This window comes from Corynebacterium sp. FDAARGOS 1242 (assembly GCF_016889985.1).
Lineage (GTDB): Bacteria > Actinomycetota > Actinomycetes > Mycobacteriales > Mycobacteriaceae > Corynebacterium > Corynebacterium minutissimum_B.
In genome coordinates this window covers 518,031-575,701 of record NZ_CP069568.1, presented here as the reverse complement: position 1 = coordinate 575,701, position 57,671 = coordinate 518,031, and the positions used below count along the sequence as shown (strand labels likewise).

The window sequence follows — 57,671 nt, the reverse complement described above, 5'->3', positions numbered from 1 at the left end:
AAACAACGGCATCAACCGTTTGAGCCAGCTCAAACAACTCTTGGATGATGATGACATCGCCCACGTGCACGACGCTATGCGCTACCGCTTCCGCCCGGGGCAGGTCAGGCTTATCGACGACTTGTTGCTCAACAAGTTCGGCTCCCAGCACATCGACGCTACCTCTGCTGCCGGTGACCGCCCCGACCGCAAGCGCCGCTTGAACGCACGCCTCAAGGCGCTACGCCGCTTTTCCGAAGAATAGCGCAGTCAACTGCTGCCAATTATTTCCACTATGGTTTATAGTAGAAGAACCTTATTCATGTAGATGGGCCCCCTGCTACCTACCTTCAGAAAGGATCCATCAATGAAGAAGCTAGCTGTTATTTTGACGCCTCCACTCATTTTGTCTGCGGCGGCGGTGTTCGGTCCCAGTGCCGCACAGGCCTACCCTTCTGATTGTCAATATGAGGTAAACGGAAAAAGCGTTATCGGAAGCTGCAGCCAAGGGGATGGAGACTTCCGTATTCGCCTCGACTGCAATAACTGGCCCGATCAGACTTCCGCATGGACCGAAGCCGGCCATCAGGCAGTCGCAACATGCGGCATCGAGCACCACCGAGGGGTAACGTTCGAAGTTCGCTAACCCCGCCACAGTTCTTACACATAGCGCGAGCATCAATATTTCGCGCTCTAATTTTCATTCACGTATGAGGTAGCCTGTGCTGTCACTTAATCACGTTTCCGTTGCCTACAAGAAAAAGCAGGTAGTAACCGACGTCAGTTTTGACGTGACTGACGGCGTCCACGCCCTCTTAGGTCCCAACGGAGCAGGCAAGTCCTCCATACTCAAAGCCATTGTCGGACTGGTTCCCACAGCTGGTGGCACGATTGAGCTTGACGGGATTGCTGATCCGCGGCAGCGGAAGCTCCACGTGGGGTATCTCCCGCAGGACAATCTCCCCACAAGCTCTTTTACGGTAGCCGAGTTTCTGCACTATATGGCGTGGCTCAATAAAATTCCGCGTGGCACCGCCGGCGCCGAGGTTGCGAAAGCACTCGCATTGACGCATCTTAAGGACTATTCCTCCGACAAGATCCGTAACCTCTCCGGTGGCACACGGCGGCGAGTAGGGATTTCAGCTGCCTTACTCGGTAGCCCGCGGCTCCTCGTACTCGATGAGCCTTCCGTGGGGCTCGACATCATACAGCGACAAGAATTGTGCACTGCAGTTTCTTCGATCGCGGCGACAACTCCGGTACTGCTCACCACGCATATTGTGGATGATGTAGCGAGTGTAGCCACGGATGTGACAATTCTTTCGCATGGGTCTGTGGCCTTCACCGGTTCGCTCTCCGAGCTCACACCGGGTGGCAACTCCGCTGAGGCCATCGCGTCCGCCTATACGGCGTACGCGGCTACATAAGCGGAACAATGGTGGCACAATGACGACAAGAACAGACCCCAAGCAGCTCGTCCCGCACTATGGATGGCTGCTGTGGGCGCGATTCCAGAACTTACCCATCGCCGTCATCGCGGCGGTATGCACGGCACTGACCGCGAAGGCGGTGTTGACGGCCATCAGCCGCCCTGGGGCCACAATTGAAGATAGCCATCTGTTTATCGCTATCGCCGCGAGCGCGTGTCTCACCATCGCGATGAAAAAAGAATCAGCGCTGGAGCGCACGCGTGCCCGCTCCCTCGTGGCACGGCGGTCCATGCTCCTCCTCGTCTTTGCTACAGTCATAGGAGTCATCAGCGTGATGTGCTTCGGCTTCACCACCGCCCCGTATGCCGGGCTGGCCTGTGCGCGCGACTGCAGCTTCCTTCTCGGATGCACATGTATCGTTTCGCGTGTACTTCCCAACCTGTACCTCTGGGCGGTCCCTCTGCTTGTAGGGTGCGTATCCTTATTCTTTTCACCGTCCTATCCTTTGCCCACGATGGAAACCCTCTGGCTGCCGCTCAAATCACCCGGCCTGTTGTTCACGCAAGACGGCGCCTTCGACGGAAGTTGGTTCATCGCCACTGGTGCCATCGTACTGGGAGTACCACGTTTTATCCTGCGCTAGTTTCCCGCCCCACGCACCACGGTGTGTAGTACTTCTCACGCTATCGATTGGATCTCAATGTCATCTGTGACCACGCGCCCTGTTGCCGACTCTGCCGCGCCGCCCGCCGCATACTGGCTTCGAGGGGTGCTCCGCATCCAGAAACTAGTCCTGTTGGGACTCATCACCGGATTGTTCCTCGCGGTCTTTGCGTGGACCTCCGTAAGCGATTGGGGAGGGAGTGTGTACATGCTCCTCGATACAGCAGCCTCCGCCACGCCGTTTATGGTGGCGTGGCTGGCAGGCGTTGGTGTCACCGTCGGCCAGTGGCGGTGGCGAAGTGGAAGCGCACAGTGGGATTACTTTAGTCCACGCGGCAAGGCTGTACCGATAGCGTTAGGCGCTGTAGGCGGAGGGCTTCTGCCGCTTGTAGGAATGACCGTGTACCTCGCTGTAACGGTGCCGCTGGCACTGTATGGCAGTCTCCACGATGGCCTCGACAGCGCCACCATCATGGCCGACGTGCGCGACAGCATTCCTCTTATATTCGCGCTTACAGCACGATTCTGCGCGGTGTCCTGTGTAGCGGCTTCAGTCGGCGGGTGCGTTCGCTACAAGTTTCTCGCCGCGCTGGCAGCCGTCGTGGTCTTCGTCGCTACCATCATTGCCGCTTTCAACTTCGAGCTCATGGGCGAACACGAGCGGCTGGACTCAGCCAGCATTGCAGACCTGGAGTGCACGGCGACCGCTCCCACAGTCTGCGGGCTCCCTACCAACCAGGCTTATTTTGCAGCCGCGCAGGAATCGCTTACACACTATATGGAGGGCTCACCCTACGGTGATGTACTGCCGGACAAGATACTCGTCACCGATTCGTCCTTTCGTGACGTCCCAGAACAGCTCCGCAGCGACTTTCCCATCGCTCTGCAGCTCATGCGGCAACGGGCGATCACCGCTCCCCACCGCTTGGCCGCTGAGGAGACTGTATCTCAGAATATCTCGCTCTCTCTGGCACATGCCTGTGCTGCTCCATTGTCAGACGAGTCAACGCGCGTGCAGGAGATTCTAAACGGCACCCCGAGGAATCCGGGAGAAAAAGAGGCCAACTCCACAGAGCTGGAGGACCTCCTTTCCTGCATCAACCACCGCTAACTCCCCCCCTGCGTGGCAAGGTGCACCAGACCGGCGCGCACTAACGGAAACCGCCGCGGAACTTATCCATCTGCCGGCGTTCCTTCTTCGTGGGGCGACCGGTGCCCCGGGCGCGGACGGGGACGGAGGGAAGGAATTCCTTCAGCGGGGGCGGCGGGGCGTGGTCGATGTAGCAGGTACGTGCCACGGGAGCGCCAACACGCTTCGATACGGTGGCAAGGACCTCGAGGTCATGCTCGTGGTGGTTTCGCCACACGCGTACGCGGTCGCCCGGGACAACCTGCTGCGCAGGCTTGGTAGCGTTGCCGTTGAGTTTGACGTGCCCGGCGCGCACTGCGGTGGCGGCCTCCGAACGGGTCTTGAACATACGGACGGACCAGACCCAGGCATCAATGCGTACTGGGCGCCCGTCGGGCTGGTTGACCATACGGCTCTTAAAGGTTGTGGTTTTCGTTGACAATCTTCTGGATCTTTCCCCAGTTATAGACGCCACCGACCACGGCAACGACGAGGCCAATGGCCATCCACGTCCAGAATCCAGTAAGCGCCCAGCCCAGCAGGATGCCGCCACCGATGCCGCCCACCACGGCAATGGCGCCGTTGCGAGCGTGCGTGCGTACAGCCTGCTTCCGCTTCTCAATGGGATTATTGGGGCGTCGCTGCATAGTCATGCTGCCAATACTACAAGGCAACCATGCCGTGCGAGGAACTACGCGCGTGGAACTACGAGCTCGCTAGTGCGGAAGCTCCACCCAGGCGCTGCCGGCTTCCTGCGGAGCAACCGCACCCTGGGTCAAGGCGGCCAATGTGGCCGTGAGCTCTTCCTCGCCACCCGGGGCGACGGACACGGTGAAGGTCACCGCTTGGCTGTAGGCAGTATCGACAAGGTCCACGCCGCGGTTGCGCAGGTCCGCCTCCAAGCGGCCGGCATCGGCATGGGAGACCTCCAGCGTGTAGAGCTCACGCAAAGCGCGGGTAGCGCGCTCGACGTGTTCCATCGTCTCGCTCACAGCACCGCCATAAGCGTGGACCAAACCGCCCGCGCCCAGCTTGATACCTCCGAAGTAGCGCACCACGACCGCGCAGATGTCCAGCATCCCGGACCCTTTGAGAACGTCCAGCATGGGTTTGCCCGCGGTGCCGGAGGGCTCACCATCGTCAGAAGAACGCTCCACTGGGTTCGAAGCATCGACGTGGTAGATGTACGCCGAGCAGTGGTGGCGGGCGTCGGGAAAGCGGTCCCTGGCAGCGTCAATAAACGCGCGCGCTTCTTCCTCATTTGTCACGCGGCCGATGAGGGTAATGAAGCGGGAGCGCTTAATCTCAATCTCGTGCTCGTAGAGCTCGCCGGCAACGGGGCGCTGATAACTGTCCAGCATTATGCGACGAGGAAGTCGTACTCAGGAGTGCCAGGCTTGAGCTGCTTGCATTGCAGCTTGGAGTCTGCCAATCTGCGCAACAATCCATCAATGCCGGCGGCGGATCCCAATTCAATACCCACGAGTGCCGCACCGGTTTCGCGGTTATTGCGCTTGAGGTACTCAAACAGCGTGATGTCATCCTCTGGCCCCAGCACGTCCTGGAGGAAGTGGCGAAGCTGTCCCGGCTCCTGCGGGAAGTTCACCAGGAAGTAGTGCTTCAGACCTCGGTGCACGAGGGAGCGCTCCATTATTTCGGCGTAGCGCAACACGTCGTTATTACCGCCGGAAATAACGCACACGACGGTCGATCCCGGCTGCAGCTTCAGGGAGCGTAGACCGGTCACACTCAACGCGCCGGCGGGCTCCGCAATGATGCCTTCGTTCTGATACAAGGCCAGCTGCTCCGTGCACACCGCACCTTCGGACACATTATCCCAGTGCAAACGCCCCTGGTTGGCCTCCAGAATCTTGAAAGGTACGTCGCCAACTCGCTTCACCGCAGCGCCATCGACGAAGGGGTCAACGGTCTCCAGCGTCACTGGTTCGCCAGCGTCGAAAGCAGCGCTTAGCGACGCCGCCCCAGCCGGCTCAATCCCCACCACCGCAGTGCGGGGAGCCATGTCTGCAAGGTAGGACGTGATTCCGGAGATGAGTCCGCCTCCCCCCACGGGGACGATGACGGTGTCGAGGGCCTTGCCCAACGAGGACAGCTGCGCCACAATCTCCGCGGCCACGGTGCCTTGACCGATGACAGTATCGCGGGCGTCAAAAGGCTCGATGAAGAATGCTCCACGCTCATCGGCGTCCGCATGTGCAGCAGCCGCCGCCTCATCAAAATTAGCTCCGGTGACAACGAGCTCCACGAAGTCCCCGCCGTGAACGAGGATGCGGTCACGCTTCTGCTTCGGCGTGGGTTCGGGGACAAAAATCTTGCCCTGGATGCCCTTGGTCCGGCAGGCATAGGCGACGCCTTGAGCATGATTGCCTGCCGACGCCGTCACGATGCCCTGCGCGCGTTCCTTGTCACCAAGGTTGGACATTCCATAAATGGCGCCGCGGATCTTGTACGAGCGCACATCCTGGAGGTCCTCCCGCTTGAGATAGACCTCGTAGCCGGTCTCCTGGGACAGGCGTGGGCAGTACTGCAGTGGGGTCGGAGCAATCTCCGAGCTAATCCGCGATTGGGCCAACTGGATGTCAGAGGCGTGGACTGGCTCGAAGTCTTCCGGGGTACGTGTCATGCTGGCTCATTCTACGCTCTACAGAGTGCCCCGCATGCATTACCTAGCATTCGACCGATTCACCAAAGGTTTACTCAAATCTTCTCCTGTCGTTACTCTCTGTTCTCCGAATGGGGACGGTGTGACACGTACGGTGGTGCGGAATCTTTGTCGTCTCAACGCTAGGAGTTCTTCTATGTCTCGCTCTTTCTCTCGCCGCGCGCTTGCCCTGTGTGTTGCTACCGCCACCAGCGTAAGCTTGGCTGTTCCGGCAGCGTCCGCCAAGATTGTGGACAACGTCCACGTGCACTCTGCGGCTAACGCTAGCCTCAAGGTCAGCCCTATCGGCACTTATGAATCCGGCGTGTATGAAGAGTCCGCTGCGGAGATCGTGGCCTTCCACCCAGCATCCAAGCGCATTCTGACCGTCAATGCCCACGCCGGCCAGATTGATGTTATCGATGCCGCCGACCCGACCAAACTACAGCACATCGGCTCTATCTCTGCTGGTGAAGGCAAGGAAATTAACTCCGTGGCGGTGCGCCCGGACGGCCTGGCTGTCGCCGCCGTTCAGCAGGAAGACAAGACTGAGAACGGTGAAGCTCTGTTCTTCAACGCCGCAGCGGAGAACCTGAATTCTGCAGAGCTAGGCCGGGTTGAGGTAGGCGCTCTGCCAGATAACGTTCACATCACCGCTGACGGTGGTTACGCGCTGGTGGCCAACGAAGGCGAGCCGTCCGACGAACTCAACGCCGAGGGCACCGATTACGTGACTGACCCGGAGGGTTCGATTTCCGTTATCGCGCTGCCGAAGGATGTTGCAGCTCCATCCGAGGCTGACGCCCGCATCGCGGATTTCACTGCCTTCGATGACCAGGAGCTTCCCGAAGGTGTGCGTGTCTTCGGCCCATCTGGCCATGAGTCCAAGCCGTCCATCGACTTCGAACCAGAATACATCTCCTCCCAGGACGGCAAGGCATTCGTGACCTTGCAGGAGGCCAATGCCATTGCCATCGTCAACATCGAGTCCGCCACCGTCGAAAAGATTGTCCCGGCCCACGTTGCTGACCACAGCAAGACTCCGCTCGACCCGTCCAATAAGGATGACAAGGCCGAGCTGCGCACCATCCCGGTGAAGGGCCTGTCCATGCCGGATTCCATCGGCGCTTTCACTGCCGGCGGCCAGACCTACTTCGCTACCGCTAACGAAGGCGATGCCCGCGAGTGGGGCGTGAAGGAAAAGGACGGTGGCTCCGGCGTCTACACCGATGAGGTAGAGCTCAAGGACCTCATCGAGGAGGGCGCGGTGTGCGAGGGCGCGCTTGGCGACGTCTCCGCGGAAGACCTCGCCGACAAAAAGCACGCCGGCAACCTGAAGCTCACCAATGCGTCCGGCTGGAATGAGGAGAAGGGGTGCTTCGACGAGCTGTACTCCTATGGTTCCCGCTCCTTCAGCATCTACGACTCTGAGGGCAACGTTGTGTTTGACTCCGGCGCTGAGTTTGAGCAGATCACCGCTGAGCTCAACGAGCCAGGTATCTTCCATCACAACGCTGACAACGAAGAAGCAGAGTTCGACGACCGCTCCGACAACAAGGGCCCCGAGCCGGAGGCACTCGTCGTCGGTACCGTTGGCGAGCGGACCTACGCTTTCATCGGTGCGGAGCGCGTAGGTGGCATCTTCGTCTACGACGTCACCGACCCTGCCAACGCTTCCTTCGTCACCTACGTCAACAACCGTGACTTCTCCACCGATGAGTACGCCGATGCTGGCGACCTTGGCCCTGAGGGCTTTGCCTTCGTAGACAAGAAGGACTCCCCCAATGGTGAGTACCTGCTCATCGTGGGCAACGAGGTCTCCGGCACCACCACTGTGTACTCCGTTGAGGACCTCCTCGCCGCCGAGGAAGACGAAGACGCCGACCAGGGCGACGGCAAGGACACGGATAAAGACAAGGACAAGGACAAGCAGGACACTCCGAAGAAGCCAGGCAACGATGCCGGTAAAGACGGCAAGGGCGGCAAGGGCTCTGCAGACAAGAGCTCCAGCACCGTCTCCGGCGGCATCATCGCCGGTTCCGTCATCGGCGTCATTGCCGCGCTGGCCGCCACCATTGGTGTGCTGCGCGTACCGGGTGTCCGCGAGACTGTCCTGAGCCTTGCACCGGCTCCGCTGCGCGCTCAGTTGGAGAAGTTCCTCTAAGCCCTATCCACCCCGTAGGACTGGCTGCTACATTGAAGTGAGCTTTTTCCAAGAAGCCTTTGCACACCTGTCCTTTCCCTTCCCAAGGAGAACCCTCGATATGCGTCTTTCCACCTCCCTCGTCGCCATCTGTGCCACCACCATGGCGCTGGTCACCCCGCTGGCCGCTGCTGACGATTCCTCTGCGTCAGCCAGCTCGACCGCGACAGCCACCTCAACCGTGGCTGACGAGGCCTCCCCGGAGTCCGCCACGCAGGACGTCTCCGAGGAAGCTTCCGAGGAGAAGGCTGCTGAAGACGTATCCGAGGAGAAGGCTCCCGAGGAGTCCGCGCAGGAGCCGGCAAAGGACTCTTCCAAAGCTCTGGGAAGTTCTCTGAATGTTGGCCATACCAGCACCAAGGATCTCTCTCAGGAGTGTGCTGACCAGGTCAACCAGGCACGTAAGAACCACGAGGCTGCCGTCGCTGATGGCACCGCAGGTTCGTCGTTCATGGGCCCAAAAGAGCTGGCCAACGGTGTGCTCAACGGCTATGGCTCCTCCGGCATGCCTGAGGTCCCTGATTGTGTTGAGGAAGAGAAGGAAGCCGAGCTGCAGAAGGAATGGGACGAGATGCCCGAGTTCGTTCAGTCTGCACGCCCGACGGAGAAAACCAAGGAGATTTACGCCTGGGTTGGCGGTGCTCTGGCATTGCTCTCCGTGGGTATTCGAGTTCTGGTCGTCGCGGCTGAGTTCGATCCTTCCATCCTGAATGGTCTGCGTGCTTTCCTCAAGAGCATGGGCTTCTACTGGGATAACTCCAAGAAGAAGGAAGAAGCTGAGAAGGACAAGCACTAAGTCCACCCCAAGTTGTTCACACGCCCTCTGTGGTTAAACCACGGAGGGAATAACGAAAGAGGCGCTGCGAGATTGTTCTCCGCAGCGCCTCCTCCGCTAGTCGCGAACCACAACCGATACGACTAAAACCTAAAATAGTTCCTTCGTCGCGATCTCTGCGCCCTCAACGAGGGACTGGAGCTTGGCCCACGCGATCTGGTGGTGCAGGCGACCGCCTAGGCCGCAGTCGGTCGAGGCAATGACGTTTTCAGGGCCCACAAGCTCAGCAAATTGGATGATGCGGTCAGCGACCAGACGCGGGTGCTCCACAGCGTTCGTGGAATGCGACACCACGCCCGGGTAGATGACAGTGCCCTCTGGCAGCGTGTGGTCCTTCCACACGCGCCACTCGTGAGCATGGCGCGGCGAGGCACCCTCGAAGGAGAAGCCACCGACCTTGGCCTGCAGGATCTCCTCGATGATGTCCTCGAACGGAATGTCCGTGACGTGCGGACCATGCCAAGAACCCCAGCAAATGTGCAGGCGGGTCTGCTCACGCGGGATGTCCTTAATGGACTCGTTGAGTATCTCAATACGTTCGTGCAGGAATGCCTGGAAGTCCTCGACCGTCGGCTCCGGCACCACGGAGTCCCATGCCTCCGCCAAGTCCGGCGCATCGAACTGCACGGTCAGATCCGCATCAGTGATGGCCTTGTACTCGACCTTGAGCGCCTCACCACAGGCGCGAACGAGCTCAGACTCGTCATCGTAGTACTTGTTGGGAAGACGTGCCGCAGCACCCGGGGACAGGGCGGCGACGAAGCCCTCGGTGCCTTCGGGGAGGGCGTCGGCAAGCAACTTGACGTCAGCCTCCACCTGCTCCTGGCCGATGTAGGTCACCGGACCAGTGAATTCCGGGTTGGCTACCTTCTTGCGGCCGGTAAAGATGCCCGAATCCGGGTCATTGTAGGCCTCGGAAAACAGCGCACGGTCGCGGCGATCCTTCATCGAAGAAAGGCGAATCTTACCCGGCTCGGAACGCACCTTGTCACCGATTTCCCAGCGGTCCTTATCCGTCATGGTCAGACCACCCAGGCGGGTAAAGGAGTAGTTCCACCACGCACCGTAGTCCACGGCGCCGGAGGTGACGTGGCCGTATTCGCCCTCGTTGATGATGTCGATGCCGAGGTCGACCTGGCGCTTCACCACATCCGTTACGGAACGCTCCAGAATATCGTGGAACTTCGCATCGGAGATGGTGCCGGCAGAGCGCTCGAGGTTAGCCTCCAGCAGCCCCTTCGTGCGAGGCAACGAGCCAACGTGGGCGGTACGAAACTTGTTCACCATGAGAAACTGACCTTCCCCTCTTCTAGACTATGCTGTCTAGAGTAACCCAGGAGCCTGGTTCCCATGGGATCTCGATTCAACTTAAATTCACCCGAGGATGCCAGCCCCCATCGTGGCCTTGAGGTCACCCATGAGGTTGCTCGAGCGCTCCACACGCAGGTGCTCACCGAGGACCATCATGGTGGACTCTTCACCGTCGACAAGCGTGAGGTACACGTCCGACTCGCCCTTGTTGTTAACGAGCACCTGCTTGAGCTTGGCAATGTTATCCATCGTGCACTGGTCTGTGCGCATAGTCAGGCGCAGGGGCAGGCCGGCACCATTGCCAGGACCTAAGTCAGGCACCTTGATATCGGAACAGAAGAGGGACATGCGCTCATCACGAACCTTCACCTGAACCTTGGCCAGGATGATGTTGTCTTCCGCAATTTGCGGAGCCACCAGCGAGTACACCTGGTTGAACACAAGGATGTCTACCTGGGCGCCGTTATGATCCTCGATGCTGACGATGGCCCACGGGGAACCATCGCGCTTCGAAAAACGCCTGTCCACGCCCGAGATGATGCCGCCAATCACCAGCTCCTGTCCGTTGCCGACTTCACCGTTAAGAATCTTGGTAATCGGCGTATCGGTCTGTGCATCGAGTGCTTCCTCGAAACCGTCGAGCGGGTGGCCGGAGACGTAAAGGCCCAGCATCTCACGCTCCAGTGCCAACTCGTGCTTACGATCCCAATTCTCATCGGGGACGTCAATAGCAAAGGCAGATCCAGAATCGCCTTCCTCGTCACCGCCACCGAAGCCGGCGAAAAGGTCAAACTGACCCTTATCAGCCGCCTTCTTCGTGGTCTGAACAGAGTCCACTGCGTCCTCATGAATGAGCATGAGGCCCTTGCGTGGGTGCTCCAAGGAATCGAAAGCGCCGGCCTTGATGAGGGACTCCGTCACGCGCTTGGAACACGCCGCTAGCTCAATCTTGTCCAAATAGTCAGAGAAGGACCTAAAAGCGCCTTTCTCCCGACGGGTCTTCACGATGGAATCGACCACTTCCCCACCGACGTTGCGGATAGCGCCCATACCGAAGCGAATATCGTCCCCCACAGCCTGGAAGGTTTCCTGGGACTCGTTAACGTCCGGGGAGAGCACGCGGATGCCAAGGTGGCGGCAATCGGCAAGGTAGATAGCGGACTTATCCTTCTTGTCACCTACCGAGGTCAACAGCGCTGCCATGTACTCCGGCGCATAGTAGGCCTTGAGGTAGGCCGTCCAGAAGGACACCAAGCCGTAGCCCGCGGCGTGAGACTTGTTAAACGCGTAGGAGGCAAAGGGTTCAATCGTGCCCCACAGCGCATCCATCGCTTCCTTGGAGTAGCCGTTATCCTTCATGCCGCCCCAGAACTTGTCGTACTGCTGCGCTAGGACTTCCGGCTTCTTCTTGCCCATGGCCTTGCGGAAGCCGTCTGCCTCGCCGGCGGTGTAGTTCGCCACCTTCTGAGAGATACGCATGATCTGCTCCTGGTACACGATGAGGCCGTAGGTCTCATCGAGAATTTCCTTGAGCGGCTCTTCCAGCTCCGGGTGAATCGGGGTAATTTCCTTACGCCCATTCTTGCGGTCCGCGTAATCCCAGTGAGCGTTCACGCCCATCGGTCCCGGGCGGTAGAGCGCCAGCGACGCGACAATATCCTTAAAACCTGTCGGCTTCATGCGCTTGAGCAGCTCCTGCATGCCGCCAGAGTCGAGCTGGAACACGCCTAGCGTATCGCCGCGTGACAGCAGGTCATAGACCTTAGATACCTTCGGGTCATCGGCATGGAGTTCCTCCAGCCCGATTTCTTCACCGCGGTTTTTCTTAATGTTCTCCAGGCAGTCACCAATCACGGTGAGGTTGCGCAGGCCCAGAAAGTCCATCTTCAGCAGGCCAATGGCCTCACAGGCTGGGTAGTCCCAGCCGGTGATGTAGGCACCGTCGGCTGGTCGCTTCCACATCGGGATGTGGTCCATGAGCCGGACCGAAGCCATAATCACCGCACAGGCATGCACGCCTGCCTGCCTGACGACGCCCTCGAGACCGCGCGCCGTCTCATAAATCTTCTTGACGTCCGGGTCGGTCTCAATCATCTGGCGGACCTCGGTGGCCTCCGAGTAGCGCTCGTGCTCCGGATCAGTAATACCGGCCAGCGGAATATCCTTGGCCATAATGGCCGGCGGCAACGCACCGTTGATGCGGTCCGCCATCTGGAAGCCCGGCTGGCCAAAGTGCACCTTGGCAGAGTCCTTAATGGCCTGCTTCGTCTTCACGGTGCCGAAGGTAATCACCTGGGCAACCTTGTCCTCACCCCAGCGCTCAGCAGCGTAGGTAATCATTTCGCCGCGGCGGCGATCATCGAAGTCGATATCGATATCCGGTGCGGAGGGGCGCTCCGGGTTAAGGAATCGCTCGAAGAGGAGGCCGTGCTCGATGGGGTCAATGTTGGTAATCGTCAGAGCATACGCCACGAGCGCACCTGCAGCCGAACCACGACCCGGACCAACGCGAATACCGATGGATCGCGCGTGCTTGATGAGCTCGGCCACGATGAGGAAGTAAGAAGGGTAGCCCTTCATATCGATGACGCCGATCTCGTACTCAGCACGGTCGATGTATTCCTGCGGCACATCCCCACCGTTGAAGCGATCCTTGAGCCCCTCCATGACCTCGTGGGTCAGCCAGGAGGTGGGGGTGTGGCCCTCGGGGACGTCCGCAATCGGCATGCGGTCGTGGGTATGCTCTTCCCAAATGGCGCCGTAGTCTTGGACTCGCTCCGCAATCCACAAGGTGTTATCGCAGGCCTCCGGGACCATGTGGTCCCACAGCTCACGCATCTGTTGGGCGGACTTGATGTAGTAGCCGGTGCCATCGAATTTGAAGCGGTCCGGGTCCATAAAGGTCTTGCCCGTCTGCACGCACAGCATAGCCTCATGCGCTGGGGCTTGAGACTCCAGCACGTAATGGCAGTCATTGGTCACCAGCGGCGGCAGGTCCAGCTTGCGGCCAATCTCCAGCAAGCCGTCGCGGGTGCGCTTCTCAATATCCAGCCCGTGGTCCATGAGCTCGAGGAAGAAGTTGTCTTTGCCATAGATGTCCTGCCACATGGCGGCGGCCTCGAGGGCCTCGTTGAACTGGCCTAGACGCAGGCGGGTTTGAACATCACCGGAGGGGCAGCCGGTGGTCGCGATGATGCCCTCAGCATGCTCAGCGATGAGCTCGGCACCCATACGCGGCCACTTGCCCAGCTGACCTTCGTAAGAGGCAAGCGAGGAGAGTTTGAACAGGTTGCGCAGACCAGTTTCATTTTCCGCCAGCATCGTCTGGTGCAGGTAGGCACCGGAGGCAGAAACATCATCACGCTTTTGATCCGGTGTTCCCCACAGCACGCGCTTCTTATTGAAACGCGACTCCGGCGCGAGGTAGGCCTCAATACCAATGATGGGTTTGACGCCTGCGCTCGTCATCCTCTGGTAGAAGGCATTGGAGCCGTACATGTTGCCGTGGTCCGTCATGCCGACGGCAGGCATGCCTTGGCGGACCACCTCATCCGCCAACATATCCACCTTTGCCATGCCGTCCAGCATGGAAAACTCGGTGTGGTTGTGCAGGTGGACGAAGGATGAGTTTTTGGCCATGCGGTCATCTTAGCGGGGCCGTCAAACTTCCCGGATTACTCAACGTCCTGTACATTTTTCTGTGATGTTCTACACTATTGCCGCCTATCTCATGTGGGGCTTCTTCCCGGCGTTCTTCCCGCTGCTGCGCCCCGCCAGCCCATTTGAAATCCTTGCGCACCGCATTGTGTGGACTGCGGTGCTCGTCACCTTCATGCTGCTGATTACTGGCGGCTGGCGCGAGCTGAAAGAGATGAGCCTGCGCACGTGGGGCTGGATGCTGGGCTGCGGTATCACCATCACTATCAACTGGGGTACGTACGTCATCGCGGTCAACAGCAACCACGTGGCCGATGCCGCGCTGGGATATTTCATCAACCCGCTCGTCTCCGTGGCCTTAGGCATCATCTTCCTCAAGGAGACGCTGACGAAGGCACAGGTGGCATCGGTCAGCATTGCCTTCGTTGCGGTGCTGTGGCTGACATTCATGACCGGCCAGGCACCGTATTATTCGCTGGCCCTGGCTTTCAGTTTCGCACTCTACGGGCTGCTAAAGAAACAGATTTCGGTCTCTTCCATGGGCTCCGTGGCCGCGGAAACCATCGTCATGCTGCCCTTCGCACTCATGTACCTGGGATACCTGCAGTTCCAGGGCGAATCCACCTTTGCCAGCGAGGGCCCCGGCCACATGGCGCTGCTCGTCACCTCCGGACTAGTGACTGCTCTGCCGCTGCTCTGTTTTGCCCAGGGCGCTAAGCACCTGCGCCTATCCACCATCGGCATGCTGCAGTATATGACGCCGATTATGCAGATGCTGTGGGCGGTCTTCGTCACCCAGGAAGATATGCCAACCGAGCGCTGGATCGGCTTCATCATCATTTGGGTAGCGGTCATCATTTACCTGGCGGATTTGGTGAGGATGGGCCACGCTTCCCGACGCCGCGCCCGCCTCCACTCCCCGACCCCCAGCACCGACGAGACTGCCGCCTAGAAGGCCCTAGGGCGACTACTTCTGCTTCTTCACCCGGCGCAGCTCGTCACGGGCTTCCTTGGCTCGGGCCCGCTTGGCGGCTTCCTCTGCGCCGTTGAGCGCCCACCGCGGCATGAGCACTGCCATGGCGATGCAGTAGAGGGCCACAACAATCATGATGCCCAGCGTCAGCCCATCGCTGCCCAAGAGTGCTAGCGCGATGGCGGCGAGGACTGTGATGATGGCTCCTGCCCATACAAGAATGTAGGCGAAGCGGTAGTTGGCAGGCCACGTGGAGGTCTTGGGGAATAGTCGCATCATCGCTCCTTACTGGTGTGCTCTGTGTTGGGCGTTGGAAGGTGGGCGCACGCCGAAGGAACCCCAGGCGGCGTCGGCAGGCGCGGCTTCCACAGTCTTTACGCGAGGGTCAGTGGCGAGAGCGCGCAGGTCAGTGCCGCTGGAATAGACCACCGCGGCATCCACCTGCGATGGTGTCTCGCCGCCATCGCCGGCGGCGCGAGCCACGCGCTGAAGGACGGTAGTAATGACGTCCGCGCGGTCCTTGCCTGCTGTAGGTTCCGGGACTGCTACGGGGGCGGCCAATCCAATGATGATGGCATCCATACGCTGCACGGAACGCAGCACTTCAGCGGTGTCCTCCGGTGACAGCGCTGTGTGGAATCCCACGAGCGCATACGTCGGCTCATCGGCTTGGGCCAGCGAGGCTTCGGCGCGCTCGCGGTACTCGGCGGCGGTCTCGGAGCCGTCCGGGCCCAGCTGGTCGCCTTGAAGAGCGGTGCTTGGCTGCGTGCCAAACATGCCAAAGGAAAGAACCACGAGCAGCGCTGTCACCGCAAGCAACATATAGGCTGCGATGCGGCGGCGGCGATAAATACGCTGGCGGGTGGATCGCTTCACCGTCATCCGCGCAAGACCTCTACTGCGTGCTCGAGATCCTCCGGGTACGGCGCGGTGCACTCAAACCATTTGCCGGTGCCCGGGTGGGTAAAGCCCAAGGACACCGCATGAAGCCACTGCCGGATAAGGCCAACGCGCTTAGCCAAGTTCGGGTCGCAGCCATACATCGGATCGCCAACGCAAGGATGCCCAGTAGCGGACATGTGGACGCGAATCTGGTGGGTGCGGCCAGTCTCCAAATGAACTTCCAACAGGCTGGCCTCGCGGAAGGCCTCCAGCAGCTTGTAGTGAGTAACCGCGGGCTTGCCGTCCTCCACCACGGCGAACTTCCAGCCCGCCGACGGATGACGGCCAATCGGTGCATCAATCGTGCCGACAATAGGGTCGGGCAGGCCTTGGACCACCGCGTGGTAGGTCTTGTCCACGGTCCGCTCGCGGAAGGCGGTCTTCAGCTGGGAGTAGGCGCGCTCGCTGGCGGCAACCACCATGACCCCGGAGGTGCCCACGTCGAGGCGGTGCACGATGCCCTTGCGTTCGGTAGGTCCGGCGTCGGCAAGCGCATAGCCCGCCGCGCGAAGCCCGCCAATCACGGTGGGCCCCTCCCACCCCAACGTCGGGTGCGCAGCCACGCCTACGGGTTTGAACACGCAGATGATGTCCTCATCCTCGTAGAGGACATCCATGCCCTCTACCAGCTCCTCTTTGGGTACCAGCGGTTCTTCCGGCGCTGGCATCATGACGTCAATCCAACCGCCGGCGCTAAGCCGCTCGGACTTGCCCACCGCCACGCCGTCGATCTCCACGTCACCCGCCGCGCACAGCTCCGCTACTTTGGCCCGGGATACGCCCAACAGTTTGGCCAAAGCAGCATCGGCACGCATACCCTCGAGGCCTTCAGGTACCGGCAACCTACGACTTTCACGCATCAGACTCGTGTGCCTCCTTCCGCTCTGCCAGGAACATCGCGATGATAAACACCACGACGCCACACGTGATTGAGGCATCCGCGATGTTAAAGACGGCGAAGCTGCCGACGGAAATGTAATCCACCACGTGGCCAAACCAGAATCCCGGCTCGCGCACCAGGCGGTCAATCAGATTACCCAGCGCCCCGCCCGCAATCATGGCCAAGCCTACCGCCTGCCACTTGTCATGAATCCTCGGTGCAGCAATGGCAACACCGACGACGAAGGCCAGCTGGATGGTAGTAAACAGCCACGTCGAGCCCTCCCCTCCCATGGAGAAGGCCGCGCCGGGGTTGAAAAGGAGGTAGAAGCGGAACCAGTTACCAATCACCGGCAGCGCTTCGCCTTCGGTAAGGATCGACAGCATCAGTTGCTTCACTGCTTGGTCCACGGCAGCTACTCCCAGCACCACCGCGGCCATTGTTCCGATATATCTCCTTGCCTTCACCCGTTCCATTCTAAACAGCCCCATCCGGTATTTTGGAATGCGTGTTTCGTGTGAGAGTCGTTTCAGTTCTGTCCGCAACAGCCATGGCCTTGACCGGCGCTCTTGCTGGCTGTTCCTATTCCCAGCCGGACAAGCCGGTGGAGGAACCCGTGGGCTTGCCCCTCGACGCCCCACGCGTCACCGTCCTCTCCCCAGGCGACGGCGCCGGCCGCGTGCTGGCCTATCAGGACCTTGATTCCGAGCAGTCCCTGACCTATACCGCCGCCACTGGCTTTGCCCAGGAGCTGCGCAAAGATGGCAGCGAAGGCACTGCGCCCGAAGCTACCGATAAAATCACCCTCCCGCTGCAAGCTTCCGTGGAGGCGGCTACCGAAAACGTCGAGGGCCAGCTGCCGGCGAGCCGCAATGCCTTCGTCACCGTGGGCAAGCCCGAAGCAGAAGGTGCGGATGTGGAGTCTGCTGAAGGTTTCCAGTTTGGTTGGCGTGGCACCGATACAGGCCAAATGAACTCACTGCGCCTCGCCGCACCGCAAGCAGCCACCGATGAGGCGCGCAGTGCGGTGGAGCGCGCAATTACCAGCCTGACGTCCCTGCCTATTGTCTTCCCTGAAGAAGAGATCGGTCCCGGCGCGGAGTGGACGGTGGAGTCCCGCGTCACCGGTGAATCTACGCTGTTGCAAACCACCACGTACACCTTGGACAAGCTCGACGGCGATGTGGCGACGCTCAACGTTTCCGTGGAGCAGCGCCCGTCCCTGGGCGCGCTGTCCTTCGACGGCGCCGACGCCCCTGAAGAGCTACGGGACAAGGAACTCAAGGTCCTCGATACCACGACCCAGTCCGAGGGCACCGTCACCGTGGACCTGAGCAAGCCACTGCCGACGGCTGGCGACGTCTCCATCACCACCGTCATCTCCTATGGTGCAGAAGGCTCGGACCTGCGTGTCCTGCAGACCAGCGCCACCGAGATGGGTTTTCACACCGACTAAACTCTCCACACCCATAAGAAAGCGCCCGCCGGCCCTGGTTTCGTACCAGGACTGACTGGGCGCTTGTGCTGTCGAGGCGCGCTCCTTGGAGCTTCCGTGCGTAGAACGTGCTGCGCGAGGAACTTACTGTGCTGGAGCCTCACCTTCGGCGGGGGCGTCAGCTGCGTCGGCGGGAGCCTCGCCCTCGGCTGGCATCTCGCCGTCGGCGGCGTCGGCAGGCGCGTCTACTGCGGAATCGGCACACATCTCCGGAACCTCTTCCGGCGGCACAATATTGGTCACGAGGACACAGGCCCACGTCTGAGACAACTTCCACGTACCGCCCTCCTTGATGAACTCCACTTGATCAGCAGTCTGCTGCTGGCCGTCCGGGGTATTGATGTGAACGGTCGCCAGTGCAGAGTCCGGCACGAGGCCCGGGATGACCGGGGCAACAACCTCAAAGGTGGCGCCGGATTCGGCCTGGGACTGAGACATGACGTCGAAAAGCTCCGGCGCCGTCTCACTGCCCTGGACCAGCTGAACCTTCTCTTCCTGCGGCACGTTAGGGTCAGAAGCCTTCTCCAGGATCTCGTTGAGTTCCTCCACGGACGGCATCTCGGTGGAGACGACCTGGGAGGCAGAGGTCTCGCCGGTGGGCTTCGCGGCGCTGCTCGAGTTCGCCGCGTCCTCGTCCGAGGACGAGCAGGCAGCCAAGGAGACACTTGCACCCAGGGCCAGGATGGCGGCGCTCAGCTTGATGGATTTCACAGATACTCCTCACGTAGGGGGTCGTGGTTAATCCCTTTCACTCTAGCGCTCACGAACACCACCCTGTGTTTCCCGCGCAGGGTTGCGTCTGAAGTACCCTGGTGGAATGACTTTCGCGCTCATCGCCACCGGCGGCACCATTGCCTGCACCACTGCCCAGGATGGCTCCCTCGTCCCTACTGTTAGCGGCCAACAACTGGCTGAATCCCTGGGGGACGATATCGAGGTCGTGGAATTCCGCGCGCTGGATTCCAGCTCGATTACCTTGTCTGACCTCGATGTGCTTCTGCTCTGCGTTCGCACACAGCTTGCCCGCCCGGAGATTGAGGGCGCGCTCATTACACACGGCACGGATTCTTTGGAGGAAACCGCGCTGGCCTTGTCCCTGTTTGACCTTGGCGCGGGGCCTATCGTTCTCACGGGCGCACAGCGTGCCTTCGACCACCCGGCTGGCGATGGCCCGCGCAATCTGCGTGATGCATACGACCTTGTATGCTCTGGCAAGCCGGGTGTGTGGGTGCAATTTGGGGGCATAACCATCCCCGGCCGCGGTGCGCGCAAGTGGCATACCTCGCACCTCAACGGCTTTGAGGAGCTGCCGGTGGGAGACTCCGCACTGCCAGCCTTGCCCCTAACAGCGATGGCCGAGTACCCAGTCGAGATCATCGCCGCCTACCCGGGTGCCGGATCCATGCTTGTCGACGCCTCCCTGGGCCACACCAAAGGCCTCGTCATCGAAGCCATGGGCTCGGGCAATATGGGCGAAGAGATGGGTGCCGGGGTGGCCCGCGCGCTGCAGGCAGGAGTGCCGGTGGTGATCAGCACTCGCACTCCCTATGGGGTAACCAAGCTGGCCTATGGCGGCGCGGGTGGAGGCGCCACCTTAGGCGAGATGGGCGCGGTGGCTTCCGGCGGATTCCGTGCCGGCCAGGCGCGTATTATGCTCGCCGCAGCATTGGCTACCGACACTCCGGTGGGTGACATGTTCAGCTCAGCGCCGAGGGCCACGACCTATACCGCAGGCTAGCTGTCCTCTCTCGGTGGCGCTTCCTCCGCGTCGTCGGGCTCGGCGTCTGCCTCCATCGGGATGTCCTCCCACGCCAGCGAATCCAGCGGATCGGCTGGTCTCAGTTCTTCATCCTCAGAAGCAAAGGAGCGGACAAATCCCGGCCCCGTCGCTCGCGTTTCAAACCGCACACTAACCACACCGTGCCCCGTGCCCTGAATCCAGCCGTGGCCAAACTCCGGATGATAGACGTCCTGAGTAGCGTGCCAGCGACGCGTCGAGTCCGTCTCCGCGTCCCTGAGCGATTCCACCTCTGCGCCGGTCTCTGTCTCCGTTTCGGATTCGCCAGGCAGATGGTCACTGACGCCGGTCTCGTAATCCGTATCCGGAGCTGGGCGCACGACTTCGCGGTCCAGCTCTGGGAAAAGAACGTCTTGGCGGGCAGTTTCCAATCCCGAATAGCTCACGCCAACCAAGCGAATGGGCCCTAGCTCGTCGGGATAGCGCGCCAAGCTCAATGCCCGTGCCTTGAGGATCTCTAAGTCATCGGTGGCATAGGGCAAGGTGGCTGAGCGCGACTCAATGTGGAAATCCGCCATCCGCAATTTCACTGTCACGGTACGAGCACCCCGCCCATCCTTGAGCAAGCGGCGGTGCGCACCTTCTGCTGCCCGCGTCAACGCAGCATCCACCTCCGGCACCGTGCGCAAGTCCGTGGGGTAGGTAAACTCCGTGGAAATCTGCTTGGAAATCGCGCGCGGAGCTACAGGCCGCTCATCGCTGCCTTGCGCCAGCTGCCATAGCTGCACGCCCACCACTCCACCGAGGGAAATCTCCACTTCTTTGCGGCTCATGGCCGCCAGCTGCCCAATGGTGTCTACCCCAATGGCCGCGAGCTTCTGCTGCGTCACCGGACCCGCGCCCCACAGCTTACCCACGGGCAACGGGTGGATAAGTTCACCGAACCGTTCCTGCGGCACCACGAAGGTGCCATCTGGTTTCGCTTCGCCCGAGGCGATCTTCGCCGCCTGTTTTCCCGCCCCCGCACCGATAGAGCTGGGTAGGCCTGTTTCCTCGCGGATAACACGGCGTAGGTTCTCGGCCCACTCGTGGACGTCGTCCGGCGCGGCCCCAGCCAGCGCAGCCGGTTCCATGAACGCTTCATCAATGGAGAGCTGTTCAATTAGCCCCGCATGTTGAGCGATGATGCCAAAGACTCGGTGCGAGGCTGCCGAATAAACCGCACGCCGCGGCCGCACCACGACGGCTTTATACCCCACCAGCTGCTGGGCGCGGAACATGGGCATAGCGGAATGCGCACCATATTCACGGGCTTCGTAAGAAGCTCCAGCCACCACGCCGCGCCCACCTGCGCCGCCCACGAGCACTGGGCGTCCTCTCAGCGTGGGCCGGGTCAGCTGCTCCACGGAGGCAAAGAAGGCATCCATGTCGATGTGAAGGACCCAGCGTTGCATGAGCTCCAGTCTAAGCTCTACCCGCAGGAAACCCACTATTCACCTGCGCTTACCGCTTTCGTAACTGCCCCGACTCCCCTCGGTTACTTTCTCGACCTAATCTATTTCGCTGTGACTTCTCAGCTCTCGCCCCAACACCCTGCCTCCCAAGCCCACGTGGTCATCAACGGCATTAAGCGCGAGTTCGCGGACAACACCGGCCTCCATGCCACTGACCTCGTCATTAACTCCGGCGAGTTCATCTCTATCCTCGGCCCCTCCGGTTGTGGTAAGTCCACCCTTCTGCGCTGCATCGCAGGCCTCGAAACTCCTGATGCCGGCACCATCACCTTCTCCGGCAAAGAAATGTTCGGCCCTCGCACCAACGTTCCGGTGAATAAGCGCAACTTGTCCATGGTCTTCCAGGATCTGGCGCTGTGGCCACACATGACTGTGGAGAAGAACATCGAATTTCCTCTCACGACCGCGGGGAACAAGCTATCGTCTGCGGAACGCGCCGAACGAGTGCGCACATGCATGGACATGGTCGGTATTACCCCGAAGGCTCAGGCTCGCCCCAATCAGCTCTCCGGCGGCCAGCAGCAGCGCGTAGCCATCGCCCGCGCGCTTGTGTCCAACCCGCAGCTACTTCTCATGGATGAGCCACTCTCTGCGCTCGACGCTGCCCTGCGTGTTCAGATTCGTGCCGAGCTCACCGCGCTTGCTCACGATTTGGGCCTCACGGTCATCTACGTTACCCACGATCAGTCCGAGGCGCTGTCCATGTCGGACCGAGTCGTCGTCATGAAAGACGGTGTCATCGAACAGTTCGCCGATCCTGTTACCCTCTACGATTCCCCCGCCACTCCCTTCGTCGGCGGCTTCGTGGGCACCATGAACCGCCGCGCTGGGCTTCCCGACGTCCGTCCAGAAAACCTCACCGTCCTTGGCGCGGAGGAAGACATCGGGTCTTTCCCGCACCACGTGGACGGGGTCGTCCGCACTGCTCAGTACATCGGCGGGCGCTACGAGTTGCACTGCGATGTCGAGGGCGCTGACGAACCCTGGGTGGCTTACAGCCGCTCCCGAGTCGAACGTGGTTCGACGGTACGTCTCGCGTACTAAACTCATCTGTTTTCTACTGTTAAGGATTCTCCATGCTGTATAAGAAGCTTTCTCTCGCTGTGGCTGCCACCGCTGCTTCCGCCCTGGCTCTGGCCGGTTGCGGTTCTGTTGATTCAGCCGACTCCACCGACGCCTCCTCCGCTGACAACACCGGCGCTGAGTCCACCGCTGAGGCCTGGGAGGCCCCGGAAGGACTGTCCGGCGAGCTGGACTACTACTCCGCGAACCCGCAGGGCCTTACCGACGCCCTCGTCGAGGCCTTCGAGGAAAAGACCGATGTCAAGGTCAACGTCTTTGCCGACACCACCGGAAAGATTACTGCCAAGCTCAAGGCGGAAGAGGCTAACCCGCAGGCTGACGTGGTCTACCTGGCTTCCTGGTCCGCTGCGTCCAAGCAGGACAAGGCCGGCGCTCTGGAAGAGTACACCCCGGAAGGCGCTGACAAGATCACCTCGAGCTGGGTGTCCAAGAACGGCACCTTCACCGGCCGCGATGGATCCGCGTTGGCGCTGGTTACCAACACCAACGTGGTGGACTCCGCCCCTCAGGACTGGGAGGATCTCGCCGACGAAAAGTACAAGGATCAGGTCATCATGCCGGATCCGCGCGAGTCTGGTACGGCCGCTGACCTCATTGCCGCCATGGTGGACCAGTGGGGCGAGGACAAGACGTGGGAGCTCTTTGACAAGCTCTTCGACAACGGCATGATTGTTCAGGGCGCTAACGGTCCGGCCTTGGATCAGGTCACCTCCGGCTCCCGCGGCATCGTCATGGGCGGCGTGGACTACTCTGCGTACTCCGCTAAAGCTAAGGGCGAGCCGCTTGAGGTTGTTATCCCGTCCTCGGGCACTACCGTCACCCCGCGCCCAGTCATGATCCTCAAGACCACCGATAACAAGGACGCCGCCGAGGCTTTTGTTGACTTCATGTTCTCCGATGAGGCGCAGGAGATTTCTGCTTCCAAGAACATGATCCCAGCCAACACCGACATCGCCCCGAAGAACGGTCCAAAGCTGGAGGAGATTGACACTCTTAACGAAGATCTCGATGGCATCGCCTCTTCCTCGAAGGACGTCAAGGAAAAGTTCGCCGAGCGCTACCTGAAGTAGTCCCTACTTTCTTACCACGGAGTAACCCCACCTCATGAGCACTACTACCCGCAGCCCACAGCGCACTCTTGGTATCTATGCAGTACTCATCGTGCTGCTCGTGCTTGTCGCCGCGCCGTTGGTATCGGTGCTCATCAGCGCCGTGGTGGGTTACCGCGATGAGCCTTCCTCCCTCCACAAGATTGTGGAGCCGGGCATGGGAGAGGTGCTGCTCAATACGGTCGTCCTCTCCTTCCTCGTGGTGGTCTTTTCTACTCTGTTCGCTGCCCCGCTAGCTTTCCTGCGCGCGTGGACGTCTTTTTCTAAGGCGAACTGGATAGAAATCGCCATCATGATTCCTTTCATGACCCCGCCTTTTGCCGCAGCAATGGCGTGGATGGATTTCACCCGCCGTGGTGGAGTCTCCGAATTGCTCTTCGGGCATACCGTCGGCAAGCTCGCGCATGACGCCATTTACTCGGTTCCTGGCATGGCTTTCATCATGGCGTGCGAGCTCTTTCCCTTCCTCTACCTCATCCTGCGCAACTGCCTGACCTCAATTCCCGCATCCTCTCTGGAAATGGCTCAAGTCGCAGGCGCCAGCCGGTGGCAACAAATTAGTCGCATCATCCTGCCCACCGTCGTGGGCCCCTATTCACTGGGCGCACTGATCATTTTCATTAAGGCCGCTGGCGAGTTCGGCACCCCGGTTACCTTGGGAAACGCCATCGGCTTCACAGTATTGGTCTCCTCCATCTACCAAGACGTCACCATTGACCCGTTGAGTTTCTCTGATGCAGCAGCGTCCTCATCAGTATTGTTCGCACTTGGTGTCGGCGCGTGGGCATTCCAGCAATGGGTCTCGCGACGAGACCTCACCGGTGGCGGACGTGTCTCCCGTCAGGTCTCGCTCAGCATTGGCGCTGTAGGCAAGGCCTTTGGCGGCGTCGTTACCTTCCTCATCATCGCCTGCTCGGTGCTCATCCCGTATATTTCCATCACCCTGGCAGCAATGACCATTCTGCGCTCCGCGCCCCCAACGCCTCAGAACCTCACCTTCGACTATTTCGCCATCGTCCTACAGATGCCTTCCGCCCAGGAAGCTTTGCTGCGTTCCATTGCCCTCGGCGCAATAGGCGCCACAACGGCGGTCATCCTCGGCATCGCCGTCACCTTGCTCACTCAGCGGACCAAGCAGGTCAGCGCCCGTGTCGCGGACTTCCTTGCTGTGGCACCCGATACTGTTCCCGGCATTGTGCTTGCCATCGGCTTCATCCTCCTATGGAACGCTCCGTGGCTGCCGTGGACACCGTACGGTTCCATGGTCATCCTCGTCATGGCTTTTACTGTTCTCTTCCTGCCCATGGCGGTGCAGAACATCAAGACCTCTGCCGGCGCTGTCTCCCCCACTGTGTACGAGGCCGCCGCCGTATCCGGTGCCTCCGTGTCCCACACGTTACGCAGCATCACCTTGCCGCTGCTCGCCCCGGGTATCTTCGCGGGCTGGCTCCTGGCGTTCTTCGTGGGGTTCCGCGAGCTGGTGATGTCTTCCCTAATCCGTCCGAGCCAACTCAATCTGCTCGCGCCGTGGATTATGAACCAGTTTGACCAGGGACACCGTGCCGAAGCCATGGCCATGACGCTCATCGGTGTAGGCACCTCCACCGTCGTGCTAGTACTTATCACCTGGTGGCAGGGACGGCGGACGCGTGGCTAGCATTCTCATTTTCGCGGATCTTCACCTTGGCAGGCCTGGCGCGCCGGGCATAGAGTGGGCGCTCAACGTGCTCGAGACCACCGATGCGGATGCATGTGTCTGTCTCGGTGACATCATTGATCGCACGGCCGACACAGAAACATACGTCCCCCAGGCCCAGCAGATCATGGCCCGCGCCGGCGAACTTTTCGACGACGCCCATTTCATCTCCGGAAATCACGACGTCCACCACAAACTCAGCTTCCCTTCGTTTGTGACCGTTCACTCTACCGACGTTCATGCCTTTCACTGCGCGGGCGCAACTGTTGTTACCGCCGCGGTGGCCGCAGACCCTGATCCCCGCATACTCACCTTTCCTGCCCGCCAAGGCGACGGGCCGCACCTAGGCTTGCTGCATTCGTCAGCGACCGGTGCGTTCTCCAAAGGCGTGTGCTTGCCTACGACGCCCAATCAACTACAGGCGTGTGGCTTCGACGCATGGATTCTCGGCCATGTCCACACTCCGCACGTGCTTCAGGATGATCCTTTTATCGGTTGGGTTGGCATGGGCGAGGCAGTGCTTTACGACGTCACCACTGCTTCCCTCACTCGCCTTTAACTCGTCTCCCACCTGGCCACATTCGATATTCGGAGAACTAGCTCTCACTTACCTTCCGCGTGATCGATGTCTCACGAATTGGCGCTTGCGCTAGATCTTGCGCACCGCATGCATGCATCATGTATGCATGCAGAAAGACAAGGTGCCCGCCGCGGAACGGGCCTACGAACACCTCAAACGCCGCATCATCGATGACGAGGTTGATGACTCGGAGATGCTCTCCGAAGCCGCCCTCGCCTCAGAGCTGGGGATGAGCCGTACCCCGGTACGTGAAGCTTTCCTCCGCCTCGAAGTGGAAGGCTTTTTGAAGCTCTACCCCAAACGTGGCGCGCTCGTGGTACCGATTAGTCCCCGCGAGATTCGTGAAGTGTACGAGGCACGCATGCTCGTCGACGAGCACTCTGCCCGTCATATCTGCTCTTTACCAGCCGAGGAGCGCGGCCTCATCACCGATGTCCTCGACGCCACCATTGCGGAACAACATGCCGCGCTCGACAAGGACGACTTACGCGCCTATGCCCGGCTCGACGCGAAATTCCACCAGACCATCATGGACAACGGTGGCAACCGTCTGCTGGCCAATCTGGGACACACCTTGCGCGAGCGCCAGCAACGTTTCACCGCCACGGCCGTGGGGCGCAGCGTTGAGCGTGCCCGTGCCTTCGTTGCCCAGCACGCCTTGCTTGCCGACGCCCTCCGCGCCGGCCACCTCGACACCTACCTCACCGAACTCGAATCTCATCTCAACTCTTCAAGGAAGCAACTGTGACTGTCTCCGCACATTCGCACCCGGAGGTCGACACGTCTGCCGACGACTCCGACCTATCAACTGACTCCGCTGTGTCCCCAGCCCAGGGAGCGCTCTCGTCACGCGCGTGGTTCCCCGTTGCTGGCTCCATGGTCGCTGTGGCCTGGGGTGGCAATGAATTCACGCCGCTGCTCGTGATGTACCGCGAGACCTCTCATTTCTCTCAAGTGACTGTCAACGGCCTCCTCGCGGCGTATGTTGTCGGCATTATTCCGGCGTTGCTCATCGGCGGGCCGCTCTCTGACCTTATTGGCCGCCGCCCGATGCTGCTTCCGGCCGCTCCGCTCTCTCTTGCTGGTTCTTTCCTTCTTTCTATCGCTCCCGAGGAGCCTCTCATCATTGCCTTGGGCCGCGTTCTGTGCGGCATGGCGTTGGGCCTGGTCATGGCTGTGGGTTCAACGTGGATTACTGAGCTCATTACCCGTGCCGGTGGTGACCCTGCCTCCGGTGCACGCAAGGCATCGCTGTGTTTGACTGCAGGTTTCCTCGTGGGCGCGGGCATCGCTTCTGTCTTGGCGCAGTGGGGTCCGTGGCCGACGCACACCGCATATATCCTCCATATGCTGCTCACCGTTGTCACTGCTATCTGGATTCTTCACACACCGGAAACCCGCCAGCCCAGCCATGGCACCGTGAAGATGACCATCCTGGATCTCACCGTCCGCGAGATGCTCCAGATGCTCCACGTTCCGACGGCCGCTCACAAGCGTTTCGTGCGCGTCGTCATGCCTGTGGCTCCCTGGGTCTTCGGCTGTGCCGGTGCTGCCTATGCGCTGCTGCCGCAATTGTTGTCCGATTCCGCCGGCAACGCTCCCATCGCCTTCTCCGGTCTCATGACCGTCATCACCCTCGGCTGCGGCGTGGGCGTGCAAATGCTCGGACGTATCGTGGATACCCACAAGTCTGCTCGCGCCTCCGCCATCGCCATGGCCGTTATCACCGTTGGAGCAATCTTCGCAGCTTTCGCCGCGCATACCTTGTCTCTGCCTCTGGGCATCGCCGCAGCTGCCACCATGGGAGCTGGCTACGGCTTGGCTCTCGTCGCCGGCCTCTCCGAGGTTCAGCGCATCGCAGGAGAACGTGAGCTTGCTGGCCTGACCGCCGTGTACTATTCCATCTCCTACACAGGCTTCTTCATCCCCATGGCTTTCAGTGCCCTGGCACCGTACTTTGGGTTTAGCAACCTCTTCGTTATTGGCAGCGTCCTCGCTCTGTTGTGCCTTATCAACGTCGTCATGGCGTGGCGCGCACACCTGCCAGGTGCTCGCCGTTAGCTCTGCGATTACCAGAAAAGCTCCACTCTCCCTACTGGGAGGTGGAGCTTTTCTCCTCGATACTTAGCGCATGGTCAGCTGCGCCCTGCTGTCCAAGCTCTAGGCCTTGGCCACGGTCGCGGTGACACCCTTGAGGACGTCATGCACCGTCTGGCCGCTATCGTTAGACAGAGTCTCCGTCGTCACGGTGAAGTCGGTAGCCAGCACCTCCGCCGCAATGTGATCGCGGTGGCGGTTGGCCCACTCCTCCTTCTCCGCAGGAACCGAAAGCATCACCGTGATGCGGTCGGTCACGACAAAGTTCTCGGCCTTGCGGGCATCCTGCAGACCGCGGATAACGTCAGCGGCCCAGCCTTCGGCCTCGAGTTCCTCGGTAACCTCAGTATCCAGCACCACCAGACCATCGACGCCGTCCACTCGTGCCGTGGACTCCGGGTTCGCTGCCTGCAGGCGCTCGGTGTACTCCTCTGGGCTCAGACGAATATCGCCGTCAACGACGACCTCGTCACCCTCGCGCTCGTAGTTACCAGCCTTGAGGTTTTTGATGGCACGCTGGACATCCTTACCCAAGCGCGGGCCCGCAACCTTGGCGTTGCACACCACGTCGAAGGTACCGACTTCGTCGACATCATCGGTAAGAACGACGTCTTTGACGTTGACCTCATCGCGGATGATGTCCTTGAAGTCCGCCAGGCGTGCCGAATCCGGCATCGCCACGGTCAGCTTCGGCAACGGCAAACGGTTGCGCAGCTTGTTGGACTTGCGCACCGACGACGCCGCCGAGGCCACCGCACGGGTAGCATCCATCGCTGCCACGAGGTCATGATCAGCCGGGTAATCCTCAGCCTTCGGGTAGGACGCCAAGTGCACGGAACGCTCACCGGTCAGGCCACGGTAGATGACCTCAGCAACGTGCGGCAGCAGCGGAGCCACCACGCGAGAGACGGTCTCCAGCACCGTGTAGAGGGTATTGAACGCCTCAACGTGAGTCTCCTCGCCTTCCCAGAAACGGTCACGAGAGCGGCGAACATACCAGTTAGTCAGCGCGTCCGCGAAGAGGCGAACCTCCTCAGTGGCCGAAGCGATGTCGGTATTCGCCAGCGCGTCATTCGTGTTCTTCACCAAGTCATGAGTCTTGGCCAAGATGTAGCGGTCCAGCACGTTGGTGGAGCTGACATCGAACTGCGCCTCCTGAGAAGCGTAGAGCTGTAGGAAGGTGTAGGCATTCCAGATCGGCAGGATGGCCTGGCGCACGCCCTCACGGATGCCTTGCTCGGTGACAATGAGGTTGCCACCGCGCAGGATCGGCGAGGACATGAGGAACCAGCGCATCGCATCCGAACCATCGCGGTCAAAGACCTCGTTGACGTTCGGGTAGTTGCCCTTGGACTTGGACATCTTCAGGCCGTCATTGCCTAAAACGATGCCGTGGGCCACAACCTTCTTGTAGGCCGGGCGGTCAAAGAGCGCGGTGGACAGCGCATGCATGACGTAGAACCAGCCGCGGGTCTGACCGGAGTACTCCACGATGAAGTCTGACGGCGAGTGGGTCTCAAACCACTCCTTGTTCTCAAACGGGTAGTGCTTCTGGGCAAACGGCATGGAACCAGACTCGAACCAGCAGTCCAACACGTCCGGCACGCGGCGCATCGTGGACTTGCCCGTCGGATCGTCCGGGTTCGGGCGAGTCAGCTCATCGATGTGTGGGCGGTGCAGACTGGTCGGGCGCACGCCGAAGTCACGCTCCAGCTCATCCAGGGAACCGTAGACATCCACGCGCGGGTACTCCGGATCATCGGAGATCCACGCCGGGATCGGAGCACCCCAGTAGCGGGTACGGGAGATGTTCCAATCACGAGCGCCTTCCAGCCACTTGCCGAACTGGCCATCGCGGATATGCTCCGGCAGCCACTCAATCTCGTTGTGGTTGAGCTCCACCATGCGGTCACGGAACTCGGTCACCTTGACAAACCATGCCGGCAGCGCCATGTAGATGAGCGGCTCGCCGGAGCGCCAGGAGTGCGGGTAGGAGTGCTCGATGGTCACGTGGCGTACCACACGGCCAGCGGCCTTGAGGTCCTTGATGATGGACTTGTTAGCGTCGAAGACCAGCTGGCCCTCGTACGGCGGTACCTGCGAGGTGAACTTGCCGTCCTCATCCACCGGGATGACTAGGCCTACGCCATACTTCTGGCAGGTGAGCATATCGTCCTCACCGAAGGCCGGAGCCTGGTGGACAACGCCGGTACCGTCCTCGGTGGTGACGTAATCCGCGAGCAGCAACTGGTACGCGTTCTCGACGTCCGGGAAGAAATCAAAGATGGGCTGGTACGTAAAGCCCTCCAGATCAGCGCCCTTGAAGGTCTTCAGGACCTCCGCCTCACCCAGCTCCTTCGCCAAAGTGCCGGTTAGTGCCTCGGCCATCACAAAGGTACGGCCAGCAAAGTCGCCCTCAGTAGCCTTAAACAGCACGTAGTCGACCTCCGGATGGACCGCCAAAGCCAGGTTGGACGGCAGGGTCCACGGGGTGGTGGTCCAGGCGAGGAAGGAGGCGTCGGCAAGCTCGGCGTTGTCAGCCAACGTTTTCTCCGCAGCGCTTCCCTCGACCACACCAGTCACCGGGAAAGTCACCGTCAGGGTCGGGTCCTGGCGCATCTTATAAGAATCATCCAGGCGAGTTTCCTGGTTGGATAGCGAGGTGTGCTCAGCCCAGGAATACGGCAGAACCCTAAAGCCCTGGTAGATCAGGCCCTTGTCATAGAGCTCCTTAAACGCCCACATGACAGACTCCATGTACTCCAAGTCCATGGTTTTGTAGCCGTTTTCAAAGTCCACCCAGCGAGCCTGGCGGTTAACATACTCTTCCCACTCATCGGTGTACTCGAGGACGGACTTGGCGCAGTATTCGTTGAACTTCTCTAGGCCCATCTCCTCGATCTGGGCCTTATCGGTGATTCCGAGCTGCTTTTCTGCCTCGAGCTCCGCCGGCAGGCCGTGGGTATCCCAGCCGAAGACGCGCGGGACGTGGTTGCCGGCCATGGTGCGGTAGCGCGGGACGATGTCTTTGACGTAACCGGTCAACAGGTGGCCATAGTGCGGCAGGCCATTGGCAAAGGGCGGGCCATCATAAAAGACGTACTCGGGGCAACCCTCTGTCTGCTCGAGGCTGGCTTTAAAAGTATCGTCGGCCGTCCAGTACTTCTGGACTTCCTGCTCCATGTCGGGGAAGCGGGAGGACCCAGCTGTCATATCGACCTTGGGATAAACGCTGCCGACGTTCGTAGGGTTGTTGCTCATCTGAAAATTCCTTCACTCGTTCGCTGTGACGGGGACGCGCCTTGCGGCTCGCGGTACCACCCCGCTTGGACGCCGAGGCGCCCCGCTTCGTTGTGTGAAGGAGATGACGGTCCCTACCCGCCCGGTTCTAATAATGCGGCGCTCGCGCGCCTCACGTTCTTCCGGAATGCTCCCCGGTGATAGCCGGCTCACTGCATGTAGCTCCAGAGTATAACCGAGGGGTCAAGTTTTCACAGCCACAGGTTCCCGAGATCCTGAAATAGAAACCCGTGTGTGCCCACGATGCTCAGGTGAAAAGGTTATTCACAGGAACATTCTTTCTAGTGCGGGCTGATCACAGTGAGCCTTAGGCTTCAGAATCATGAACGCACTTCAGACTTTTCTTGACGCCCTGGCGCCCGGCATTGATGTCGTCGCCGGGTGCGAAGGCATGTCTGAAGCGGATCTCATTGCTGCCGGATCACCGGATAAGACCGCCAAGGAATTGGTGCGCTTGCACTCGAGTTTCTTTGGCACGACTGCGATGACTCGAATGCAACGCAACGCCGTAATTGCAGCCCGCCAGCGCGGCCATTCTCTGCCCACACTCAACGTCATTGACCGCTATGCACGCAAAGCTCGGACACTGGCGCTGGGGTGGCAGAAGCGCCTTGAGCTGTGTCGCACGAGTGCTGATACCTTGGCGATGGAAGCTCTGGCCAAGAAGAAGCTCAAAGAGCTTTCGAAACCGCCGCAGCCCAAGGCAGGTGTCACGGTGTATCGCCGGCGAAACTCGCTGTGGACGATGGCGATTACAGCCCCTTCTCATGTCATCGCTGAGCTTAACGACGCCGTCGATGAGCACCGACCCATCGAATCCATCCAGGAGGCCTTCTTTACTGGGGCTGCGCCACGCAAAGGACTACAGACCAACATTCTTGTCCCCTTGGATGCGTTGACGCAGATTCTCAATGGTGATGGTGAGGAAGTTACGCTGCGCATGACCAATGGCGCGACAATGACGGGTGCGGAGTATGTCAACAAGGTGATCTCCGGTGAAATAGACCTTGACGGCACATTGGCGACGCTCTTTCACCCCGTCCGCGGACCTGTGAACCTCTATCGGCAGGAGCGGAGCGCTAGCATCAAACAGCGCATCATGGCTATGGCCGAGTTTCCGGTCTGTGCATGGAATGACTGTATGAAGCCCGCCGATGAGTGCCAAGTGCACCACATCATCGCGTGGAAGTACGGGGGCTATACCAATCCCGAGAACCTCGTGATGTTGTGTCCGTACCACAACGGAGTCAATCAAGATAACCTCAATGCTCCGCCAGGGCGTGGGCGGATGGCCCGGGTTGAAGGGACGGTAAAGCGCACCTTCGGTCCTCTCCCACCGCCTTCGCCACGGCAGGCGACCCCTAAAGCAACTGGACCGCCGGACAGCGCCGGCACCTAGATTCGGTCGGTGCCACTATCCGCGACAGTAGCCTTCCATCGCAGCAGCTCACTGCCTAGGAGCCCTCTACCTCAGGATTCCCTTGAGGCCGAGGGCTACTTGTCGTGCTTGCGGCGTATTTTCACCACTGTATCGACGATAAAGAGAATGATGCCGACACCGGCAGAGATGAACAGCAGGTACAGGGACCAGTCAGCGGCGGTGAGGATGTAGTTCACGAGAGCCAAGAAAGCTACGAACGCCAGAACCAATGCGCCAATGAGCATCGTCGCTCCTCTCCAACGAAAACTGGTCTTGTGTCTACCGGAGGCCTCGGTGGCCTACCAAAAGAATAACGGCGTCCTGTGCGGGACGCCGTTGATTCAGTCATTAGCCAAAGATTAGTTGTTGGCCTTGCCAGCCTCACCGTTCGGAGCCGCGGTGCCGCGGGACTCCAGCTCCTCAAGCTGGGACTCGAGAAGCGTCTTGAGGCGGGTACGGTACTCGCGTTCAAAGGTGCGCAGCTCGGAGATACGGGCCTCGAGAGCAGTCTGCTGCTGCTTGACCGTGTTCATGACCTCGGTGTGCTTCTTCTCCGCGTCAGCCTGCAGGGCTGCTGCCTTCTCCTCAGCCTGGCGGATCTGAGCCTCAGCGCGGGAGGTGGCATCAGACTCAGTCTGCTTAGCCTTGGTCTCTGCGTCAGCGACGAGCTTCTTGGAACGGTTGTCGGCATCCAGCAGCTGTGCGTCGTAACGCTTCTGGGCGTCAGCCAACTGAGCCTTGGAGTGAGAATCAGCCTCAGCAAGCTGCTTTTCTGCAGCCGTGCGGGCCTCGGCCAGCATGGACTCGGAGTCTGCCTTGGCCTCGTTGGTAAGGCGGTCCGCCATTTCCTGAGCCAAGCCCAGAACACGAGCGGCCTGCATGTGGGTCTCCGGAGTAGCCAGGCCATCCGCAGTCTTGGCAGCGCCAGCGCCGGCAATGCCGGCGGCAGCGGTGGAGGCGCCGGAGTTCTTCTTGGCGGACTCCAGCTCCTTCTTGGTGTTCTCCAGCTCGCGCTTGGATGCTTCGAGCTCACGCTTCGCGGCGGCAGCTTCCTCACGGGCAGCCTTAAGCTCTGCGGAGTTATCCTGCTGCTGAGCAGCCGGAGCCTGGGAGGACTGCGCCTGAGCCTGAGCGGCCTTAGCCTGCTCTTGGGCCTTCTTGGTTTCTTCCTTGGCCTTGGCAACCTCGTTCTTCGAGTCAGCCAGCTTTGCCTCGTACTCAGCGCGCAGCTTGGACTCCACGTCCTTGCGCACGGCGGCCTCATCGACCTTGGTTGCAGCAGCACCGGCGCCAGCAGCGGCGCCGCCCTTGGACTGTGCCTTCAGATCCTCTACCTGGGCCTGGAGGTCGTCGTTCTCATCCTGCAACTGAGCAAGAGCATCTTCGACGAGGTCGAGGAACTGATCGACCTCGTCCTCGTTGTAGCCACGCTTGCCAATAGGCGGCTTGCTGAAGGCGACGTTGTGTACATCAGCTGGTGACAGTGGCATTGACTTCTCTTCCCCTTACGAATCGGTCAAACCTCTAGTGGGTCCAGAGGCCGGGTACATATGCGGTTAATAATACGGATTGTGATAACTCATTGTATCCAAATCAACACATTATCTAACGCAGGCACGAGTCTCAACGTTAACAAAAGGGTTTAATACACCCGCAATTTAGACTGCGAGCCCGCCAGCACCAAAAAATACCCACGTGATCAGTCGCGAGAGAATTGCCAAGAGCAGGAACAGTACGATAACTGAGACATCGAGAGCAATGCCTCCCAACTGCAGCGGCGGGATGATTTTACGCAGAGCCTTAACGGGCGGATCAGTGAGGACAAACAGCACTTCTGCCACCATCATGAACCACCGCGGCGGGTTAAATTGGCGCGAGAAGGACTGAATCATCTCGATGACGATGCGCGCGAGCAGAATCCACGAGTAGAGGCTCACCGCAAGAATGAGAATTGAACCTAAAGCATTCACATCGCCCGAGCCTATCTGAACCACCCCCGCGGGCGGTACTCCCCCGTCCGGCGGTTCGCCAGAAAAGCAACCCGAGAAAACGCAATGAGCCGCCGTTACCAGCCTCCTCCACTAGCCAACACGGGAGGGGGCAGGATCGGCGGCCCTGAGGCGTCGAGTTTTAGCGCAGGTGCGCGGCGCGCTCCAGCTCAACGGTAGAGATGTCAGCGCCCTTCGGCACAATGGCGAAGACCTTGCGGCTGGTATCAACGCCCTTGGTGAGGTTCTTCATACGGCCTTCCAGTGCGAAGCACAGGCCAGCTGCGAAGTCGACGAAACGCTTGGCGGAGCCACGGTCGGCATCGGTGAGTTCGAAGACTACGGCGTCACCATCACGGAACGGGCCGCCAACCTTGGCCGCGTCATCGAAGGAGACGAGCGACAGGGCCACGATGGTCGGAACGAATTCTTCTTCCTGCTTGTCGTAGGACGGTGCTGCGTACGACGGAGCGTTGTAGGTGCGCTCGTCGGCGTAGTAGGCGTCGTCGGCGTCCATGTCCATCGGGCCCAGCCCGAAGAATTCCTTGGTCCTATCAATCAGTGACATTCTGGGTCTCCCTCTGACCTAGTTTTCTGTGAGATTAGTGTCTTTGAAATGCGCTTTTGCGATGCCATTTAAACTACTGGCCGCGGGCCCATAATTCCGGTTCCGACACGCACGATATCTGTTCCAGATTCAATTGCTGCCTGCAGGTCTGCACTCATTCCGGCAGAGAGTTTCAAGGGACGCCCCAACTGCTTAGAAGTCTCCTCCACAAGCTCTTTTACCCGTGTAAAAACCTCGACCGGTTCACTCTCCAGAGGTGGGACAACCATAAAGCCCTGCAGCTCAATATTGTCGAGTTCTTCGACTACGTCCACCAAGTCAGAAACCTGCTCGAGTGGGCAACCGCCACGGGCTGTATCACCGTCAGCGGAGACCTGAATGAAGACCGGCAAGGTGTCGTCGCGCTGGCCTCGTTCGTGGGCCAAGCCGACGCCGCGGTCTAGGGCACGCGCAAGCTTCTCAGAGTCGAGCGAGTGCACGCTATGCGCCCAGCGTGCTACGTGGTTGGCCTTCTTGGTTTGAATCTGGCCGATCATGTGGAAGTGCATATGGGGCAGCGCTTCGGCCTTGGCGCGAGCTTCCTGTTCGCGGTTTTCAGCGACGTCGGTGATGCCTAGCTGCCCAAGCAGAGCGATATCTTCCGCAGGGTGAAACTTGGTCACCGGCAACAGCACGGGTGCTTCGCGCCCAGTTTCGTCGGCGAAACGTTGGATGTCAGCGCGGGTGCGCTCGAGTCCGGCCCGCAGTTCCTCGAGACGGTTCTGGTCAGTCATTGTTATCCCTCCAACCAAATCACGCCGGCTTGGCGTCCGGTGACGCCTTCACGGCGATAGGAAAAGAAGTCTGGATCTTCAATGGTGCACCGCGGATCGGACTCAATGGCAGTAATGCCCAGCTCCATGAGCTGACGCACCAGTCCGGCACGGACATCGACACCCCAGGTTCCCTTCGCAGTACGCGTTAACGACCCGGGCAAGTGCTTCTCGACGTCCCTCGCCATCTCCTCCGGCACCTCATAATTGCGGCCCGAGGCGGCCGGCCCCATGAGAACCTGAGTAGTCGACGGAGTCGCACCGAGCTCCATCATGGTGTTGACGGTAGCGCGGATGATGCCGTTGCGTGCGCCGAGGCGGCCTGCATGGACGGCGGCGATGACGCCGGCAGGGACGTCGACAAGCAATACCGGCGTGCAATCGGCCACGAGCACGCCGAGGCCCAGACGTTTTTCGGTGGTGACCAGGGCATCGGTAGCCTCAACCGGCTCGGTCATGCCGCGGCGCTCCGCTCCTACCGTGGTGACGGTATTGGTATGTAACTGTTCCATCCACACGATGTCGTCGAGCCCTGTGGCGCGTAGAAGGCGGGAGCGGTTAGCGGCCACGGCGGCGGGGTCATCGCCCACGTGATCACCTAAATTGAAAGAGTCATAGGGAGACGACGACGCCCCGCCAGCACGGCTGGTAAAGACCATGCGGACGGGGCGCTTCGATGGGTGTGCTTCCTCGTTTACTGGCATGCACTCCAGAGTAGCGGGCTGCGACTAGCGCATGAAGGAGGGCACGTCGAGATCGTCGTCGCCGTCATCATCGAAGCCACGGGGGCGGCGCTCGTCTGGGCGGGACAGGCGGTACTCGTCGCGATTCTCGCGCTCCTCGCGGCGGAAGCGATCAGAGCTGGTGAACAGTCCGCTGGACGGAGCCGGCTCGGAGGGCTGCTCACGCTCGTAGGAGTGGCGCGGTGCGTACTCTTCACGCTCGCGGCGCTCGGTGCCCTGCGACTCAGCACGTGTGTACTCCTCACGTGGGGCTTCCGCGCTGGACGCGGCGGGGGATTCCGGTTGTGCCTCGGCACGGTTCTCGAAGAGGGAACCCGGGCGGGCAGCCGGGGTGGCGTGCTGGCCCTGCGGTGCTGCCTGACCAGGCTGCACCGGCTGGGAGGTCATATTGGCCTGTGCATCAAAGCCGGTGGCGATGATGGTGACGCGGACTTCGTCGCCCAGGTTGTCATCGATGATGGTGCCGAAGATGATGTTGGCATCCTCGTCGGCACGCTCCTCCACCATGGAGGCAGCCGCGTTGACCTCGTGGAGGCCCAGATCGGAGCCGCCAGCGATGGAGAGTAGGACGCCCTTAGCGCCTTCCATCGTGGACTCCAGCAGCGGAGAGTTGATGGCCTGCTCGGCTGCGTTGAGCGCGCGGTTGTCGCCGCGGGCAAAGCCGATGCCCATGAGCGCGGAGCCGGCATCGGACATGACGGAGCGCACGTCCGCAAAGTCGACGTTGATCATGCCTGGGATGGTGATGAGGTTGGTAATACCCTGAACACCGTTGTGCAGGACTTCATCGGCAGCGCGGAAGGCCTCAACGATGGACAGTTCCTCGCCGCCCAGCTGCATGAGGCGGTCATTCGGAATAACGATGAGGGTATCGCAGACCTCGCGCAGCTCCTCGATACCGGCCATGGCCTGGCGGGTACGGCGCGCGCCCTCAAACTTAAACGGGCGGGTAACAACACCAACGGTCAAAGCACCCATCTTCTTCGCGATGGAAGCCACGACGGGGGCCGCGCCGGTACCGGTTCCGCCGCCCTCGCCGGCCGTCACGAAGACCATGTCGGAGCCTTGGAGGGCGTCCTCGATTTCGGTCTTGTGGTCCTCAGCGGACGTCTTGCCTACCTCCGGGTTAGCGCCGGCACCGAGGCCGCGAGTAGCCTCGCGGCCGATGTCGAGTTTGGTGTCAGCGTCGGAGAAGATCAGCGCCTGGGAGTCGGTATTGATGGCGACAAACTGGACTCCCTTGAGGCCTTCTTCGATCATGCGGTTGACGGCATTGACACCGCCGCCGCCGACGCCGACGACCTTGATGTCCGCGAGGTTGTTGCTAGATGAGATCATACGAGGGTCTCTTGCCTTTCAACTAAGGATTTATATGTAAACGAGGAGGCGCCCCTTTTCGCGAGAGGCGGTTACATCCATCTTTAACGACAAGAGGGTTATTTGGGCGCACATTTTGCCGCGTGTCGGTACCCTCAACCTCTACTTTAGGGTTGTTGACGTGCGGTTTTATTAACAGGCGTCCCACCCGCCCCACCGGCGACGCTCTTAGCGCCGAGTCACCAGTGAAGGGTTAGAAATATTCCAGGAGTCACCTTCCAACTGAAGCACATCCTCAAAGGCGATGGCCTTGTTGGCGTTGTCTTCTGCGGCTCCCCAGAAGATGGTTTTATCGTCGTCCGTGACGAAGGTAAGTGAGTAGGTGTCCTCAATCTCGAGAGTCTTGACGCGCGTGCGCACCTCGGCGGGCAGTGCGGATACCGCATCCACCGCCGCCTGCATTTCCGGGGACCCCGATTCCGGGTTCCCAGTCAGCTGGATGGCTTCAGCGGGTGGGGTGTCCTCGACAAATTCTTTGCCCTTGTCATCCACCAGCACTGTGCGGCCACCGTCCTCGACATAGGCCACGGCCTCATGTTCCACCACGCTGATATGCACAGTGGACGGAAAAGCGCGCGAGACCGTTGCCGATTCCACCCACGGCAGCGAAGCCACACCCTGAGCCGCCTCACGCGCATTGAGACGCACCAGATTGGAGCCAGTTGCCACACCGCTCGCCTGCTCCGCGTCTTCGGCCGCCACGTGCTCATTGCCCTCAACTTCGAAGGAGGACACCTTAAGAATGGGGAACAGCCAAACGACGGCCGCAGCCACGAGTGCTACGAGGAAGACCGCGCCGACGGCAATCGCGCCTGTCTTCTTAGACATCCTGATCCTTGGCCTCATCTGGTTGCGTGGATTCCGCGAGTGCCTCACTTTTCTCTAACTGAGAGAGGATTTCCCCTGCCACATAGGTAATCGTTCCCGCACCGATGGTGAGCACGACATCACCTGGCTGGGCCAGAGAAATAACGTCGCCCGCAGCCTCGGAGAAATCCGGCTCAAAGATGACCGGCATGTCCTCCGGCATCTTGTCCGTAATGATGCGGGAAGTAATGCCCTCAACCGGCTGCTCTCGGGCACCGTAGATGTCGAGGACCACGGAGGCGTCGGCAAGCGCCAGCGCCTCTGCAAACTCCGCATCGAATTCCATGGTTCGGGAGTACAGGTGCGGCTGGAAGCACGCGATAACACGCGCGCCCTCGCCTTCCGCATCAACCTTCGCGCGTGCAGCGGTGAGCACCGCGGACACCTCCGTCGGGTGGTGAGCATAATCGTCAAAAACGCGAATCCCTTGTGCGGAACCGCGGTACTCGAAACGGCGGCGCACGCCGGTGAAATCGGTCAAACCCGCAGCGAGTTCCGCTGGTTCACCTCCTGCCAATGCGCCGGCAAGTAGCGCCGCAGCGGAATTAAGCACCATATGGTGGCCTGGGACGTGGAGGTCGTAGGCGAGGTCCTCCGGGGGAACGTCGGGAAGCGTGAGGCGCACTCGCACATGCGCGCCCTCCGCTGACACCGTCTCCTCCAGGACTTCGACACCATAGGGCAGCGAGGACTCGTTGTGCGCGCCGTACCCCAAGACGTGGATGCCGCGTTCGGCCGCGCGCTCTCCGGTAGCCACCGCTTGTGCATCCTCGAGGCACACCACGAGATAGCCGCCGTCGATGACACAGTCAGCAAAATCGTCGAAGACCTTAAAGTAGCTTTCGGGGGTTTCGAAGTAGTCCAGGTGGTCCGGCTCGATGTTCGTAATCACCGCTACGGAGGGGCTATAGCGCAGCAGTGAGGCATCGGATTCATCAGCCTCGGCGACAAAAGCGTCACCGGTTCCTCCATGCGCGTTCGTCCCCGCACGGTTGAGCTGGCCGCCGATGGCAAAGGACGGGTCCAAACCAGCCTGCTGCATTGCGCTCACCGTCATGGACGTGGTGGACGTCTTGCCGTGGGTACCGGCCAAGAGGATTTGGCGGTGTCCCTCCATAAGCTCCGCTAGAAGGTCGGAGCGGCGAATCACCGGAATTCCAGCCTCCCGTGCAGCAGCCAGCTCGGGGTTGTCCTGTGGAATCGCCGCGAAGGAGGTCACCACCACCGTGGGCTTTTCGCCGGCGAGATCGAGGTTCTCGGCTGCGTGGCCGATGGCAATGTGAGCGCCCATCGTGCGCAGGACCTCCACCGCGGTGGACTTCTTCACGTCCGAGCCCGTCACCACCGCGCCGCGGGTCACAAGGATCCGGGCAAGGCCAGACATGCCCGAGCCGCCGATGCCCACAAGGTGAACGCGAGACAAGTCAGTAGAAGCAGGAGTAGCAGTCATGAGGGATAATCCTTCGTTCGTGGTGGAGAGGGCCTAGTTGCGAGCACTCGACGCAATGCGGTCAGCGATAGTGGCAGCCACGTCACCCGCGGTGCTGGCATCCGCAGCTGTGCGCATGGCATCCAGCGTGGCGGGGTTGCCGAGGATAGCGCGTACCTCACGGATGAGGCGCTCGGGGCTCAGTTCGGCATCGGGAATCTGGACAGCAGCGCCCGCATCTACGAGCGCACGAGAGTTCAGTGCCTGCTCGCCGTTGCCGTGCGGGAGGGGGATGTAGATGGCGGGCAGTCCTGCGGCGGAGACTTCCGCCACGGTCATGGCACCAGAGCGGCATACCATGAGATCCGCCACGGCGAGGGCGCCGGTCATGTCATCGATATAGGGCACCGGGGTGTAGTTGCTGCGTTCTTCTGGCTTGTCGTTCTTCTTTCCATACGCATGAAGAACCTGGAAGTCCTGCGTGAGGTCGGCGATAGCACCGGCAACGGCAGTATTGATGCTCACTGCGCCCTGGGAACCACCCGTCACGACGATGGTGGGGCGTTCGTCACCTAGATTCCAGTTCTTACGCGCGGCGGCTGCCTTGGAACCATCCGGGTCCTCCCCCAAACCGGGACGTACTGGGATGCCGAGGACCTCGCCCGGCATGCCGGACCCCTCCTGCGCGTTGAAACCGATTCCACCCAGACGCACGCCCAGCTTGTTAGCCATGCCCGCCAGCGCGTTGGTCTCTAGGACAAAGAAAGGAATGCCCAGCGACTTCGCCGCCAAATATGCGGGGGCAGCAACGTAGCCACCGGTACCGAAAACGGCGTCCGCAGCCACGTCTTTGAGGACTGCGCGGGTTTCCCGTACGGACTTTAAAACGCGCCACGGCAGCTTCAACGCATCTGCATTGATCTTACGGGGCACGGGAACCGGGGTAATCATGCGCAAATCCACGCCACGGGCCGGAACAATATCTCCTTCCAAACCGCGCGGGGTGCCCAGAGCGGTCACTCGCGCACCGTGGCGCTGACGCAGCTCCTCCCCCACGGCAAGCGCTGGTTCAATGTGTCCGGCAGTGCCGCCACCTGCGATGACGACGGAAATTCGCGTGGCATTCATGCCCTACAGGCTACCAGCGCAGCATTACGCTACCGACGCTCGCCGCGCCGACGGTCCCCGTGCGCTTCTTGGCGCGGGACGCGGCGGCCAGTGACCGCGCGGCCAAACCGTTCCTCACGGCTGCGCTCCGTGTGACGCTGCGCTTGCGGGCGCTGACGACGTTGAGCGCGCTCTCCTCGCCCGCCACGCTCACGATCTGCTCGGTGCGCGCCGCCGCGACGCTCATTGGGAGGAGTGGGTTCCGGAATGAGGAAAATGCGATCGAAGAGCGGGCGGCCAAAATTCTGCATGGCGGAGACCTGCATCGGCTCGTGGCGCGCAACGTTGCACAACAGACCCATGGAGCCAATCGTAATAATCGCAGCGGTACCGCCGGCAGAAATCATGGGCAGCTGAATACCCGTCACCGGCAGCACGCCGATGACATAGCCAATGTTGATGAAGGCCTGGACCACCACGCCAACGGACAACGTCGCCGCGAGTAGAGACTGGAATTGGTCCTGCGCCCGCTTGGCAGTGCGCAGCCCGAAGTAGCCCAAAATGGCAAAGAGCCCGATGACCAAAGCACCGCCCCACAGGCCGAGCTCCTCGCCAATAATGGCGAAGACGAAGTCATTCTTTGCCTCCGGCAGGTAGAACCACTTGGCGCGTGACTGGCCTAGGCCGACGCCCCAGAAGCCGCCGTCGGCAAGCGAGAGGAAGCCCTGGTACGCCTGGAAACCTGTCCCTTGCGTGTCTTCGATGTTGCCGCGCAGGGCGTCAAAATAGGTGTGGAAGCGGTGGGAACGGAAGCCGCCCGCCAGGAAAACCGTAGCCATGCCGATGACACCGAAGACACCAACGACCGTTGGCACACGCCAGTCCACGCCAGCAAAGACGAGGGTAAAGACCACCACCAAAGCAAAAGACACGCCCATGCCCAGGTCGCCCTGCGCCACGATGAGCACGAACATGATGCCGGAAATGATGGAGTACATCATGAACGGGTCTGTCAGACGCATCGAACGATGAGTCTTATCCGCCAAAGCGGACGCACCATACATCCCCACGGCCACACGTGCGAACTCGGAGGGTTGGAAGGCAACGCCGCCGGGCAGCATAATCCACGACTGCGAACCTACCTCGGCACGTCCCGTACCCACGCCGGGGATAAGAACCAAGATGAGCAGCACGATAGCCAATCCCAGGAACCACGGCACCAGTGCTCGCAGTGTTCGCGGGGACATCCGCAGGCCGATCCAGAACGCGACGAGACCGGCCACCACGAGGATGCATTGGCGCACAGCGGCCGACCAGGGGCTATCGCTTTCTGAAAGCGAGGTCGCCATCGACGAAGAAAAAGCCATGAGCACGCCGATACCGATGAGCGAGAAAATGGCGATGCGCAGCATCTGATAATCCAGCCCGGGGTAGGCGCGTAGGCGCTCGCGGATATCGCGCGCACGGTGGCCCAGCGTGCGGGGTGGCTTCTGGGTAGTGGTCACGGCGAATGCTCCTGGTTAGCGGGCGAGGCGGCGGGCGGCGGCGGCAAACATGTCGCCGCGCTGGCCCATTCCGGTGTACATATCCAACGATGCCGCAGCCGGCGCCAAAAGTACGGTATCGCCGGCATCGGCGTGTTGCACCGCCGCTGCGACAGCTTCATCCATGGCAGCCTGGGGGTCGTGGCTTTCCACCAGCACGATGGGCACGTGTGGTGCGGCCTTGGTGAGGGCTTGGGCGAGCACGTGCTTATCGACGCCCACCAGAACCGCCGCCTTCATCCGATTCTTGTGGGTGCGCAGCAGGTCACTCACGTCTGCGCCTTTGAGCTGACCGCCGGCGACCCACACCACAGAGTCGAGGCCGCGCATGGCGATTTCTGCCGCGTGCGGGTTGGTAGCTTTGGAATTGTCGATGTAGCTTACGCCTGCGTGCTCGTGCACGATTTCGCCGCGGTGCCCGGCAACGACGTACGACTGGAGTCCTTCCGTGATGGACGCCGGATGGGCCCCTGCCCGGGCAGCGACGGCCGCAGCTGCCGCGGCGTCGAGAACGCCAGCCAGACCTGCGGGTTGGAGAGTCGTCACATCATCGATGACGGTGGCCGTGACTCCGGCGAGGTCGTTAATGAAGAGCCCTCCGGCACTCACACCGACTTGGCCTGGGGCTGGCTCGGTGTGGGTAAAACCGATGCGGGGCGACTCGGCGTGACCGTAGTGAGTGCTCACGTAGTCGTCATCCAGGCCGATCACGGCATGGTCACCGCCCAGGATTTTCGCTTTGTCCGCGGCATAGGCCTCAAAGGAGCCATGCCAGTCCAGGTGATCGTCAGCCAGGTTGAGAAGCGCACCCACCTCTGGGCGCAACTGGGAAGACCAGTGCAATTGGAAGGAGGACAGCTCTGCCACGAGGATGTCCACGCGGGGAGTTGCAGCAAGGGCATCGAAGGGAGACACACCGATGTTGCCTACTGCTTGGGACCGCAGGCCAGAGCGCTGCTCATCCGCAGCCATAATGCCCGCGAGCATGCCCGTGGTGGTGGTTTTACCGTTGGTGCCGGTGATAGCCAACCAGCGGCGAGGGGCGCCGAATACCTCGGCGCGGTCTAAACGGTAGGCCAGCTCGACATCGCCGATGACGTCAAGGCCACAGGACTCCGCGGCGGCGAGGAGCGGAGAATCGGGGCGCCAGCCTGGGGAGGTCACCACGAGGGAATAGTCCGCACAATCCACCGTGTCAGTGTCCACGGTAGCTACTCCCAATTCCGACTCGAGCCGTGTTCGAGATTCCGCATTGCCGTCCGCGACGGTGATATCGATGCCTAGGCCAGCGAGTACTGCGGCGCAGCCGCGACCAGACACACCTGCACCGGCGATGAGGACGCGGCCATTGAGGAAATCAGGACGTGGGCTCATGCGCTTAAGCCAATGCCGCTGGCGGTGAGCCAGTCACCGTAGAAGATGGCCACGCCAGCCATGGCAGCCATGGCTGCCAAGAGCCAGAAGCGAACCACCACTGCTGTCTCTGCCCAGCCGCCGTTTTCAAAGTGATGGTGGATTGGAGCCATGCGGAAAAAGCGCTTGCCGGTGGTGCGGAAGACAACAATCTGGATGACCACAGACACCGTCTCAATAACGAAGAGAGCACCGATGACAATCATCAATAGCTCCGTGCGGCTGGCCACGGAAATACCAGCAACGAGGCCGCCCAGAGCCAAGGATCCGGTATCACCCATGAAGATCTTGGCCGGTGCAGCGTTCCACCACAGGAAGCCCAAGCAGCCGCCAAGGCCGGCAGCGGCGAGGACCGCAAGGTCAAGCGGATCACGGACCTGGTAGCAACCAGCGGTGAACTCGGAAGCGCAGGAATAGCAGAACTGCCAGAAGGTCATGAGCGAGTAGGAGCCCATAACAATGGCCGTCACACCCGCTGCAAGGCCATCGAGACCATCAGTAAGATTCACCGCATTCGACCACGCCGCAATGAGGATGTACATGAAGATAAGGAACACGATGGTGCCCACGACTGCTCCCCCAACCGCAAGATCGAAGGTCTTCAGGTCGCGGGTAAAGGACAGCTTGGTGGATCCTGGGGTGAGCCCCTCCTCATTAGGGAAGCGCAGCACCAAGAAACCGAAGAGCAGGGACAGCGCGAGCTGGCTGACCAGCTTGGCGGTCTTGTTGAGGCCCAGGTTGCGCTTCTTAAACAACTTGATGAAGTCATCCGCAAAGCCCACGGCACCCAGGCCCAAGGTAAGACCAAGGACGAGTACACCGGATGCGGTAAAGCCCACATGGCCGGTAAGCCTGCCGTAGAACCCCACAACGAGGTAAGCCACCAGGATGCCGGCCAGAATAGCGAGGCCGCCCATGGTAGGGGTTCCGCGTTTGCGCAGGTGCGATTTAGGTCCGTCCTCGCGGATTTCCTGCCCGCGGCCGGCGTCAGAGAAGTACCGGATAAGCAGCGGGGTGGTAAAGATCGCCACGAGGAAGCTGACCACACCAGCGATGATGATCTGAGTCACGTGCTTGAAGTCCTTTCTAGCGGCTAGCTGTGGTTCAGCTCTTCCGCGACCAACCAGAGCCGCTGGGCATTAGATGCCTTCACCAAGACCACGTCCTTGACAGTGCGGTTGGCCCAGTCTTCGACCCCTCTCGGGGCCGCGCGCAGGATACCCTCGACCGCTTTCGCTGCCGCAGCGGCATCGGCGCACACCATTGTATTTATACCCTGCTCGGCCGCAGCCTCCGTCATCGCCCGGCAGTTGGCGCTTTCTCCCACTGCGATGAGGTGACCAACGTGGTATTTCGCCAGAACCTCACCCAGTTGGCGGTGCGCTGCCTCAGCGTCACTGCCGAGCTCGCCCATCTCACCCAATACGGCGATGGCACGGGCATCTGGGCGCGCGGCGGCCGTATAGGCCAGAGCAGCGATGGCAGCACGCATGGAATCTGGGTTGGCGTTATAGGAATCATCAATGATGGTGACACCATCCCGGCGGGTACGCACGTCCATGCGGTGTTCCGAGGCGTTGCGATGCCCAGACAGCGCATTGGCCACTGTCTGCGCAGACAGCCCCAGCTCAATCGCCGCGGCCGCTGCCGCTAGCGCATTGGAGACTTGGTGGGAGCCGAACACTTGGAGCTTGACGTCCACTGGTTGGGCGCCGGGGCTATGCAGGGTGAAGGAAGGGCGGGCGACGTCGTCAAGCACAATGTCCGTGGCATAGTACTGCGCCGCCGGAGCACCACCACGGCGAGTCTCCGTGGAGTAGTACACCACCTTGGCGCTCGTGCGCGGCTCCATAGCGGCAACGAAGGGATCATCGGCGTTGAGGACAGCTACGCCGCCCTCAGCTGCGGTGGGCAATGCCTCGATAAGCTCGCCTTTGGCTTTCGCGATGTTGTCTCGAGAGCCGAACTCTCCCAGATGGGCAGAGCCAACGTTGAGAACCACGCCGATGCGCGGGGCGGTGATGTCGGTGAGGTGGCGAATGTGGCCAATTCCGCGAGCCGACATCTCGGCGACAAGGTACTGGGTATGCTCGTCACAGCGCAATGCCGTGTAGGGCAAACCGATCTCATTATTGAAGGAACCTGGTGGTGCCACGGTCTCCCCTACCGAGCGAAAAATCGTGGCGATAAGGTCCTTGGTCGAGGTCTTGCCGGCAGAACCTGTCACGCCCACAATGTTGAGCTCGTGCTGCGTCAAACGCTGGGTGACCGCCCGGGCCAAAGCGGACAGCGCGTGGACGACCGCCGCCGCGGAGCCGTCCTCATCGTTGGCATAGATATCCGCATTGGCGCCCTCACCTTCGACGCGCCCACGGGGCTCCACAATGACGGCCGGAACGCCCACCGGGCGTGCAGCTAGGACGGCGACCGCCCCTTTCTCGATGGCGGTGGCGGCGAAGTCGTGGCCGTCGACGCGTGCACCAGGCAGCGCCACGAAAAGGCCACCTGGGGTAACTTTGCGAGAATCGAATTCTACGAAGCCGGTGACCTGGGCATCTGGATTCTCAACGTGATCGAGACGGCCACCGGTGATCTGTGCGATCTCGCTGAGGCTTAAGGCGATCATGCGTCCTCCTTGGACTGAGAATCATCGTCGCTGTCACGGTACCCCGCGGAGGCCTGTTTCGCGCTGTGACGGAGAACCTCGTCGAGGGCTCGCGCCATTTCTTCGCGGTCGTCGAAGTGGTGCATCGTCTCGCCAATGAGCTGCCCCACCTCGTGGCCTTTGCCTACGACGATGACGGCGTCACCGGGCCGTGCCCACGCAACGACTTCGTCGATAGCTGCGGCGCGGGAGTCTGCTTCGCGAATATCGCCATCGGGGTTCGCTTCACGGGCGCCTTTCATGACGGCCGCGCGGATAGTGGCGGGGTCTTCGGTGCGAGGGTTGTCGTCGGTTACAACGGTTAGGTCGGCGCGTTTCGCGGCCGCGGCTCCCATCAGCGGGCGCTTGGAGGAATCGCGGTCACCGCCAGCACCGACGACGATGCCGATACGGCCGGACGTTCCCTCCAACTGTCCGCGCAGGGTATCGAGTACCGCGGCGATGGCGGCTGGTTTGTGGGCATAGTCCACGACTGCCACGAAGTCCTGGCCGCGGTCAATGCGTTCCATGCGTCCTGGCACTGCGACTTTTTCCACGCCTTCGAGGAATGTCTGCGGGTCGAGTCCGATGGCTGCGGCCATGCCAGTGGCCAGGGCTGCATTAGCGATATTGAATTTACCGGGCATAGGAAGACGGAATTCATAGGACGTGCCGCTGGCGGCAATCGTCATGTCCACCTGCTGGGCACCGGTGGCTTCAGTGCTGAGTTGGCGTGCGGTGATATCAGCCTCGCCCTGCGTTGCAACGCGTGTAAGCGGTCGTGCTGCCGCACGTTTCGCCATGCGCTTGCCCCAGTCATCATCGACGCAGATGACGGCGCGTTCGGCGGCTTGGGGGCCGTCAAAAAGCGCGGCTTTGGCTTCGAAGTAGTCTTCCATCGTGGGATGGAAATCCAAGTGGTCCTGGCTCAGATTGCTAAAGCCACCGACGTCGAAGCGCGTGCCCCGAACACGCCCCAGCTCCAAGGCATGGGAAGAGACCTCCATGACCACGTGGGTCACGCCCTCAGACAGCATGCGGGCGAACAGCTCTTGAAGGGTCGGGGCCTCTGGGGTGGTCAGAGATGTCGGCACCGGCTCGCGATTGATGCGGGTACCAGTCGTTCCGATGAGGCCCACCGAATAGCCAGCGTGAAGGAGACCGGCCTCGAGGAGGTAACTCGTCGTGGTCTTACCCGACGTGCCCGTTACGCCGAGAACGGTGAGCTTTTCGGTGGGGTGTCCATAAATCTCCGCGGCTACGAGACCGAGGATGGCGCGAATATCCTCCACCACGAGGATGGGACGAGACTCCCCTGCCTCTAAAAGAAGGGCCTGTCCGTCCTCATCAGTGAGAATGGCTGCCGCCGGGGTATCCGCGGCATAACGCGCACCATGCACGCGAGTACCAGGCAGCGCCGCGAAGAGCCCGCCCGGTGCCAGCGTGGCGGAGTTAAGGCCGCACGAGTCTACGGTGACCGAGGCGTCCCCGATCACGCGGGCGCCGGCAATGTCCGCTAGGTGCTCGAGGCTGATGCTGCTTGTCACTGTGTCTCCTCTGTGTTGTTCTTCTTTTTCTATCGTTTACTGACTCAATAAGGTCTACTCGGCACGCAATGTCAGCGGTGGGGCCGGTGGTGACGGTGGAATGTTGTCGCGGTTGAGCAGCCATGCGGCGATGTCGCTGAAGACTGGTGCAGCCGACTGGCCGCCAGAACCATCGTCGTTCACGCCGGACTCTGGCTCGTCAAGCATGACGGCGACGACGAAACGGGGGTCGTCGGCAGGCGCGATGCCCGCAAACGTGATCCAGTACTTGGAGTTGGAGTAGGCACCGGTCTCTTCATCTACCTTCTGTGCAGTACCGGTTTTACCGGACAGCTGGTATCCCTCAATCTTTGCGTTACCGGCGGTGCCGTTATTGATGCCCTGCTCATCGGATTGGAAAACAGCGCGGAACATATCCACCACGGTGCGTGCCGTTTCGGGGCTCACCACTTGTGTCTTTTCTGGCTCCTCAAGCTCTTCCTTAGTTCCATCTGGACCGGTGATGGAATCAATAATGCGCGGTTCAATGCGCTCACCGTCATTGGCCAGGGTCTGGTAAATCGAAGCGAGCTGCAGCGAAGTCCACGCTTGTCCCTGGCCGATGGGCAAGTTGGCAAAAGTACCGCCGGACCACTGCGACAGCGCAGGAACGAGGCCAGGTGACTCGTTGGGCAGCTCAATGCCCGAGGTTTGGCCGAGACCAAACTTCTTGAGGTAGTCGGCGTATTTTTCCTGTCCCAGGCGCTCGGCCAACATGAGAGTGCCCACATTCGACGACTTACCAAAGACACCCGTGGTCGTATACGGCTCGACGCCGTGTGGCCACGCATCGCTCACGGTCACGCCGGCCATATCAATAGAACCAGGCACTTGGTGGACCTCATCAGGATCGGTCAAGCCTTCTTCAATCGTTGCCGCTGCGGTAATAATCTTGGCTACTGATCCCGGTTCAAAGGGATGGGAAATACTGAGGTTATCGAAGGTTTTATTCTTCTCCAGCTGGTTCTCAATGTCCTTGTTCGGATCGATGGTGTCCGTGTTCGCCATGGCGAGGACCTGTCCGGTAGCGGCATCCAGAACAACTGCTTCAGCGCTCTGAGCTTTGGAATTTGCTTTCGCCTTCTCCAGCTTCTGCTGGACGTAGGTCTGCAGGTCGAGATCCAGGGTCAAGGTAACGTTCTTGCCGTCGGTAGTCGGCACCTCGTCGCGGAGGGTGCCCGGGATAACCTGACCACTGGCGGAGACATCCTCGGTGGAGCTACCGTCAATGCCGGTCAATGTCGTGTCTCCCGATGCTTCAAAGCCGAACTGGCCCTGCCCATCCATGGACACCTTGCCGATAACGTTTTCCGCGATCGATCCGTTGGGGTACTGACGAATCTGCTGTTCATCGGCAGCAAGACCGTGGAACTGCTCCGAAATTTCCACTGCGACATCCGGGTCTACGTTGCGAACGAGCACCTCGTACTGCGTATCCGCGCGGAGCTTGTCCATAATCTGGTCGGAGTCCACATCCCCGGCATCGATGCCAGCATCTTTGAGCATCCTCGGGATGCCGTCCGCCATCTCGGTGAGGCGGTCGTTGAGCTTGTTATCGAGGAAAGACTCCTGGGCATCAGGGGCAAGGCCGGCGTACTCAGCGGTGTTGACGGCCTCGAGCTTTTCTTGCTGGCGCAATTCATCACGCAGACGCGTTGGCGACACCGTCAGCGAGCGAGCGCGCATGGTGTAGGCAAGGCGCTGTCCATCACGGTCAAGAATCTCACCACGGCCAGCGGTGTCGATGTAGACGCGGGTTCGCTGAGCGGCCGCCTTTGCCGCGAGGTCTGGACCCCACACGATTTGTACCCAAGCAAGACGCCCCATCCACGCCAGCATGACGACAAGCAGCAGTGAAGCGACAACATGCACACGGCGGCGCATCGTCTTCTGCTGGCTAACGGCCGGTTTGCCAGTCCGCGGATGCTTGTCTCGCGTCGCGGGGATAACCCTATCGGCCTCATATCGCTGCCGGGGCTGGTGCGCTGTGCCACGTGGTTGGGAAGCACGGGCCGTGGAAGGGCGCCTCGGGCGCCGACCACCGTTGTGTGGTGGAGTCACACGTCACCTTTCTTTCTGCAGCAGATGGGCCTGGTTTGCCGCCGCGAGCGGCGGGCCTACTTACCCCCGAATTGTGCCCTATGATCACCGCGTGCCCGCGCAGGCACGCGCGGGCAGGAGCCGGAATCTAACCGCGAGCTGCGTAGGGCGCCTGTGCCGGAATATCCGGAAGCTCCACGCCGCCTTCTGCCGGAGCAGATTCCTCCCCGTGGTCCTCATGCTCCGCAGACGCATCGCGCTCTGCATTGTCTCGGTGTGGCTGGCCGGTGTGGAGGTTCGGACGGACATTAAGGTTGTCAGACATATTGGCCGTTGCGTTTGGATCACTCGACGCTCGGCCCGGGCGAACTGGCTCGCCGTTGACGTCCACGACGGATTCCATCTCAGGAGTCGCTTGACGCTTCTCTTCAGTTTTTCCCTCGCCATTTACTTCAACGATGCCCGGCTGTACTGGGATTCCCATGTTGGCTTCGTGCGCACGGCGGGCAACATCCGAGGCTGAACGAACATTCTCCAAGTCCCGGTTGAGGGTCTCCAGCTGATTATCAAGCGTTGATTCATGTGCCGTGAGCTGTTGAATCTTGAATGTTTGCGAGGTCGACAGACCCGATAGCCACATCGCTCCTATCACACCAGTGATAAGCAACGTGATGGCGATGACTGACAGCCGTGCAAAGCGTCCATTGTTCTTGGGCTTCTGAACAACGCGGCGCCCGCGGTTGCTTACAACCTGCTTCGAGCCGAGACGACCTCCACGCAGCCCCTCACTCTTGCGGCGAGTAGGCACGGTGCCGCGGTGCGGGGAACGGCTGGGCAGCGGAGTCGTGCGGCGGCTGCGCTCAAGCAGCGCAGTTGACTGACCAGCGTAGTCGGATCCAGTGGTGAAATCGCGGCTTGCTCCCATGGTAGGGGTCCTCTCGTGGTGGCGGGAAGGGGCTGTGCGGTCTCGAAGCGTCATGATGTTCCTCCCGAGTCATGGAACGATGGGGGTCCTTCCACTCGCTCCAAGGCGCGAACGCGTACTGAAGCGGCCCGCGAGTTTTCAGCGATCTCTTCTTCGCTGGCCTTTTCCGCACCACGCGTCACAATGGAATAGTGGGCGGCAGTACCAGGAAGATCCATCGGCAAACCTGCCGGAGTGGTGGAGGTGCTGAGCTCTTTGAAGGCCTGCTTCACTATGCGATCTTCGAGAGACTGATAGCTCATGAACACCGCACGCCCGCCGACGGAAAGCGCATCCGTAATGACGGGAATAACCTGCTCGATAGCCTCAAGTTCACGGTTAACTTCGACGCGCAGTGCCTGAAAAGTACGTTTTGCCGGGTGGCCGCCGGTGCGGCGAGTGGCTGCCGGAATAACGTCATACAGTAACTCGACGAGACGGGCAGACGTGGTAAACGGTTCCTTGTCCCGTTCTTTGAGCACTGCGGAGGCAATCTTGCCAGCAAAGCGCTCATCGCCATAAGTTTTCAGCACGCGAGCGAGGTCCCCGTGGCTGTAGGTATTGAGTACATCTGCAGCCGTTATCCCCTGGCTCGGATCCATGCGCATATCCAGCGGCGCATCCGTTTTGTACGCAAAGCCACGGTCAACCTGGTCGAGCTGCATGGAGGACACGCCAAGATCAAACAGCGCCCCGGCAATGCCATGTTCCCGGGCGATGGCAAAGATTTCACCCTCACCGTTTGCAATGGCGCCACCAACCTCATCGAAACGGGCATTAACGCCAACAAAGCGCTCTGGGAAGGCAGAGAGACGCTGCGAAGCATTACTTAATGATTGCCCATCCCTATCCACGCCAATGATGCGCACGGAAGGGAACTTTTTGAGGAAGTACTCGCTGTGACCACCCGCCCCCAGCGTGCCATCCACGATGACGGCATTCTCTCCTGCTGCCTCTACTGCGGGTGCCAGCAACTGCGCCATGCGCTCACGCATGACGGGTACGTGACCGTGATTATCGTTCACGTCGTAGGTGATGGTCTCATCCTGTGCCACAGCCCGCTGTCCCCCTTCCTCAAGGCGCCTGAGTTCGCTGTCTGGTTTGGTCGATAAAGATTGAGTGCGTATAGGGCCCTGTCCGAGGAAGGCTTCTGATGTCGGGGAAGTACACCAGATCATCTTCCTCGGGCAGAGTCCGTACACGCACTCTCGTTGTCCCGGCCCTTACAAGAGGCCGGCAAGCACGTCGTCGGCATCTGCTGCCGAATAAGCGTCTTCAGTTTGCGCCTGGTACTCAGCCCACGCGGCTGCGTCCCAGATTTCGAGGAAATCAACTGAGCCAACGACTACGCACTCCTTGGTGAGGTTTGCGTATTCGCGATGACCCGCGGACAACGTGATACGCCCATGCCCGTCAGGACGTTGCTCGTCCGCACTCGCAGCCAAGTTACGGATAAACGCACGCGCGTCTGGGTTGGTACGTGACACAGCCGCCGCTTTCCTAGCTCGTGCCGCGAACTCCTCCCGCGGATACACCGCGAGCGAATGATCCTGCCCCTTGGTGACCATGAGGCCACCGGCCAGTTCTTCACGAAACTTCGCCGGAAGCGTGAGCCGCCCTTTGTCGTCGAGCTTGGGAGTGTAGGTACCGAGAAACATCCCGGGTCCACCTTCCTGTCACTCGAAAACTCCGGATTCCTCTCGCGACAGGAGATCAACTCTCCTCCGCTACGCCCCACTCTACCCCACTTTCCCCCACCTTCCACACTTTGAAGGCAAATTACACGCGCGTGTCTCACTATTATCGCAGATAAATAGCCTGTTTTTCGGTGGGGGAAATTCCCCAACACCCTCTTGACACGTCCCCCAGATAACCCCACCTAGCACTTTAGAATCACGTGTAACTTAAGTAGCTTTACCCACACTTCCCTCTACAGCTCTCTCTTTCCTGCAGAATCACCCGAAAGATGACCCCCAAGCATCCAATAAACACGAGCGTCAGCACCCCCACTATCACCCTGGTGGGGCAAAGTGGGGAGTGTTGGGCAAAGTGGGGCACCCCAACAAAACACAAAAGCGCCGCACCACTCTGCATGCGATGACTAACGTCATCACCGCAAAGTAGTACGGCGCTAGAAAGCTAGTGAGAGCTCTTAACGCTCCTCAAAACGACGGCGGAAGTTATCTTCCAAACGATCGCCCATACCACCATGTCGTTTCTTCGACTGCTGGGGACGGGACGAAGAGGCAGTGGAAACAGACACCAAGGAGTCTCCAGAGTTTCCACGCAGCATCCAGACACCTGCACCAAACATCACAAGGAAGCCGAGAATGGAGAGTGCGATAAACCATAGCGACTGCTGCGCGAGAGCGATACCGCCCACCATCATGCACAGGCCGACGACAACGAGTGCCACTCCACGGAGGGTAATGGCACCGGATCCCCCGCCAAAGGAGGAATCACCAGTTACAGACGCACCAAAGTCGGGGTCATTGGCCAGCAGCGACTGCTCAATTTCACGCAGTGCTTGCTGTTCTTGCTCAGAAAGGGCCACAGCGTCCTCCGTAGTGAGATTCGGGTAAATGATGTCTTTTTAGGGAATGTCTACCTCTATAACGTCAAGAGTAGCGAGATAGTTCCCGCAAAGACAGTCCGTCTCCCTGCGCCCGGCTACTACGTCACCACGATCACAAAAATAACTGCCAACTGCAGCTAATCCCACTACGCAGCCAAGCCACCGAAACCGAGTTCAGATTCGGTCGCGTCGACATATCGCGCAGCCAGCGCCAAATACTCATAGACAGCATCCTCATGAGGAACTGGATCCATTCCCGACGCCACACGGGAACGCACCCGCGAGTACTCCTTAAACTCTGCCGCCCACTGAGCGTCCGCCGGACCTACGAGGGCAACCTGCTCCCATGCAGAAGTAGGCAGACGGCGACGCCGAGACACTGACGATGCTGCTACCCGCGCCCCTGCTGCACGCAGCGACGCACGATAAGCCATCTCTAGAGCGTCCTCAAAGCGACCCTGCGCGGCACTTGAGCGGGCATCCGCCAGCAAATCAAGGGCCTGAGTTAGAAAGCGATCGCGCCGGACACTCTGCAAGGACTCTCGCCTACGCCCCCGCGCTGCCGCTGTTGCTGAAATTACCTGTGCCATGACTACTCCTCCTTGCTTGCCATAACCGCACCTACTGGCTGTGTGCCCGAGACACTCACCTGTGACGTTTCCCTAAGCTTCTGCGACTCACTGTAGGACCGCCTCCGTACATCCACCCCTAACATTAGTTCACGTGTTCGAATCTTGCAACGGTTAAAGTAAATTATTCCGCGTTTTTCGAACGCTAACACGACGACTCCAACCTTCATTTTTCGGTTCCACTTTCGCCGGCTGTACGGATCTGTTGTTATTAGAACTGTGAGTTATACGCTGCGCCGTTTGAGCCCCCAAGAGTTCGCGATTGCCCTTCCACAGTTGGTAGACATCTATATCGAGGCCATGGGCTACTCAGAGGCCATGCGTGACAACTCGATCGCGCGCTGGAAGTCAGACCTCATGCGGCCAGGTTTTTCCTGCGTGGTCGCCACCACCGAGTACGGAATCTCCGGCTTTGCCTACGGTTTCTTAGGCTCCCCTGATACGTGGTGGGATAGGCAGCTCCGCCGTGCATTGATGACTATTGGCGGCCCCAGCCCGGAACAGGAGGACATCCTCCATAACTATTTTGAGCTCGCAGAAGTCCACGTCCGCCCAGCAGAACAGGGCCACGGGCTTGGCCGCAGCATTCTCGAAGCCCTCGCTTGGAATCTGCCGGCGCGCTACATCCTCTTATCCACGCCCGAGCATCCAGGCGAAGCCAACTCCGCCTTCCGCTTATATCGCCGCATGGGCTTTACAGATTTCCTGCGCCAGCTTTACTACCCTGCCGATTCACGGCCTTTCGCTATCCTGCAGTCCTCCGTACCGCTCACGCCCGTCGACACCACCCAACCTGGCGCTTAACCTGCTCGCCCCTGCCAGGTATCGTGACAAGTGTGACTGAACCGAAGATTCCTACCCTGGACGATATCCCCGCTGCCGTGCGCGCTGAGCTTGCCTTCTTCCTCGACGGACAGCGCGACTCCATCGCCGCTATTGGCCAGCCGGTAACCCACGCCATCTCCTACTTGGAATCCTTTGTTCTTAATGGTGGAAAACGCATCCGCCCGCTCTATGCCTGGGCCGGCTTCGTGGGCGCACATGGTCTGGAGGGATCGGAATCGCCGGAGGCAATGCTGCGCGCTGCCTCCTCACTCGAGTTCATTCAAGCGTGCGCGCTTATCCACGATGACATTGTGGATGCCTCCGATACCCGGCGCGGGAACCCCACCGTTCACCGAGGAGTCGCTGCCCGCCATCGCGAATTGGAATTGAATGGAGACGCAGATTTCTTCGGCCAATCTCTCGCCATCCTCATCGGCGATATGGCACTGGTCTGGGCAGAAGACATGCTCCAGGATTCAGGTCTGAGCCCTGAGGCACTTGCTCGCGTGCGCGAGCCTTGGCGCGGTATGCGCCGCGAGGTTATCGGGGGCCAGATGCTGGATATCTCACTCGAGGCTGAGGGCTCCGAGGATGCCTCCTTGGCGGATTCCGTGAACCGATTTAAGACGGCCGCCTACACCATCGAGCGCCCACTCCACCTTGGTGCGGCTGTGGCAGGGGCATCGGAGGAGCTCATCGCTGCCTTCCGCGGCTACGGCCGCGATATTGGTATCGCCTTTCAGCTTCGTGATGACCTTCTCGGAGTTTTTGGTGACCCCGCTATTACCGGTAAACCTGCCGGTGACGATCTCCGCGAGGGCAAGCGCACCGTGTTGCTCTCCCTCGCGCTGCAGCGCACGGATGCCACTGACCCCGTCGCCGCGGCAGAGCTTCGTCGTCTCATTGGCCAGACCGAAGACCCCGATGAGATTTCGCGTATGGCTGAGATTATCGCTGAGTCGGGAGCGCCGGACGTCGTCGAGCAGCGCATCACCGAGCTGACACAGTCGGGCCTGTCGCACTTGTACGACGCCCACGTCTCTCCAGATGTGACTGCAACGCTGGAGGATCTTGCCCGCAAATCCACCGCCCGCCGGATGTAGCATGGCTGCCCGCACATCCACGCGTATTGCCCTACGCATCCCCACCCCGCTTCCCTTGGGCATTGTCGCCAGCATCATTCTGGCGCTGGCGTCCTTCTCCGGCGGCGCTACCCGCAACCGGGGCGGGGCGTTGGAGGCGCTCAATATTGGCTTCCTTGCTTACGGACACGGCCGCAACATCGGCATGGTCCTGTATTGGATTGGCCTCTTCGGTCTTGTCGGTGCGTGGGTCCTGGCTGGGCGTCACGTCATTGCCCCGCAGCTCAAGGATCCAAAACCGGAGGGCGGTCTGCGCGACATCCAACGTATGTTGCTCAGCTGGATTGCTCCCTTGCTCATAGCCGCACCACTCGCGTCCCGGGATGTCTATTCCTATCTCATGCAGGGAGCCATGGTGCGTGACGGCTTCGATCCCTACACCGAAGGTGCCGCCGTCAACCCCGGGCCATTCCTCTTGGAAGTGTCCCACGACTGGCGCAACACCACCACGCCCTATGGGCCGCTGCATTTGTGGATGGGCAAGGGCGTCACGCAGCTGGTTGGTGATCACGTTGCCGCCGGCATCATCGTCTACAAGATCGTTTCCGTCATCGGCTTCGCTGCCATCGCTTGGTCCATCCCGCGTCTAGCCCGCGCTATCGGCGGGGATCCCGCATTGGCGTTGTGGCTGGGTGTGGCCAACCCCGTCATGATTCTGCATCTGATCGGCGGCATGCACAACGAATCCGTCATGGTCGGCTTGGTCTCGCTTGGGCTTCTCG

At 60.5% G+C, this 57,671-nt stretch carries 54 protein-coding genes (2 of these 54 cut by a window edge); 20 read left to right on the top strand and 34 right to left on the bottom strand.

Translation table 11 applies throughout. From position 1 onward, the window contains the following. From I6J72_RS02740 to I6J72_RS02720, 5 genes are all read left to right on the top strand, one after another. Positions 1-244 carry the final stretch of a GTP pyrophosphokinase family protein gene (locus I6J72_RS02740; protein ID WP_204099829.1) on the top strand. The gene continues 761 nt to the left of window position 1, outside the view, so only the last 244 of its 1,005 coding nucleotides appear in the window; the start codon falls outside the window, past its left edge; it ends in the stop codon at positions 242-244. A 102-nt stretch (positions 245-346) separates the two neighbouring features. Beyond that, positions 347-625: a hypothetical protein gene (locus I6J72_RS02735; RefSeq protein WP_204099828.1), complete on the top strand. Its 279-nt coding sequence runs from the start codon at positions 347-349 to the stop codon at positions 623-625. A gap of 76 nt (positions 626-701) precedes the next feature. Continuing rightward, positions 702-1,406 carry an ATP-binding cassette domain-containing protein gene (locus tag I6J72_RS02730; protein WP_115022821.1) on the top strand — a complete coding sequence of 235 codons (705 nt, stop codon included), beginning with the start codon at positions 702-704 and terminating at the stop codon, positions 1,404-1,406. A 19-nt stretch (positions 1,407-1,425) separates the two neighbouring features. Continuing rightward, on the top strand, positions 1,426-2,052 hold the full coding sequence (locus I6J72_RS02725; protein ID WP_204099827.1) for a hypothetical protein: 627 nt from the start codon (positions 1,426-1,428) through the stop codon (positions 2,050-2,052). A 66-nt stretch (positions 2,053-2,118) separates the two neighbouring features. Next, complete coding sequence (locus I6J72_RS02720) at positions 2,119-3,183, top strand: hypothetical protein (RefSeq protein ID WP_147279339.1); 1,065 nt, start codon at positions 2,119-2,121, stop codon at positions 3,181-3,183. 40 nt (positions 3,184-3,223) lie between these two features. Here the strand turns inward: I6J72_RS02720 and I6J72_RS02715 are convergent, their stop codons facing one another. The 4 genes from I6J72_RS02715 to ilvA form a co-directional block, all read right to left on the bottom strand. Next, positions 3,224-3,610, bottom strand: a complete 387-nt coding sequence (locus tag I6J72_RS02715) for an RNA-binding S4 domain-containing protein (protein ID WP_204099826.1) — start codon at positions 3,608-3,610, stop codon at positions 3,224-3,226. A 7-nt stretch (positions 3,611-3,617) separates the two neighbouring features. Then, on the bottom strand, positions 3,618-3,854 hold the full coding sequence (locus I6J72_RS02710; RefSeq protein ID WP_204099825.1) for a hypothetical protein: 237 nt from the start codon (positions 3,852-3,854) through the stop codon (positions 3,618-3,620). Between the two features lie 63 nt (positions 3,855-3,917). Next, entirely contained in the window at positions 3,918-4,562 is a 645-nt protein-coding gene (locus tag I6J72_RS02705; protein WP_204099824.1) for a YigZ family protein, read from the bottom strand. After that, positions 4,562-5,845, bottom strand: coding sequence for a threonine ammonia-lyase IlvA (ilvA, locus tag I6J72_RS02700; RefSeq protein WP_204099823.1), 1,284 nt, complete (start codon positions 5,843-5,845; stop codon positions 4,562-4,564). The genes I6J72_RS02705 and ilvA overlap by 1 nt, the downstream gene beginning before the upstream one ends. Positions 5,846-6,020: 175 nt before the next feature. Here ilvA and I6J72_RS02695 point away from each other — a divergent pair, with 175 nt between their 5' ends. Then, a complete protein-coding gene (locus tag I6J72_RS02695; RefSeq protein WP_204099822.1) occupies positions 6,021-8,027 on the top strand; it encodes a choice-of-anchor I family protein in 2,007 nt (668 codons plus the stop codon). Between the two features lie 100 nt (positions 8,028-8,127). Next, positions 8,128-8,862 carry a hypothetical protein gene (locus I6J72_RS02690; protein ID WP_204099821.1) on the top strand — a complete coding sequence of 245 codons (735 nt, stop codon included), beginning with the start codon at positions 8,128-8,130 and terminating at the stop codon, positions 8,860-8,862. 129 nt (positions 8,863-8,991) lie between these two features. Here the strand turns inward: I6J72_RS02690 and I6J72_RS02685 are convergent, their stop codons facing one another. Both I6J72_RS02685 and dnaE read right to left on the bottom strand, forming a co-directional pair. Then, positions 8,992-10,188 (bottom strand): cobalamin-independent methionine synthase II family protein, encoded by a 1,197-nt coding sequence (locus I6J72_RS02685; RefSeq protein WP_204099820.1) that lies wholly within the window; start codon positions 10,186-10,188, stop codon positions 8,992-8,994. Positions 10,189-10,275: 87 nt separating this feature from the next. Beyond that, positions 10,276-13,851 carry a DNA polymerase III subunit alpha gene (dnaE, locus tag I6J72_RS02680; protein WP_204099819.1) on the bottom strand — a complete coding sequence of 1,192 codons (3,576 nt, stop codon included), beginning with the start codon at positions 13,849-13,851 and terminating at the stop codon, positions 10,276-10,278. Positions 13,852-13,915: 64 nt separating this feature from the next. Between dnaE and rarD the strand changes: the two genes are divergently transcribed. Continuing rightward, the gene (rarD, locus tag I6J72_RS02675) at positions 13,916-14,821 is read left to right on the top strand and encodes an EamA family transporter RarD (RefSeq protein ID WP_204099818.1); all 906 of its coding nucleotides are present in this window, start codon (positions 13,916-13,918) and stop codon (positions 14,819-14,821) included. Positions 14,822-14,836: 15 nt separating this feature from the next. Here rarD and I6J72_RS02670 read toward each other — a convergent pair whose 3' ends face one another. From I6J72_RS02670 to lspA, 4 genes are read right to left on the bottom strand one after another with little or no spacing between them, the layout of a single operon-like run. Next, complete coding sequence (locus I6J72_RS02670; RefSeq protein WP_239107469.1) at positions 14,837-15,121, bottom strand: permease; 285 nt, start codon at positions 15,119-15,121, stop codon at positions 14,837-14,839. 6 nt (positions 15,122-15,127) lie between these two features. Next, positions 15,128-15,724 (bottom strand): hypothetical protein, encoded by a 597-nt coding sequence (locus I6J72_RS02665; RefSeq protein WP_204099817.1) that lies wholly within the window; start codon positions 15,722-15,724, stop codon positions 15,128-15,130. Further along, complete coding sequence (locus I6J72_RS02660) at positions 15,721-16,644, bottom strand: RluA family pseudouridine synthase (protein ID WP_070669901.1); 924 nt, start codon at positions 16,642-16,644, stop codon at positions 15,721-15,723. The genes I6J72_RS02665 and I6J72_RS02660 overlap by 4 nt, the downstream gene beginning before the upstream one ends. Further along, positions 16,637-17,140, bottom strand: coding sequence for a signal peptidase II (lspA, locus tag I6J72_RS02655; RefSeq protein ID WP_239107466.1), 504 nt, complete (start codon positions 17,138-17,140; stop codon positions 16,637-16,639). The genes I6J72_RS02660 and lspA overlap by 8 nt, the downstream gene beginning before the upstream one ends. 32 nt (positions 17,141-17,172) lie before the next feature. Here lspA and I6J72_RS02650 point away from each other — a divergent pair, with 32 nt between their 5' ends. Further along, positions 17,173-18,120 carry a DUF6263 family protein gene (locus tag I6J72_RS02650; RefSeq protein ID WP_204099815.1) on the top strand — a complete coding sequence of 316 codons (948 nt, stop codon included), beginning with the start codon at positions 17,173-17,175 and terminating at the stop codon, positions 18,118-18,120. A gap of 123 nt (positions 18,121-18,243) precedes the next feature. Here the strand turns inward: I6J72_RS02650 and I6J72_RS02645 are convergent, their stop codons facing one another. Next, on the bottom strand, positions 18,244-18,870 hold the full coding sequence (locus I6J72_RS02645; RefSeq protein ID WP_204099814.1) for a DUF4878 domain-containing protein: 627 nt from the start codon (positions 18,868-18,870) through the stop codon (positions 18,244-18,246). A gap of 106 nt (positions 18,871-18,976) precedes the next feature. Between I6J72_RS02645 and I6J72_RS02640 the strand changes: the two genes are divergently transcribed. Next, entirely contained in the window at positions 18,977-19,897 is a 921-nt protein-coding gene (locus I6J72_RS02640) for an asparaginase (RefSeq protein ID WP_204099813.1), read from the top strand. Here I6J72_RS02640 and I6J72_RS02635 read toward each other — a convergent pair. Continuing rightward, positions 19,894-21,351 (bottom strand): DNA polymerase IV, encoded by a 1,458-nt coding sequence (locus I6J72_RS02635; protein ID WP_204099812.1) that lies wholly within the window; start codon positions 21,349-21,351, stop codon positions 19,894-19,896. The genes I6J72_RS02640 and I6J72_RS02635 overlap by 4 nt on opposite strands. A gap of 111 nt (positions 21,352-21,462) precedes the next feature. Here I6J72_RS02635 and I6J72_RS02630 point away from each other — a divergent pair, with 111 nt between their 5' ends. From I6J72_RS02630 to I6J72_RS02605, 6 genes are all read left to right on the top strand, one after another. Then, on the top strand, positions 21,463-22,455 hold the full coding sequence (locus I6J72_RS02630) for an ABC transporter ATP-binding protein (RefSeq protein ID WP_115022860.1): 993 nt from the start codon (positions 21,463-21,465) through the stop codon (positions 22,453-22,455). 32 nt (positions 22,456-22,487) lie between these two features. Then, a complete protein-coding gene (locus I6J72_RS02625; protein WP_039676066.1) occupies positions 22,488-23,564 on the top strand; it encodes an ABC transporter substrate-binding protein in 1,077 nt (358 codons plus the stop codon). A 34-nt stretch (positions 23,565-23,598) separates the two neighbouring features. Further along, positions 23,599-25,260 carry an iron ABC transporter permease gene (locus tag I6J72_RS02620; RefSeq protein ID WP_204099811.1) on the top strand — a complete coding sequence of 554 codons (1,662 nt, stop codon included), beginning with the start codon at positions 23,599-23,601 and terminating at the stop codon, positions 25,258-25,260. After that, positions 25,253-25,858, top strand: a complete 606-nt coding sequence (locus I6J72_RS02615; RefSeq protein WP_204099810.1) for a metallophosphoesterase — start codon at positions 25,253-25,255, stop codon at positions 25,856-25,858. Before I6J72_RS02620 ends, I6J72_RS02615 begins: the two co-directional genes overlap by 8 nt. A gap of 127 nt (positions 25,859-25,985) precedes the next feature. Continuing rightward, on the top strand, positions 25,986-26,627 hold the full coding sequence (locus tag I6J72_RS02610; protein ID WP_204099809.1) for a GntR family transcriptional regulator: 642 nt from the start codon (positions 25,986-25,988) through the stop codon (positions 26,625-26,627). Positions 26,628-26,755: 128 nt separating this feature from the next. Continuing rightward, entirely contained in the window at positions 26,756-27,940 is a 1,185-nt protein-coding gene (locus I6J72_RS02605) for an MFS transporter (protein ID WP_204100408.1), read from the top strand. A gap of 99 nt (positions 27,941-28,039) precedes the next feature. Here the strand turns inward: I6J72_RS02605 and ileS are convergent, their stop codons facing one another. Next, entirely contained in the window at positions 28,040-31,237 is a 3,198-nt protein-coding gene (gene ileS, locus I6J72_RS02600) for an isoleucine--tRNA ligase (protein WP_204099808.1), read from the bottom strand. A gap of 361 nt (positions 31,238-31,598) precedes the next feature. Here ileS and I6J72_RS02595 point away from each other — a divergent pair, with 361 nt between their 5' ends. Continuing rightward, a complete protein-coding gene (locus I6J72_RS02595; RefSeq protein ID WP_204099807.1) occupies positions 31,599-32,675 on the top strand; it encodes an HNH endonuclease signature motif containing protein in 1,077 nt (358 codons plus the stop codon). Positions 32,676-32,770: 95 nt separating this feature from the next. Here I6J72_RS02595 and I6J72_RS02590 read toward each other — a convergent pair whose 3' ends face one another. From I6J72_RS02590 to I6J72_RS02490, 21 genes are all read right to left on the bottom strand, one after another. Next, the gene (locus I6J72_RS02590) at positions 32,771-32,941 is read right to left on the bottom strand and encodes a hypothetical protein (RefSeq protein ID WP_204099806.1); all 171 of its coding nucleotides are present in this window, start codon (positions 32,939-32,941) and stop codon (positions 32,771-32,773) included. A gap of 114 nt (positions 32,942-33,055) precedes the next feature. Beyond that, a complete protein-coding gene (locus I6J72_RS02585) occupies positions 33,056-34,186 on the bottom strand; it encodes a DivIVA domain-containing protein (protein ID WP_115022874.1) in 1,131 nt (376 codons plus the stop codon). 168 nt (positions 34,187-34,354) lie between these two features. After that, the gene (locus I6J72_RS02580) at positions 34,355-34,666 is read right to left on the bottom strand and encodes a YggT family protein (RefSeq protein WP_204099805.1); all 312 of its coding nucleotides are present in this window, start codon (positions 34,664-34,666) and stop codon (positions 34,355-34,357) included. Between the two features lie 160 nt (positions 34,667-34,826). After that, positions 34,827-35,252, bottom strand: coding sequence for a cell division protein SepF (locus tag I6J72_RS02575; RefSeq protein WP_039676080.1), 426 nt, complete (start codon positions 35,250-35,252; stop codon positions 34,827-34,829). A gap of 68 nt (positions 35,253-35,320) precedes the next feature. After that, on the bottom strand, positions 35,321-36,025 hold the full coding sequence (locus tag I6J72_RS02570; RefSeq protein WP_204099804.1) for a YggS family pyridoxal phosphate-dependent enzyme: 705 nt from the start codon (positions 36,023-36,025) through the stop codon (positions 35,321-35,323). A gap of 2 nt (positions 36,026-36,027) precedes the next feature. Next, positions 36,028-36,768 carry a peptidoglycan editing factor PgeF gene (pgeF, locus tag I6J72_RS02565; protein ID WP_204099803.1) on the bottom strand — a complete coding sequence of 247 codons (741 nt, stop codon included), beginning with the start codon at positions 36,766-36,768 and terminating at the stop codon, positions 36,028-36,030. A 24-nt stretch (positions 36,769-36,792) separates the two neighbouring features. Further along, positions 36,793-38,145 (bottom strand): cell division protein FtsZ, encoded by a 1,353-nt coding sequence (ftsZ, locus tag I6J72_RS02560; RefSeq protein ID WP_070669917.1) that lies wholly within the window; start codon positions 38,143-38,145, stop codon positions 36,793-36,795. 207 nt (positions 38,146-38,352) lie between these two features. Next, entirely contained in the window at positions 38,353-39,012 is a 660-nt protein-coding gene (locus tag I6J72_RS02555; protein WP_204099802.1) for a cell division protein FtsQ/DivIB, read from the bottom strand. Beyond that, positions 39,005-40,501, bottom strand: coding sequence for a UDP-N-acetylmuramate--L-alanine ligase (gene murC / locus I6J72_RS02550; protein WP_204099801.1), 1,497 nt, complete (start codon positions 40,499-40,501; stop codon positions 39,005-39,007). Before murC ends, I6J72_RS02555 begins: the two co-directional genes overlap by 8 nt. Positions 40,502-40,534: 33 nt before the next feature. Then, entirely contained in the window at positions 40,535-41,608 is a 1,074-nt protein-coding gene (gene murG / locus I6J72_RS02545; RefSeq protein ID WP_070669920.1) for an undecaprenyldiphospho-muramoylpentapeptide beta-N-acetylglucosaminyltransferase, read from the bottom strand. A 29-nt stretch (positions 41,609-41,637) separates the two neighbouring features. Continuing rightward, positions 41,638-43,092, bottom strand: coding sequence for an FtsW/RodA/SpoVE family cell cycle protein (locus tag I6J72_RS02540; protein WP_204099800.1), 1,455 nt, complete (start codon positions 43,090-43,092; stop codon positions 41,638-41,640). A gap of 15 nt (positions 43,093-43,107) precedes the next feature. Continuing rightward, complete coding sequence (murD, locus tag I6J72_RS02535; protein ID WP_204099799.1) at positions 43,108-44,505, bottom strand: UDP-N-acetylmuramoyl-L-alanine--D-glutamate ligase; 1,398 nt, start codon at positions 44,503-44,505, stop codon at positions 43,108-43,110. After that, positions 44,502-45,614 (bottom strand): phospho-N-acetylmuramoyl-pentapeptide-transferase, encoded by a 1,113-nt coding sequence (mraY, locus tag I6J72_RS02530; RefSeq protein WP_204099798.1) that lies wholly within the window; start codon positions 45,612-45,614, stop codon positions 44,502-44,504. The genes murD and mraY overlap by 4 nt, the downstream gene beginning before the upstream one ends. A gap of 23 nt (positions 45,615-45,637) precedes the next feature. Next, positions 45,638-47,170 (bottom strand): UDP-N-acetylmuramoyl-tripeptide--D-alanyl-D-alanine ligase, encoded by a 1,533-nt coding sequence (gene murF / locus I6J72_RS02525; RefSeq protein ID WP_204099797.1) that lies wholly within the window; start codon positions 47,168-47,170, stop codon positions 45,638-45,640. Then, positions 47,167-48,735 carry a UDP-N-acetylmuramoyl-L-alanyl-D-glutamate--2,6-diaminopimelate ligase gene (locus tag I6J72_RS02520; protein WP_204099796.1) on the bottom strand — a complete coding sequence of 523 codons (1,569 nt, stop codon included), beginning with the start codon at positions 48,733-48,735 and terminating at the stop codon, positions 47,167-47,169. Before I6J72_RS02520 ends, murF begins: the two co-directional genes overlap by 4 nt. Positions 48,736-48,789: 54 nt before the next feature. Next, positions 48,790-50,658, bottom strand: a complete 1,869-nt coding sequence (locus I6J72_RS02515) for a penicillin-binding protein 2 (RefSeq protein WP_204100407.1) — start codon at positions 50,656-50,658, stop codon at positions 48,790-48,792. 304 nt (positions 50,659-50,962) lie between these two features. Beyond that, positions 50,963-51,739 (bottom strand): hypothetical protein, encoded by a 777-nt coding sequence (locus tag I6J72_RS02510; protein ID WP_239107465.1) that lies wholly within the window; start codon positions 51,737-51,739, stop codon positions 50,963-50,965. A gap of 50 nt (positions 51,740-51,789) precedes the next feature. Next, on the bottom strand, positions 51,790-52,833 hold the full coding sequence (gene rsmH / locus I6J72_RS02505) for a 16S rRNA (cytosine(1402)-N(4))-methyltransferase RsmH (protein ID WP_204099794.1): 1,044 nt from the start codon (positions 52,831-52,833) through the stop codon (positions 51,790-51,792). Between the two features lie 168 nt (positions 52,834-53,001). After that, positions 53,002-53,436: a division/cell wall cluster transcriptional repressor MraZ gene (gene mraZ / locus I6J72_RS02500; protein ID WP_010190539.1), complete on the bottom strand. Its 435-nt coding sequence runs from the start codon at positions 53,434-53,436 to the stop codon at positions 53,002-53,004. Positions 53,437-53,930: 494 nt separating this feature from the next. Beyond that, a complete protein-coding gene (locus tag I6J72_RS02495; RefSeq protein WP_070669927.1) occupies positions 53,931-54,332 on the bottom strand; it encodes a DUF3040 domain-containing protein in 402 nt (133 codons plus the stop codon). A 167-nt stretch (positions 54,333-54,499) separates the two neighbouring features. Further along, positions 54,500-54,943: an SAV_6107 family HEPN domain-containing protein gene (locus tag I6J72_RS02490; RefSeq protein WP_204099793.1), complete on the bottom strand. Its 444-nt coding sequence runs from the start codon at positions 54,941-54,943 to the stop codon at positions 54,500-54,502. 258 nt (positions 54,944-55,201) lie between these two features. On the opposite strand from I6J72_RS02490, the gene I6J72_RS02485 reads away from it, so the two are divergent. The 3 genes in view from I6J72_RS02485 to I6J72_RS02475 are tightly spaced (at most 32 nt apart) and all read left to right on the top strand, a layout consistent with a single transcriptional unit that may run on beyond the window. After that, a complete protein-coding gene (locus tag I6J72_RS02485) occupies positions 55,202-55,786 on the top strand; it encodes a GNAT family N-acetyltransferase (protein ID WP_204099792.1) in 585 nt (194 codons plus the stop codon). A 32-nt stretch (positions 55,787-55,818) separates the two neighbouring features. After that, a complete protein-coding gene (locus I6J72_RS02480) occupies positions 55,819-56,910 on the top strand; it encodes a polyprenyl synthetase family protein (RefSeq protein ID WP_115022907.1) in 1,092 nt (363 codons plus the stop codon). Position 56,911: 1 nt separating this feature from the next. Continuing rightward, on the top strand, positions 56,912-57,671 hold the 5' portion of the coding sequence (locus I6J72_RS02475) for an alpha-(1->6)-mannopyranosyltransferase A (protein ID WP_204099791.1). 740 nt of this gene lie beyond the right edge of the window; the window shows 760 of its 1,500 coding nt (coding positions 1-760); the start codon lies at positions 56,912-56,914; the stop codon falls past the right edge of the window.

Excerpts from the sequence above, each read along its gene's own strand:
- I6J72_RS02735 (WP_204099828.1), top strand. The coding sequence starts at position 347 with ATGAAGAAGCTAGCTGTTATTTTGACGCCTCCACTCATTTTGTCTGCG.
- I6J72_RS02590 (WP_204099806.1), bottom strand. The coding sequence starts at position 32,941 with ATGCTCATTGGCGCATTGGTTCTGGCGTTCGTAGCTTTCTTGGCTCTC.
- murF (WP_204099797.1), bottom strand. The coding sequence starts at position 47,170 with ATGATCGCCTTAAGCCTCAGCGAGATCGCACAGATCACCGGTGGCCGT.
- murG (WP_070669920.1), bottom strand. The coding sequence starts at position 41,608 with ATGAATGCCACGCGAATTTCCGTCGTCATCGCAGGTGGCGGCACTGCC.
- I6J72_RS02515 (WP_204100407.1), bottom strand. The coding sequence starts at position 50,658 with ATGCGCCGCCGTGTGCATGTTGTCGCTTCACTGCTGCTTGTCGTCATG.
- lspA (WP_239107466.1), bottom strand. The coding sequence starts at position 17,140 with ATGGAACGGGTGAAGGCAAGGAGATATATCGGAACAATGGCCGCGGTG.
- pgeF (WP_204099803.1), bottom strand. The coding sequence starts at position 36,768 with ATGCCAGTAAACGAGGAAGCACACCCATCGAAGCGCCCCGTCCGCATG.
- I6J72_RS02710 (WP_204099825.1), bottom strand. The coding sequence starts at position 3,854 with ATGACTATGCAGCGACGCCCCAATAATCCCATTGAGAAGCGGAAGCAG.
- I6J72_RS02510 (WP_239107465.1), bottom strand. The coding sequence starts at position 51,739 with ATGGGAGCAAGCCGCGATTTCACCACTGGATCCGACTACGCTGGTCAG.
- murD (WP_204099799.1), bottom strand. The coding sequence starts at position 44,505 with ATGAGCCCACGTCCTGATTTCCTCAATGGCCGCGTCCTCATCGCCGGT.
- dnaE (WP_204099819.1), bottom strand. The coding sequence starts at position 13,851 with ATGGCCAAAAACTCATCCTTCGTCCACCTGCACAACCACACCGAGTTT.
- I6J72_RS02595 (WP_204099807.1), top strand. The coding sequence starts at position 31,599 with ATGAACGCACTTCAGACTTTTCTTGACGCCCTGGCGCCCGGCATTGAT.
- I6J72_RS02695 (WP_204099822.1), top strand. The coding sequence starts at position 6,021 with ATGTCTCGCTCTTTCTCTCGCCGCGCGCTTGCCCTGTGTGTTGCTACC.
- I6J72_RS02620 (WP_204099811.1), top strand. The coding sequence starts at position 23,599 with ATGAGCACTACTACCCGCAGCCCACAGCGCACTCTTGGTATCTATGCA.
- I6J72_RS02685 (WP_204099820.1), bottom strand. The coding sequence starts at position 10,188 with ATGGTGAACAAGTTTCGTACCGCCCACGTTGGCTCGTTGCCTCGCACG.
- rarD (WP_204099818.1), top strand. The coding sequence starts at position 13,916 with ATGTTCTACACTATTGCCGCCTATCTCATGTGGGGCTTCTTCCCGGCG.
- ftsZ (WP_070669917.1), bottom strand. The coding sequence starts at position 38,145 with ATGATCTCATCTAGCAACAACCTCGCGGACATCAAGGTCGTCGGCGTC.
- ilvA (WP_204099823.1), bottom strand. The coding sequence starts at position 5,845 with ATGACACGTACCCCGGAAGACTTCGAGCCAGTCCACGCCTCTGACATC.
- I6J72_RS02490 (WP_204099793.1), bottom strand. The coding sequence starts at position 54,943 with ATGGCACAGGTAATTTCAGCAACAGCGGCAGCGCGGGGGCGTAGGCGA.
- I6J72_RS02690 (WP_204099821.1), top strand. The coding sequence starts at position 8,128 with ATGCGTCTTTCCACCTCCCTCGTCGCCATCTGTGCCACCACCATGGCG.
- ileS (WP_204099808.1), bottom strand. The coding sequence starts at position 31,237 with ATGAGCAACAACCCTACGAACGTCGGCAGCGTTTATCCCAAGGTCGAT.
- murC (WP_204099801.1), bottom strand. The coding sequence starts at position 40,501 with ATGACTGCTACTCCTGCTTCTACTGACTTGTCTCGCGTTCACCTTGTG.
- I6J72_RS02605 (WP_204100408.1), top strand. The coding sequence starts at position 26,756 with ATGGTCGCTGTGGCCTGGGGTGGCAATGAATTCACGCCGCTGCTCGTG.
- I6J72_RS02635 (WP_204099812.1), bottom strand. The coding sequence starts at position 21,351 with ATGCAACGCTGGGTCCTTCACATCGACATGGATGCCTTCTTTGCCTCC.
- I6J72_RS02660 (WP_070669901.1), bottom strand. The coding sequence starts at position 16,644 with ATGCGTGAAAGTCGTAGGTTGCCGGTACCTGAAGGCCTCGAGGGTATG.
- I6J72_RS02665 (WP_204099817.1), bottom strand. The coding sequence starts at position 15,724 with ATGACGGTGAAGCGATCCACCCGCCAGCGTATTTATCGCCGCCGCCGC.
- mraZ (WP_010190539.1), bottom strand. The coding sequence starts at position 53,436 with ATGTTTCTCGGTACCTACACTCCCAAGCTCGACGACAAAGGGCGGCTC.
- I6J72_RS02705 (WP_204099824.1), bottom strand. The coding sequence starts at position 4,562 with ATGCTGGACAGTTATCAGCGCCCCGTTGCCGGCGAGCTCTACGAGCAC.
- I6J72_RS02570 (WP_204099804.1), bottom strand. The coding sequence starts at position 36,025 with ATGACTGACCAGAACCGTCTCGAGGAACTGCGGGCCGGACTCGAGCGC.
- I6J72_RS02575 (WP_039676080.1), bottom strand. The coding sequence starts at position 35,252 with ATGTCACTGATTGATAGGACCAAGGAATTCTTCGGGCTGGGCCCGATG.
- I6J72_RS02640 (WP_204099813.1), top strand. The coding sequence starts at position 18,977 with ATGACTTTCGCGCTCATCGCCACCGGCGGCACCATTGCCTGCACCACT.
- I6J72_RS02610 (WP_204099809.1), top strand. The coding sequence starts at position 25,986 with ATGCAGAAAGACAAGGTGCCCGCCGCGGAACGGGCCTACGAACACCTC.
- I6J72_RS02625 (WP_039676066.1), top strand. The coding sequence starts at position 22,488 with ATGCTGTATAAGAAGCTTTCTCTCGCTGTGGCTGCCACCGCTGCTTCC.
- I6J72_RS02585 (WP_115022874.1), bottom strand. The coding sequence starts at position 34,186 with ATGCCACTGTCACCAGCTGATGTACACAACGTCGCCTTCAGCAAGCCG.
- I6J72_RS02725 (WP_204099827.1), top strand. The coding sequence starts at position 1,426 with ATGACGACAAGAACAGACCCCAAGCAGCTCGTCCCGCACTATGGATGG.
- I6J72_RS02670 (WP_239107469.1), bottom strand. The coding sequence starts at position 15,121 with ATGATGCGACTATTCCCCAAGACCTCCACGTGGCCTGCCAACTACCGC.
- I6J72_RS02555 (WP_204099802.1), bottom strand. The coding sequence starts at position 39,012 with ATGTCTAAGAAGACAGGCGCGATTGCCGTCGGCGCGGTCTTCCTCGTA.
- I6J72_RS02715 (WP_204099826.1), bottom strand. The coding sequence starts at position 3,610 with ATGGTCAACCAGCCCGACGGGCGCCCAGTACGCATTGATGCCTGGGTC.